Source organism: Nonomuraea sp. NPDC003707 (genome assembly GCF_053587055.1).
In genome coordinates, this window is record NZ_JBSFNK010000003.1 from 624,626 (window position 1) to 679,400 (window position 54,775).

Below are 54,775 nucleotides of genomic sequence, written 5' to 3' on the forward strand. Positions count from 1 at the left end.
CACCATGAAGGCGGCCGACTGGGTCGTGGACATCGGGCCGGGAGCCGGCGCCGACGGCGGGCACGTGGTGCATTCGGGCACCGTGCGGGAGCTCGCCGCGCACCCGACGTCCCGCACCGGGGCGTACCTGTCCGGGCGCCGACAGATCCCGCTCCCTGACCGGCGTCGCCCCAGGACGGCCGGTCACGAGATCACGGTGCACGGCGCGACCGAGCACAATCTGCGCGACGTCACGGTGTCGTTCCCGCTGGGCCTGCTCGTCGCGGTCACGGGTGTCTCCGGGTCGGGCAAGTCGACGCTGGTCAACGACATCCTGTACGCCGCCCTGGCCAGGCGCGTGCACCGTGCGCACAGAGTGCCCGGCCGGCACCGCGACATCACCGGGGCCGAGGCCGTCGAGAAGGTCGTGCAGATCGACCAGGCGCCGATCGGCCGCAGCCCCCGCTCCAACCCCGCCACGTACTCCGGCCTCTTCGACCACCTGCGCCGCCTCTTCGCCCAGACGCCCGAGGCCAAGGTACGCGGCTACCAGCCGGGCCGGTTCTCCTTCAACCTCAAGGGCGGCCGCTGCGAGCCCTGCTACGGCGAGGGCACCATCAGGGTCGAGATGAACTTCCTCCCGGACGTCTACGTGCCGTGCGAGGTCTGCCACGGCGCCCAGTACAACCGGGAGACCCTGGAGGTCCGCTACAAGGGCAGGTCCGTCGCCGACGTCCTCGCCATGACCATCGACGAGGCCGCGGCCTTCTTCGCCGAGCACGCGATCATCACGCGCCACCTGCGGGTCCTGGCCGACGTCGGGCTCGGCTACGTCAAGCTGGGGCAGCCCGCCACCACGCTGTCCGGCGGCGAGGCCCAGCGCGTCAAGCTCGCCGCCGAGCTGCAGCGCCGCTCCCGGGGCCGCACCCTGTACGTGCTCGACGAGCCGACCACCGGGCTGCACGCCGACGACGTCCGCAAGCTGCTGGCCGTGCTCCATCGGCTCGTCGACTCCGGCAACACCGTCGTGGTGATCGAACACGACCTCGACGTGATCAAGACGGCCGACTGGCTGATCGACCTCGGCCCCGAGGGCGGCTCAGGCGGCGGCCAGGTGGTCGGCCACGGCCCCCCGGAAGCCGTGGCCGCCGATCCGCACTCCCACACGGGCCGTTTCCTGCGCCCGCTCCTGGACGGCCGTCGGGAGCTCGCCGACTGACCCGTCCTCCGTCAGCCCGCGGCGAGGTCGCGGCGGCGCAGCCCGTACAGGCCGAGGATCGCCAGCGCCGCGGCGAGCACGGTCAGCACGACCGTGGCCACCGGGGCGAAGGACCCCAGCGGGTGCCAGGGCAGGTGGGACAGCACCGACGTGTTCACCAGCCACCCCGGCAGGTTCATGTAGGACCCCAGTACCTGCATGAACCCGCTGTAGACGAGCACCGCCCAGGCCGCGTTCACGGCCCGCGGGGCGATCCCGAGCAGCGCCGCCGGCACGGCGAGCAGCACCAGCACCTCGGGGGCGCGGATCAGGCTCGCCCAGGTGACCTCTCCCACGAGGCCGGGCTCGCCGGTCGACAGGGCTGCCCCTATGCCGAGCGCGGCGCCGTACACCACCGGCAGGACGACCACGGCGAGCGCGGTGACCAGCAGGGACGACCAGTACCACGTCGATCTGCCGGTCGGCCCGGCCAGCACGGGAGCGATCCGGCCGCGCACCTCCTCCACCCGCAGCCGGATGACCGACAGGACCGCGAAGACGCCGGTGTAGAGAGACCCGGTGAACACCATGAGGCTGATCCAGGCCCGCCCGAAGTCCGCGCCGGAGAAGATGGGGAGGTCGGTTTCGGCCATGCCCCCGGTCATGGCGCCCAGGACGAGGCCGACCGCGAGGAACGCGGCTCCCCACGCGAGGACGGCCGCCTGCTGGAGCCGCAGCGCGAGCGTGAACGGCGAGCGCAGCCAGGAGGGCGCCGACGCCCGGCCGGGACGCGGGGCCAGCAAGGAGGCGCCGAGATCCCTGTGACTCGCCAGCGCGTAGGCGCCCGCGACCAGCAGCCCGGCGAGTAGGACCGAGAGGCCGAGCGGCCACCAGCGCTCGTCGTCCAGCACCCGGGTCTGCTGCGACCAGCCGATCGGCGACAGCCAGAACAGCGGGCCGCCCTCCTCGCTCTGCAGCGCCCCCGCGCCGCGCAGCAGCCACGCTGTGAAGAGCACGAGGCCCGCGAGCCCGTTCGCGCCCCGGGGGTGCTCGGTGACCTGGGCGGTGACCGCGGTTACCCCGGCGAACAGCAGCCCGGTCGCGGCGAGGGAGGCGCCGAACAGCAGCGCGCTGCCGGCGGGGAACCCGATGCTGACCGTCGCGGCGGTGGTGAGGGCCGCGAGCGCGGCGTTGCTGATCACGGCGACGATCAGCGCCGCGGTCAGCTGGGCGTGCCGGCCCACGACGGCCGCCCGGATGAGCTCGGCCCGGCCCGTCTGCTCCTCGGCCCGGGTGTGCCGGGTCATGAGCATCATGTTCATGATCGCGGCGGCCAGCAGGAACTCGACCCAGTAGGCGGCCAGGAAGTAGCTCTGCGTGCTGACCTCGCCGAACAGCGGTCCGCCGAGCACCCTCATGAAGGAGACGCGGATCATCTGCGAGGCCGAGGCCAGGGCCTCGGGCGTCGGGACGACCGCGTCGACGGCGGCGTAGTAGAAGCGCGGGACGAGCGCCGTGATCGCGACCAGCCAGAGGGTGAGCTTGATCCGGTCGCGGCGCAGCGCCAGCCGTACCATCGCGCCGGTGCCGGTCAGGTGGCTGCTCCCCACTCTCGATCCGGTACGGCCGCGCGTCCCCGTGACCGTCGTGGTCATGCCGCCTCCTTGTGCGCGTAGTGCCGGAGCATGAGCTCCTCGAGCGTCGGCGGGTGGCTGACCAGCGCGTCGATGCCGAACGTGGTGAGGTGCCGGATGGCGGCGTCGAGGTGCTCGGCGTCCACGCCGAACCGCACGCTCCCGCCCTCGGTCTTCGCGTCGTGCACGCCGGGCAGCCGGTCGAGGCCGGTCACCGGGGTGGCGGTCTCGGCCACGACCGTGGTCCGGGTCAGGTGCCGCAGCTGCGCCAGCGTCCCCGACTCCACGACCTTTCCGTCCCGGATGATGGTGACCCGGTCGGCGAGGGACTCGACCTGGGCGAGGATGTGGCTGGACAGCAGGATGGTCCGGCCGGCGGCCTTGGCCTCGGCGACGACCTGCTGGAACACCGCCTCCATCAGCGGGTCCAGCCCGCTCGTAGGCTCGTCGAGGATCAGCAGGTCCACGTCCGCGGAGAGGGCGGCGACGAGGGCGACCTTCTGGCGGTTGCCCTTGGAGTAGGTCCGCGCCTTCTTCTTCGGGTCGAGCTCGAACCGCTCGATCAGCTCGTTCTTGCGCCGGTCGTCCAGCCCGCCGCGCAGCCGGCCGAGCACGTCGATGGCCTCGCCTCCGGTGAGGTTGGGCCACAGCTCGACGTCGCCCGGCACGTACGCCAGCCGCCGGTGCAGCGCGACGGCGTCGGCCCAGGGGTCGCCGCCCAGCAACCTGGCGCTGCCGGAGGTGGCCCGGATCAGGCCCAGCAGGATGCGGATGGTGGTGCTCTTGCCCGCTCCGTTCGGGCCGAGATAGCCGTGCACCTCTCCGGGGTTCACGGTGAGGTCGAGCCCGTCGAGGGCGCGCGCGGGCCCGTAAGCCTTGACGAGCCCGGAAACGGCGATGGCAGGGGTCATGGGTTTCTCCGAATTGCGGTTCTCGTGGAGCCGGAGTTATCTGAGGGAGCCGGTGATGCGCGCGTCGAATTCGCGGTCCGGCAGGGATCTGTTGAGCTGGAGGAGGGCTTCGGCCTGCCAGCCCACGACGTAGCGGGTCTCCGGGCGGTCCGACTCGACGGCCTCCCGGATCGTCGCCCCGACGACGGCGGGGTCGGTGGCCTGGTCGCTCTGGTGGCCCGCCGGCGTCTCGGCGGCGCCGGCCATGGCCTCGGCCATCTGCCGGTAGGGCCCGTTCCCGGAGATCTCCCGCAGTTGCCGGGCGGTCCCGGCCTCGAAGTCGGTCTTGATGATGCCGGGCTGGATGACGACGACGTGGACGCCGAACTGCGCGGTCTCCATGCGCAGCGAGTCGGAGAAGGCTTCCAGGGCGTGCTTGGAGGCGTAATACCAGGCGCCGAGCGGGAAGGCGAGCTCGCCGCCGATCGAGGAGACGTTGACGATCGTGCCCGAGCCCTGCTGCCGCATCGGCGGCAGGACGAGCTGGGCCAGCCGGGCCGCGGCGAACACGTTGACCTCGAACAGGTCTCGCGCCATCGCCAGCGGCGTGTCCTCGACGGCGCCGTGGACGACGGCTCCCGCGTTGTTGACCAGGACGTCGATCCGTCCGTGTTCGTCCAGGATGGTGTCGACGGCGCGCTTGAGGTCTTCTTCCTTGGTCACGTCCACCGGCAGCGGGTGGCCGCCCGCGTCGCGCAGCGCCGCCATCCTGCCCACCCGCCGCGCCGCGCCGTACACGAAGTGGCCGGCGTGCAGGAGCTCGAGCGCGGTGGCGTGGCCGATGCCGGACGAGGCGCCGGTCACGAGGCATACTTTGGCAACCATGCCAGGCTGGGTCATGTCGGTTTCCCTCCGCGTGAACGGCGATCGTTCACGCATGGAGAAACGCTACGAATGCGTTCGCGGATTCGGCAAGTTACGAACGCCGTTGTCCCAGGTCAGAGCGGATTAACTGGCGCAACGACGGTGTCAGCAAATGCAACAATCCCCGATGCGGTGTCGCAATCAGGTCCACCGGAGGCGATACTTGCGCCTGACGATGACGTGCCGGGAGGGCGCATGCCGGGAGGCCACCTGACGTACGACGACCGCCGCAAGATCTCGGAAGGGCTGGCGGAAGGGCTCACCTACGCGGAGATCGCCCGTCGCCTGGGGCGGCCGAGGTCGACCATCGGCCGCGAGATCGCGCGCAACGGCGGCCCGCACGGCTACCACGCGGGCCGGGCGCAGCAGGCGACCGGATGGCGCGCCCGCCGCCGGCCGGCCGCGCCGGCGAGCACGGCGGCGGGGGACGCGGGCAGGCGCGACCCCCAGGCGGTGCGGGAGTTCGAGGAGCGGCTCACGACGACGTTCGGGGGTGTGCCGACGATGGCGGCCAGGGTGATGGCCTGCCTGTTCACCAGCGACACCGGCAACCTGACCGTCACCGAGCTGACCGAGCGGCTGCGGGTCAGCCCCGCGTCGATCTCCAAAGGCGTCGGCTGGCTCGAACAGGTGGGGCTCGTCAGGCGCGAGCGGGACAACCGGCGCGAGCGCTACATCATCGACGCCGAGGTCTGGTACCGGGCGTGGCAGATGGGCACCCGGTCGATGATGTTGTGGACCGAGACGGTCCGGGAGGGTGTCGACATCCTCGGCGCCGACACCCCGGCGGGCGTCCGGCTCGCGACCGCCAGCCGGTTCTTCGAGCTCATCAGCGCCGACATGGCCCAGGCGGCCGAACACTACCGGCAGACCTTCGCGCCCACCGGGGACGTCCCGCGCTGACCGCCGTACGCGACCGACCGCCTCAGACCGCGGCTCGCCCGCCGTCCACCGAGAGGGTGGCGCCGTGGATGTTGGCGGCGTCGTCACCGGCCAGGAACACCACCGCCTTGGCCACCTCCTCCGGGGTGCTGGGCCTGCGCGAGGGGATGGCGGCGATCATCGGCGCCAGGTACTCCGCCATCGCGGCGACCTTCTCGGTGAACGTCGGGCCCGGCGCGACGGTGTTGACCCGCACGCCGGAGGGGCCGTATTCGTCCGCCCAGGACTTGGTCAGCGAGTGGACGGCGGCCTTCGTGGTGCCGTAGAGGGCGGAGCCGCTCGTGCCGAACAGCCCGGAGATGGACCCGAGGTTGATGATCGCCCCGCTGCCGCGGGCCGCCATGGCGGGGGCGATCAGGCCGGTGAGGAGGAAGGCGGCCTTGACATTGACGGCCAGGGCCTGGTCGATGAGCTCCTCCGCCACCTCGGCCGTGGGGGCGGGGCTGATCAGCAGCGCCGCGTTGTTGACCAGGATGTCCAGCGGGCCGCCGGCCAGCCGGTGCGCGGCGTCGGCGAGCTCGCGGACGGCAGGCAGCCCTCCGGCGAGGTCGGCGCGGACGAACGAGGCCCGCCCGCCCTCCTCGGCGATGGACGCGACGACCTTCTCACCCTTGGCGGTGTCCCGGCCGCTGACGATGACGTGGGCGCCCTCGGCGGCCAGCGCGCGGGCGATGGCCGTGCCGATGCCGTCGGTCGAGCCCGTGACCAGGGCCGTGCGGCCCTGCAGACGTGCGGACATGGTGATTCTCCCTTGCGAAAGTGCGGATTCGCGGTCCAGGATGCCGAGGCTAAAATGGACCAGCAAGTCCAATCTGGGAGGTCTCCATGCCCACGCTCACCCGCAAGGGGGCCGCGACGCGGCAGCGCATCCTCGAGGGCGCCGCCGCGCACATCCGCGAGTTCGGCGTGGCCGCCACGACCCTGGACGACGTGCTGGCCGCGACCGCCACGAGCAAGAGCCAGCTCTTCCACTACTTCCCCGGCGGGCGGGAGGAGCTGCTGCTGGCGGTGGCCCGCCTCGAGGCCGGCCGCGTGCTGGAGAACCAGCAGCCGGCGCTCGGCGAGCTGACCTCGTGGCCCGCCTGGCAACGGTGGCGTGACACGGTCGTCGACCACTACCGCAGCCAGGGCCGCCGGTGCCCGCTCAACTCGGTCACCTCGCAGCTGGGCAACCGCACGCCCGCCGCCCAGGCCGTCGTCATCGAGCTCATGCGCCGCTGGCAGGCCGAGATCGCCACCGGCGTGCGGCACATGCAGGACGCCGGCGAGATCGACCCGGGCCTGGACCCCGACCACGCGGCGGCCGCCCTGCTCGCCGGCATCCAGGGCGGCGTCCTGATCCAGATGTCCACCGGCGAGGTCACGCACCTGGAGGCCGCCCTGGACATGGGCATCGCCCACCTCCGCGGCTCTCGCGCCTGAGGCCGCCGCACGGCTGGTGGCCCGTAGCCGGCGCCGTCAGATCAGCAGCAGGGTCTTCCCCAGGGCGGTGCGGTGCTCGATCGCGGCGTGCGCGTCGGCGGCGCGCTCCAAGGGGAAGGTCTGCCCGATGACCGGCCGGATGAGCCCCGCGGCCGCCTGCGCCATCATCTGCTCCGCCCACCGCGCCAGGTGCGGGCCGAAGTCGAAGAGCTGCTCGATGCCGATCACATCCACGTCCTCGCGTCGCGCGGGATCGACGACGGTGACCTCGCCGCTGGAGGCGCCGTGCACCGAGAACCGGCCGCCACGGGCCGTCACCTCGAACGCGGCCCGCCCGATCTCCCCGCCGACGCCGTCGAAGACCACATCCGGCCCGGCCCCGCCGGTCGCCTCCAGCACCCGCCCGGTCCAGCCCGGTTCGGAGTAGTCGACCGCGGCTTCGGCGCCCAGCTCCCGGATCAGGTCGAGCTTCCGCGATCCGCGGGCGGCCCCGACGACGCGCGCGCCCGCCGTACGGGCCAGCTGCACCAGCAGGCTGCCGACGCCGCCGGCCGCCGCCTCGACCAGCACCCACTCGCCGGGACGGACCTTGGCGCCCTCGATCAGTCCCTGCGCGGTGCTGCCGTCGCTGTGCAGGGCGACGGCCTCCGGCAACTCCAGCTCGTCCGGCACCGGAAACAGGTCCTCGGCCGCGGCCACGGCCCGCTCGGCGAAACCGCCGGTCTCCCCCGTCCCGGCGATGACCCGCCGGCCCACCCACGCCGGATCCACCCCTTCTCCGGCCGAGCTCACCCGGCCGGCCACCAGCCCGCCGGGCACGTACGGCAACTCCGGCCGGGCATGCCACTGGTCGGTGCCACGCCGGATCTGCGTCTCGACGAACGTCACGCCCGCGACCGCCACCTCGACCACGACCTGCCCCGGCCCGGCCACCGGATCCGGCGCCTCCCCGGGCACCAGCACCTCAGGCCCGCCGAACCCGGTCACCCGAACCACCCGCATTACCGCTCACTCCTGCCCTCTTTCCGACATGACCCCCATAGCGTGCAACCTCAACCGGAATTGAGGTCAACCGGCGGGCGGCGGCGACGGGCCGAATCAGACGGCGAAGACCTGGGAGTCGTCGGCGAACGCCTTGAACTCCAGCGCGTTCCCCGCGGGGTCGAGCAGGAACATCGTCCACTGCTCCCCCGCCTGCCCCTCGAAACGCACATAGGGCTCGATGACGAACTCGACGTCCGCCGCGCGCAGCCGGTCGGCGAGCCGGTGGAACTCGGGGATCGTCAGGATCAGGCCGAAGTGCGGCACGGGGACGTCATGGCCGTCGACCGGATTGTGGATCCGCTGCGCGCGGGCCGGCGCCAGGTGCGTCACGAACTGGTGGCCGTGCAGGCTCCAGTCCACCCAGGTGTCGGCGCTGCGGCCCTGTTCGAGGCCCAGCACCTCGCCGTAGAAGCGGCGCGCGACGGCCAGGTCGTCGACGGGCATGGCCAGGTGGAACCGGGGGATCGAGGTCATGGGGACTTCCCTTCTGCCTAGAATGTCCGAATGTTAACATCACGACAAACGCTCGCGGTAGGGGCGCCCGTGAGAGGCTGGAGCCATGAGTGAACGGGGCAGGGTGGCGCCGGCCCGCCGCCGGGGGCTGGCCGACGAGGTCGCGGACCGCATCCGGGAGGCCATCTTCGCCGGGACCTACGCCCCCGGGGCGCAGCTGCGGGAGGTGGAGCTGTCCGGCGCGCTCGATGTCAGCCGCGGCCCCGTACGCGAGGCATTACTCCGGCTGGAGCGCGAGGGCCTGGTCCGCAGCGCATGGCACCGCGGCGCCACCGTCACCACGCTCTCCCCGGCGGACGTCGCCGAGCTCGACAGCCTGCGCGCCGCCCTGGAACAGCTCGCGGTCCGGCAGGTGGCCGCCCAGGCCTCGGACGACGACCTCGCGGCCGTCGAGCAGGCGGCCGAGCGCATGAGGCGCGTCGAGGACGAGCACGAGATGGTGCGCTGCGACATCGCCTTCCACGACGCCGTCTACGCCGCCGCCCGGCACCGGCGCCTGGAGGAGGCGTGGCAGGCCATCCGCTCGCAGGTCCACCTGTTCCTGCTGACCCGGATCGGCGTCCGCTCCGCGGACTACCTGGCGCACATCCCCGAGGAGCACCGGGAGCTGGCCGCCGCCCTGCGCGCCCGTGACACCGAGCGCGCCCTGACGCTCTTCGCCGCCCACCGCCTCCACGCCTTCGACGTGCTCACCGGCCCGGACCCGAGGACCTGACCCCGCCCGGGGTCGTCAGCGGGTGGACTCGCGGACCATCAGCTCGAAGGGCGCGGTGTGCTCTCCGGCCGGGCGTGACGGGTCCTGGATGCGGGCGGTCACCAGCTCGACCGCCTTCGCGGCCATCCACCGGTGGTCGGGGGCCACGGTGGACAGCGAGGGCACCATGTACGCAGCTTCCGGGATGTCGTCGTACCCGACGAGGCGGATGTCGTCGGGCACCCGGACGCCGCGGTCGGCGAGGCCCCGGAAGACCCCCTGGGCGACGGTGTCGCTCACCGCGACCACGCCGTCGACCTCGAGACCCGAGTCGACGAGCCGGTGGGCCGCCTCGCGGCCCCCTTCCAGCGTCATCCCGCTGACGGCGAACCGCAGCGCCGGATCGGGAGCGAGCCCCCGTTCGGAGAGCCCGGCGAGGTAGCCCCGGTGGCGGCGCGTCACCACGTTCACGCCGTCGAGGGACTCGCCGGTGACCATCGCGATCCGGCGGCAGCCTCGGTCGACCAGATGCGTGGTCGCCGCTTTCGCGCCTTCCTCGTTGGGCATGGCGACGTGGTCGAAGCGCGCGGCGAAGTCCTGCTCGCCGAGCATCACGATCGGATAGTCGCCGCCGGTCAGCCGCGAGTCCTGGGGGTCGATCCCGACCGCGCTGAGGATCAGCCCGTCGAACTGCAGGGTGGACGAATGGGAGATCGCGTCGATCTCCCCGGCCGCGGCCGCGCCGGTCTGCTCGATCGCGACGTGGAAACCGCGTCCCCGCGCCTCGTCGATCACGTGGGCGGCGAGCTGGCCGAAGTAGGGCCGGTCGATCTCGGGAACGGCCAGCCCGATGACGCCGGTCCGCCCGGACCTGAGGGTCCGGGCGGAGACGTTGACGCGGTAGCCCGACTCGCGGATCGCTTCGAGCACGCGGCGGCGGACCTCGTCGCTGACCCCGGCGCGGTCGTTGATGACGTTGGAGACCGTCATCTTCGACACCCCGGACAGCTTGGCGACGTCGCCCATGGTGACCATGCCGCTCCTCAGGTCCTGCTCCTTCGGCCGGATCCGATCCGGCCGCTTCCGACTGTGGCCGCCGCTGCTTGGAGCCTACTGCGCCCCGCGAGGGTGCCGGTTATGCGACGTCGACCTGCACGGTGACGAAGGAGTGGGCGGGCAGGTGCACCCGCACGCGCGTACCGGTGACCGTGACCTGCTCGTGGGAGCGCGGGGCGACGGCGGCGGGCGCGTCGGGCGTGTTGTGGGTCTGCGGCGCCCCGGCGGTGAGGATCCGCGAGACGACCCCGCCGACATCACCCCCGCGCAGGTCCAGCTCGACGTCGGTCGCGTCGGCCGTGTCCAGGTTGGACAGCGAGATGAGCACCTTGTCGTCCTTGCGGCTCGCCGACAGCGAGACGGTCGCCAGCGTGTCCGGCCCCACCTCGCGGGTGGGCACGTCCGAGAGGAGATCGACCCGCAGTGACGTGGCGTCCTGGTGCCCCTTGTTCATCTCGAACACGTGGTACGTCGGGGTGAGCACGAGCGCCCCGGAGTCGGGATCGGTCAGGATCATCGCCTGGAGCACGTTCACCGTCTGGGCGATGTTGGCCATCACCAGCCGGTCGGCGTGGCGGTGGAAGATGTCGAAGTGCAGGCTCGCGACCAACGCGTCGCGCAGCGTGTTCTGCTGGTAGAGGAAGCCGGGGTTGGTGCCCGGCTCGACGTTCCACCACGTGCCCCACTCGTCCAGCACCAGGCCCACCTGACGGCCCGGGTCGTAGCAGTCCATGACGTTGGAGTGGCCGGTGAGGAGCTCGTCGGTGTGGGCGGCCTTGACCAGGGTCCGGTAGTACTCGTCCGTGTCGAACACCGTGGCGGCGCCCTTGTCCTGCCAGGTGCCCGGGATCGTGTAGTAGTGCAGCGACAGCGCCTGGTAGAACGGCTGGGGCCGGTAGGCACAGCCCAGGTCGCCCAGCTGCTTCATGAGCGTCTCGGTCCAGGCGTAGTCGTCGCTGTTGGCGCCGGCGGCGATGCGGTACAGCCGGTTGTCGCCGTGGTTGCGGCAGTAGGTGCCGTACCGGCGCGCCTCGGCGGCGTACTGCTCGGCGCTCATGTGCCCGCCGCACCCCCACGCCTCGTTGCCCAGCCCCCAGAAGCGCACCCGCCACGGCTCCTCACGCCCGTTGGCCTTGCGCAGGCGGACCATCGGGGAGTCGCCGTCCCGGGTGAGGTACTCGACCCAGTCGCTCATCTCCTTCACCGTGCCCGAGCCGACATTGCCGCTGATGTACGGCTCGGCGCCGAGCAGCTCGCACAGGGCCATGAACTCGTGGGTGCCGAAGTGGTTGTTCTCCTCGACGTTGCCCCAGTGGGTGTTCACCATCGCCGGGCGCTGGTCCTTCGGGCCGATGCCGTCCATCCAGTGGTACTCGTCGGCGAAGCAGCCGCCGGGCCAGCGCAGGTTGGGGATGTTCAAGGCGCGCAGCGCTTCGACGACGTCCAGCCGGATCCCGCCGGCGTTCGGGATGTCACTGTCCTCGCCCACGTAGAAGCCGCCGTAGATGCACCGGCCCAGGTGTTCGGCGAAGTGGCCGTACACATGTCTGCTGATCACGGGGCCCTTGACGTCGACATTGAGCACGGCGGACACGACAGCGTCACTCATGGTTAGCACCTTTTCTCGGTAAGCGGCGGCGGCTACTTTATCGATAAAGCATCGCGTGGGAAAGAGCCTCTTCCTTGCCTGCCGGCTCGGGAATCCTCGCCCGCTCGCCTATGTGCGAACGGCCACGCGATGCGTACGGTGAGGCCATGTGCGATCTGAACGCTGCGGAGACCCGCGAAATCATCGCATCACTCAGCGCGGTGACCGGCCTGTCCGGCCAGGTGACCACTCACATCGACGACATCGGCAAGACGTCGTACATGGACCACGAGAACCTGGCCGAGCTCCTCGCCGCACTGCGCGATCGCGCCGAGGCGGCCAGGGAGTGGGTCGCCGCCAAGCCTCATCAGCACGCGGGCCACTGACCTGGGCGCCGGCCGGTCCAGGGACCGGCCGGCGCACGTTCACGGTGCGGGTGAGGCCACGGCGATGTGCGGGCGGCCGGTTATCGGGTGCGGGCTGATGTGCGCGCGTACACCGAAGACCTCCTCGATGAACGCCGGCGTCAGCACCTCCAGGGGCGGGCCATGCCCGGCGACCCGGCCGTCGCGCAGGACGACGACCTGGTCGGCGTAGGCGGCGGCCTGGTCGAGGTCGTGCAGGGCGGCCAGCAGCGTCAGGCCGAGGGAGCGGATCAGGTCCAGCAGCAGGAGCTGGGAGCCGACGTCCAGATGGTTGGTGGGTTCGTCGAGCACCAGCAGCGGCGCCTGCTGGGCCAGCGCGCGGGCGAGTAGCACGCGTTGCCGCTCCCCGCCCGACAGCGTCGGCATCAGCCGGTCGGCCGCCCAGGCCATGCCGACCCGTTCCAGCGCGGTGGCGACCGCCGCGCGGTCGGCGGCGTTCTCCCGGTCGAGCAGCCGCTGGTGGCTGTGGCGGCCGGTGGCGACGACGTCGGCGGCGGACAGCCCGTCGGCGACCTGGCTGTGCTGGGGCAGCACGGCGCGGTGCCGGGCGGCCTGGCGGGGCCGCATCCCCCACAGATCCTGCCCGTCGAGCCGGACCACGCCGCCGGACGGGCGCAGCGACCGGTAGACGGTGCGCAGCAGGGTGGACTTGCCGCTGCCGTTCGGTCCGATGAGCGCGACGAACTCCCCCGGCCCGGCCGTCAGGCTCACGTCCTCGACGATGGGGCGGGCGTCGATCCGGGCGCTGACGCCGGCCAGGTCAAGCCGCATCGGTGCCTCCACTTGATCGGCGGCGCAGCAGCCACAGGAAGAACGGAACGCCGAGCCCGGTGGTGAAGATGCCCACCGGCAGCTCGTTGGGCCGGTCGGCGATCCGGGCCGCCAGGTCCACCAGCACCAGGAACAGCGCCCCGGCCAGCAGCGACACGGGCAGCACGCGGCGGTGGTCGGCCCCGACGACGAACCTGGCCATGTGCGGGATCATCAGCCCGATGAAGCCGATGCCGCCGACCACGCTGACCACGGTGGCGGTCAGCAGCGAGCCGGCCACGAGCAGCCCGATCCGCAGCACCGCCACCGGCACGCCGACGGCGATGGCGGCCTCCTCCCCGGCCAGCAGCGCGTTCAGCGCGCGGGCCTGCAGGGACAGCCAGGCCAGGCAGCAGACGACGATCAGGGCGGGCACGCCCAGGTCGGCCCAGGACGCTCCGGCGACGCTGCCCATCAGCCAGAACATCATGCCCTGCAGCTCGGTCGGGTTGAGCTGGAGCTGCACGAACGTGGTGGCCGCCGCGCACAGGTAGCCGACGGCCACGCCGGTCAGCACCAGCCAGGAGTCCAGCAGCCGGCCCGCGCGCTGCGCCAGCACGTACACCAGCAGCGCCGACAGCAGGGCGGCGGCGAAGGCGGCCCCGGTGACGCCCAGCGTCCCGGCGAGGGCGGCGCTGCCCAGCGCGGGGACCAGCACGGCCCCGAACGAGGCGGCCGAGGACACGCCCAGCACGTACGGGTCGGCGAGCGGGTTGCGCACCAGGGACTGCAGCGCGACCCCGGCCACCGACAGACCGGCCCCGGCGAGCGCGGCCAGCAGCGCCCGCGGGGTGCGCAGGTCCCAGACGACCTGGCTGAGCAGCGGATCCGCCTGCGCGCCGCGCCCGGTCAGATGGGCCCAGACCACACCCCAGACCTGGCCGAGCGGAAGGTTGACCGAGCCGACGGAGATGCCTGCCACCAGGGCCGCGACCAGCGCGACGACCAGCGCGGCCAGCAGCAGCCCGGTGGCGGGCCCGGAGACGAGGTGCGGGCGCCGCGACGGCGCGGCCCTGGTCGCCGGTGCGGGTGTGAGGATGTCAGTCACCGGGGTGGACCACCTTGGAGAGCTTCTCCACGGCCACGGCGTTGAGCGGGCCGAGATACACCCCGTCGGAGACCACCGCGTACGTCCTGGACTTCGACGCGGCCCAGTGCGGGTAGGCGGCGAACAGCTTGGCCGCCTCCGCCTCGGGCTGCTCGTCCGGCGTGAACTGCCCGACCACGAGCACGTCCACCTGGGCAGTGGCGAGCTGCTCGGTGTTGAGGGTGCGGGTGGCGTCCGAGCTCTGCCCGGCGAAGGCGTTGACGCCGCCGGCCGCCTTGATCACGTCGTCGTAGATGCCGCCGGTCATCACGGCGGGCAGCCCGTTGGCGTTCATCATGGCCATGCCGGGATAGGCGATGAGGACCTTCTTGGCGGGCCGGCCCGCGACCCGCGCCCGTACGGCCTCGACGCGGGCGCGCAGCTTGCCGATCAGGTCGGCGGCGCGGTCCTGGACGTCGAAGACGCGCCCCAGCAGCGCGATGAACTCCAGCGAGGAGTTGATCGACTGGTTGCGGTAGGCGCGCTTCTCCTCCTCCGTGGCCGCGGGCTTGCCCATCGCGCAGTTGACCGGGTTGACCAGCGAGGTGATCCCGGCGGCGGCGAGCTGCTCGCGGGTGGCGAAGCCGTTCTTGGCGTCGAACCCGCCGGACCAGGTGGACACCACCAGGTCGGGCTTGAGCTTGAGCACCTGCTCGGCGGGGACGTCGAAGTTCTTGTTCATCGTCAGCCCGCCGGTCGGCAGCGCCTTGACCCGGCCGATCATCGCGGGGTCGTCGGAGACGCCGTAGCTCTGGGCGTTGGCCAGGACGCTCTTGTCCAGGCCGAGCATGATGAAGCTCTCCACCTCGGCCACGCTGGTGCCGTTGAGGATCAGTACGCGCTGCGGCGGCCGTTGGAAGGTGACTTTCGAGCCGCAGTTGTCGAAGGTCAAGGGGAAGCCGGACGAGGTGGGGACGGCGGCGGATCCGCTCACGGAGCCGCCGGGGTCACCGCAACCGGTCAGGGCCATCAGCGCGCAGAGCGCGGCGGCCAGCGGACGGCGCACATGACAGGGATTCATCGATGATGCTCTCTTCGAGGTCGAGTCTGGAGGCACGCGAGACCGGCGCGGGTCACGACGGTGACCGGCGCATCGCGGCAACGCGCGGCGCCCGGGCGGCGCTACGGCACGCCCGGTGTCGGGCTTATTCGGGAAAAGGCATGGGGAAACGGCCCCGGGAATCGGCGCTGACGGCCGACCCCGGATCAGGCGGTCCCTGCGTGCGCTCCAGGAGGTGCCCGCCCTACGAGGGCATGTCGGAGGAAGGCGCGAATAGGCGGGGTTTCGTCCTCACCCGCGTACGCGATCGTCCTCGGACCGGTGGCCGTGCACCCGGCCACCGTGAAGACCAGGACCAGCAGCGGGCGCAGCACCCGTCCGGCCACCTGCCGGACCAGGGCGCACAGGCCCGACTCGACCCACCGCAACCAGGCGGAGGTCAGCAGCACGCCCAGCGCGTGCATGACCAGCATCCCGAAGCTCGGGGAGCCTCCGTGATGGAGTTGCGCCGCGCCCGGGACGGCCCCGAGGGAGGCCATCGCGTGGTGGGCGGCGCCCTGACTCAGCAGGACGTGCAGGACGACCTGCGACAGAGCCGTCGCGGGCAGGATGGCGGCCAGGCTGCGCTCACGCCCGGTCAGGGCCAGCGCGAGCGGCAGCAGGAGCAGAAAGCCGCCCAGTGTCGACACCGCGTCGAAGTAGCCCCCGCCCGCCAGGTGCCCGAGCATGGCCAGGGCGGCGCACGTGGCGGCGAAGCTCGCCGCGCGCACCCACCGCACCACCGACAACGGACCCATCGCGGACAGATCTTCGCACACCGGTGCCGCCGTCCTCAGTTCAGGCGCCTCTCGCCGCGGACGATCAGGAGGCCACCCTGTATCCCGCCTCGACGATCGCCGCGCGCACCTGCGACTCCTCGAGCAGCGGGCCTCCGCTCACGGTGACGCGGCCCCCCAGCACGTCCACCTCCACCCGCTCGACGCCCCGCAGTGGCAGGACCTGTGCCCGGATCGTCGAGGCACTGCAGCCACAGCTCATTCCCTTAACCGCGACGGACAGGGTCATTGGCGCGAACCTTTCCCGTAATACCACCAGGCGCGCTCACGGCTCGCCTTTAGGTGGGATACGCAGGTTCCTGAGGCTGGGTTCAAGCGACGGGCAATGTTTTTTAAGATCCAAATTCCGTATATACGAATTCTCGATCACATGGCACTATGACCGGGTGCATGTCGGCCGGCCCTTCTTGCGCGCAATACGCGCCGCGGTGTTCGCGGCGGTCTGCGTGCTGGTTTCGGCTGCCCTGCACGGACTGGCCGGCGGCGATCCGGTGCGCGCGGGCACGTTGCTCGGCGCGCTCGCACTGACCTGGACGGGCGCGTTCCTGCTCGCCGGTCGCCAGCGTGGCATGGAGGTGCTGCTCGCGGCCTGCTTCGCCGCCCAGTACGGCATGCATCTGCTGTTCGGCGCGGGCGCCGCCGACGTGCCGCCGCCTCATGAGCACGCCACGGGCGTGGGCATGTTCCTGGTGCACGCCATGACGGCGGTCATCTCGGCCTGGTGGCTGGCGCGGGGCGAGTGCGCGCTGGCCGCGCTGCTCCATCTCGCCGTCGCGTCCGTCGGCCGCTGGTGGAGCGTCCTTTCGGTCCTGACGGGCGGGCTGGTCGAGCCGAGCCCGTACGGTGGCCGGCCCGCGGCGTGGGACGACCACGACGCCTTCCTCCAGCGCCTGTTCGCGGCGGCGAACTTCCGGCGGGGCCCGCCGGCGCGTCTCTCCCTCATCTGATCCTTTCCGGGCCACCGGCCCGTGTTCCGCCACGCCCGGTGAACGGCGCGGCGGACCTCGAATCCTTGTCGAGAGCGCGCGCATCCGTGTGCGCTGTGAGTGGAGAACGCCTGATGACCTCGACCGCCGACGTCGGCAATACCGTCGATCACGTCCCCCCGCCGTCCCGTGAGCGAACCGCCTGGACCGCGCTGCGCCCGCTCGTGCTGCGGCTGCACTTCTACGCGGGCGTCCTCATCGCCCCCTTCCTGCTCGTCGCCGCGTGCACCGGCCTGATGTACGCCGCCTCGTACCAGATCGAGCAGGTCGTCTACCAGCACGAGCTCACCGCGCCCGTCGGAAAGACCGGCCTGCCCCTCAGCGCGCAGGTCGCGGCGGCCCGCGCGGCCCACCCCCAGGGCACCGTCACCGCGGTACGGCCCGGCGCCGAGCCGGGCCAGACCACCCGCGTGCTGATCAACCAGCCGGGCCTGGCCGAGAGCACCCAGCTGGCGGTCTTCGTCGACCCCTCCACCGGCCAGGTGCGCGGCACGCTGGAAAGCTACGGCAGCTCCGGCGCTTTGCCCGTACGCGCCTGGATCTCCACCCTCCACCGCCAGCTCCACCTGGGCGAACCCGGACGGATCTACAGCGAGCTGGCCGCCAGCTGGCTGTGGGTGGTCGCGCTCGGCGGCCTGGTCCTCTGGGTCGCCCGGCGCCGCCGCAACCGGCGCCATCTCATCGTCCCCGACCGCGCCGCCGGCGGGCTCCGCCGCACGCTGTCCTGGCACGGCTCGATCGGCCTGTGGGCGGTGCTCGGCCTGCTGTTCCTGTCCGCCACCGGCCTGACCTGGTCCAAGTACGCCGGAGCCAACGTCGACGAGCTGCGCGCGACGCTCGACTGGACGACCCCGTCGATCGACGTCTCTGGCGGCGACCACGCCGCGCACACCGCGACCGCGGGACACCACGCCGGTGGAGCCGACGTCGGTGTGGACCGCGTGGCCCAGGCGGCCGCCGCCAAGGGCCTGTCCGGCCCGCTGGAGATCACCTGGCCCGCCAAGGCCGGCGCGCCCTATCTGGCGAAGGAGATCGACAAGACCGCGCCCACCCGCCTTGACCAGGTCGCCGTCGACGCCACCTCCGGCCAGGTGAGCGCCGAGCTGCGCTTCGCCGACTACTCGCTGGCCGCCAAGCTCGCCCGGTGGGGCATCGACGGGCACATGGGGCTGCTGTTCGGCCTGGCCAACCAGATCCTCCTCGCGCTCCTGGCCGTCGGCCTGATCACGCTGATCGTGCTCGGCTACCGGATGTGGTGGCGCCGCCGGCCCACCCGCGGCTTCGGCAAGCCGTACCCCCGGGGTGGCTGGCGGAACGTGTCCTGGGCCCTGCTGGCGCCGCTCGCTCTGCTGGCCGTGGCCGTCGGGGTCTTCCTGCCGCTGATGGGCATCTCGCTGGCCGCGTTCCTGGTGGTCGACGTCCTGCTCGGGCTGCGCGCCCGGCTGGGGTCTCAGACGTGATCCTCCGAGCGCCGGGGCAGGAACAGGCCGGACACGCACATGAAGGCCGCGACCAGGAACAGGCCCGCCCGCGTGCCGAGGAAGCCGCCGAGCGAAGGGAGCCCCATGAGCAGGCCGTACTGCCAGGGGGTGAAGCCCAGGTCGCGCAGGTAGAACAGCGAGCTCAGCGGCGTCGCCATAGCACTCGCGCCGGCGAAGACGAGCCAGCTCGCGAACATCCGCCGCAGCACCGGATGCCCGCGCACGAAGCCCCACCCGGCGAACAGCTCCGCCCGCCGGGAGGGGCTCGGCTCGCGCTCGGGCGGGGGCGGCTCGGGCGTGCGCAGCGACCGGATCGACCAGGCGCTCACGACGAACGACACGGCGTCGACGATCAGCGCGCCGACCGCCGACAGGACCCCGATGAGCGGACCGGCCAGGGACGGGCCGACCAGCACGCTCAACCAGCGGGTCGACTCCAGGCGGCTGTTGGCGCTCATGAGCCGCTCGGCGGGGACGAGAGCCTTCAGATGCGCCTGCGCCGCCCCGGACGAGGCGATCTGGCCGGCGGCGTTGCCCAGCGCGGCGACGCAGAGGTGAGCGAATGTCAGCAGCCCGGAGAACGACGCGATCGGAATGCTGAACAGCAAAATACATCTGGCGATATCTGACCAGATCATGACCGGGCGTTTGGCCCGGAATTCGATATACCGCCCCGCGGGAAATGCGACGACGACAATTGTGACCGCCTGAATCACCGACAACAAGGCGACCTGGAAAGCCGAGGCGTCCAGCACGGTGATGGCGACCACGGGCAGGGCGACCATGCTCACCGCCGAGCCCAGCTGGCTCACGGTCGTGCCCGCCCACAGGCGCCGGAAGTCCCTTTCGCCGACGAGATCCCCGCCTGCCGGGTCATGTCACGGCGCAAGGTACCTCCTTCAGCGATCATCATCGCCGACGGATCAGCGTGCCGCCAACGGTGACGGCACACCGATCCACGGCGATCCACGGCGATCCGCCGCGGCCGGGGCGAGGCTTGCGGCACGTGGATCCGACGCCGATCAGCCACCGCCGAGACAGGACATGCCGCACACCGACCCAACGCCGATCAGCCACCGCCGGGGCGGGGCTTGCGGCGCGCGGCGAGGACGACGGCCGCGCCGCCCGCGAGGACCACCGCCAGCGCCGCCCACAACCATCCGGGCAGCCCCGACGTGCCGCCTGCCCGGGTGGCCGCCACCGGCGACGAGGAGGGCGGCTGCGCGGAGGCGGGTTGCGGCTCGGGAGAGCTCTCCGAAGTGTCGGGAGAACTCGCCGGAGTGGGCGTCTCCTCCGAAGGGCTGGGCGAGGGGTCCGGGGCGGTGATGGTGAAGGCGAGTTCCCCTTGGATCGGATGGCCGTCGGAGGAGACCACGCGCCAGGCGATCCGGTAGCGGCCCGCCGGCAACGTGCCGGTGGGCTTGGCGAAGACCTTGTTGCCCTGAACGCGTGGCTTGTCGAGCGGGACCGGCTTGCCGCCGGGGCCGTCGAGCACGATGGTGGGCAGCTGCATGTGCGAGGTGAACTCCAGCTCGACCGTCTCCAGGCTCTTCAGCTTGGCGCGGTCGGCCGGGTTGCTGGCCTTGAGACGGTCGTGGGCCAGGGCGGCGGGCGAGGTCAGGAGCAGCACGAGTACGGCGCCGACGGCCGGAACGAGGGCACGCCGAAGAAAGGTCATGGATGAACTCCGAAGTCATGGGGCCCCGGCGGCATGCCGGAGAAGGTCATGGCGCCAGTCGGGGAGGCGCCGGATCAGGCGTTCGCTGACCCGCGGGTCAGCCGCGGGCCGCCGGGAAGGCAGGCGGTCCGCGACGGGGCACGACAACGGCCAGCAGGGCGGGGACGCGAAGGGCCGGCTCCCGCCGTACCGGCGCCGAACGGGGACGCCCGATGATCGCGAGGGGCGCCAGGACGGTGATCACGGCCGCGAGCAGGGTACGCACGCCTGCCACGCACACGGCGTTCAGATGCAGCAGCATCACCAGGGCCAGCTCGCCGCGAGCCAGCCACCAGCTCGAACACATCGCCGCGGCCAGGTGGATCATCGGCATGGCGAGCCCGGGGCCGTGCTCGTGGCCGGAGGAGAAGACGGGGCTCACCGGGGAGGAGCCGGAGAAGAGCTGGTGCAGGCCGTACTGGGACACCGCGCACAGGGCCAGCAGCTCCGGCCATTCCCGCCGGCGACCGGCCAGCAGGTAGGCGCCGGCCCAGATCGCCGCCATCGCCGCCGCGAGCCCGCCCGGCCGCATCCCGCCTCCGCCCACCAGCACGTGCAGGGCGGCGGAGGCCAGCACGCAGACGGCCGTGAACACCGCGGCGCGCAGCGCACGGATCACGGGATGGCCGACATGCACGCCGCCATGCTGCCAGAGCACACCGCCACCGTCAGGGCATTCGGCGCATTGCCTAACAAATGACCCACACCACGGCCGTCGCGATGCCCAGCTGCTCCGCGGGCGGCGGCCGAGCATGTCCTGGGCGTGTCTTGGCGCGTGCCTTGGCGCATGCCCTGGCGCGTGCCTTGGGCCGCGTCTTGGCGCGTGCCTTGGGCGTGGCGTCGTCGGCTGAGGGTCCGCTGTCTATAAAGTGACCCGCGCGTCGAACGGCACGGCGTTCGACGCTCTGACCAGGCGTTATCCCCTCGAAACGGGACACACTCGGGTGTGGTCGTTGAGTGGGGCCGATCGTGAGGGGATGCCGATGCTCGACCAGGTGACCGCCGGCGCGCCGCAGGCCGGCACGGACGATCTGGATCTGGCCGAAGCAGGTGTCGTCGGAGTCACGATCGTCTGGGCCGACAACAACGGCATCCCCAGATCGCGCACGGTGCCCGTCGGTCAGTTCGGCGCGGCGGTCGAGCGGGGGGTGGGTGTCACGCCGCTGTTCGCGGTGTTCGACTCCCACGACGGCATCACCTTCGGGCATCCCCCGCTGGGCACTCCCTCGGGCGACATCCGGCTGATGCCGGTCGCCGACCGGCTGGTCCGGCTCGCCGGTCAGCCCGGGTTCGCATGGGTGCCGGGCCGGCAGGTCGCGGCGGATGGTTCGGCGTGGCCGTACGACCAGCGCGGCGTGCTGGAGCGCCAAGTCGCCCGGGCCGCGGCTCTCGGACTGGACTTCCTGGCCGGCTACGAGATGGAGTTCCACCTCAGCCGGGCGGACGGGGGCGACGGCGACGACGTACGCCCGATCTACGAGGGGCCTTCCTACGGGCCGGCCAAGATGCTGGCCGTCGACGCCTTCGCCGAGCAACTGCTGCGCGACCTCGACCGCAACGGCGTGCCCGTCGGCCAGCTCCACGGCGAGTACGGCCCGGGGCAGTTCGAGTTCAACATCGCCCCCGCCGACCCGGTCACCGCCGCCGACCGGCAACTGCTGGCCCGGCAGACCGTTCACGCGGCCGCCCGAGCGCACGGCCTGCGGGCGAGCTTCGCCCCGTTGGTCACCCTCGGGCAGGTGGGCAACGGCTGGCATCTGCACACCTCGCTGTACCGCGCCGGAACGAACCTGCTGTCCGGCGGCGACGGGCCCGCGGGCATGACCGCCGAGGGCGGCGCCTACCTGGCCGGCCTGCTGCGCGACCTGCCCGCCATCGTGGCCGTCACCGCGCCCAGCCTGTCCTCGCTGCAACGGCTGCGGCCCGGTTACTGGTCCGGCGCGTACACGTTCTGGGGCGTGGAGAACCGGGAGGCGGCGCTGCGGCTCGTACCGGCCACTCCCCTGCTCGGCGCCGCGCACGCCAACGTCGAGCTCAAGCCGTCGGACGCCTCGGCCAACCCCTACCTCGCGCTCGCCACCGTGATCGCCGCGGGCCTCGTCGGCATCGAGGACGGTCTCACGCCCCCGGACCCGGTGCAGGAGGACCCCGGCACCTGGACCGACGAGCGGCGGGCCGAACGCGGCATCCGCCGGCTGCCCACCACCGTCGAGGAACAGCTCGGCGCGCTGCTGACCAACGAGCGCATCCGTTCCGCGCTGGGCGAGGAGCTGGCCGACGCCTTCCGGGCGGTACGCGTCTCCGACGCCGCCTGGGCAGCCGACCGCGACGCGGCTGCCGTGGTCCGCTCCCACCGCTGGCTGTACTGAGCCACCGCGTGGCCGGACGCTTGGGGCTGAACAGGGGGCGACAGGCTCGTGTGCCGTCGGTGTTCAATGACACGCTGTGGGAGGGGACTGCGATGAGATCCCCCTCCCGTACGGCGCCGAGCCGGCGGGAGATGAGCAGGCTCGGCGCGACCGGCCCGGATCCCCTTGCTCATCACCATGAGCGCGGCCCGACCCCAGAGCCGACACACGAACCCGAATCCCCCGCTCATCACCGCGACTGGCCCGAACACGGAGCCGGATCCCCTGCTCATCACCGTGAGCGGCCCGGCCCCGCAGCCGGCACACGAACCCGATTCCCCCGCTCATCACCGTGAGCGGCCCGAACACGGAGCCGGATCCCCTGCTCGTTGCCGTGAGGGGCCCGGTCCCGCAGCCGACACACAAACCCAGATCCCCCTGCTCGCGGCCGTTCACCCATTGCCCAGCGACAGTTCATCCAGTGACAGTTCGTCCAGCGGGAGGGACCGCAGGAAGTCCTCGGCGTCGAAGAGCTCCCCGGCGGTGACGACCCCGGTGGCCCGGCCGCGGCCGGTCAGGATCCGCTCGGTGGCCTCCACCACGATCGGCGCGGTGATGGCGTAGATGTCACGGCCGCGCGCAGCCACCCGCCGCCGCTCGTCCCCCCGCCGGACGATGACCTCGACCAGGAAGACCTGGGCCGATCGCCCGTCGGCGTCGGCCGCCTGCGGTCCCCTGGTCTCCGGGTCGCCGAGGTCCTTCAGCGGGGCGACGTTCAGGAAGGCGTCGATCCGCGGGGTGTCCAGGTGGCGGGAGACGGTGACCACGTCGGCGTTGGAGAACTGCCCCACGACGTCCTGGGTCCCGAACGGTTCGGCGAACGTCCACGTCCCCTTCGGCGGCGGCTCGTCGCCCGCGACGACCCGCAGGTGGTGGTCCGAGAAGACCACCCGCCGCCCGGCCCGGCGCTGCCCGGCCAGCACGGTGCCCCGGGTCGGGTGCCAGCTGTCCAGGGCCACCGCGATCAAGATGTCATCGGCCGCCGGCCAGTCACCCATCGCGACGGTCGCGAGCAGGTCGCCCAGTGCACCGTAGAACGCCATCACCGGCGCCACCACGATGCCCGCCTCCTTCACCCGCGGGTCATCCCGGTAGGTGTCGAAAGTGTTCATCGCGACCAGGGTCTCCCCGGTGACGTCCAGGTAGTGGATCCCGGCGCGCAACGCGGCCTCGATCAGCGGCGGCGCGGTGTCGCCGAACGGCCCGGCACAGTTGATCACCGCTGCCGTGCCCGCGATCGCGCGGTCGAGCGAGGCTGGGTCGTCGACCGAGGCGATCCGCCACTCCACGCCGGGGTGGGCGGCGGCGGCCGCCTCCAGCTTCACCGCGTCCCGCCCGGACAGCACCGGCGTCCAACCGCGCTCCAGCAGCTCCGCCGTCACGAACCGGGCGGTGTGCCCGTAGGCGCCGAACACCGCCACCACCGGCTTCGCGCTCCCGCGACCGGGCCGGCCGTCGATCTCCGTCATCAGGTCTCCTTCAGCTGTTCAGGCTCTCTCCGATCTTGCTGAACGGTGTCGCCGGGAGCCACCGTCGCGTACGTCAACGTGCGCTAGATTCGCGACATGCGCGCCCATCGCGTCGTCATGGCCGTCACCGACGACATGCCGATCTTCGAAGCAGCCGTCCCGTGTCAAGTCTTCGGCGTCGACCGGCCGCACCTGGCCGATCCGTGGTACCGGTTCTCGGCGGTCCCGGTCGGTGACGCGCCGGTGCAGCTGAGCCCGGGATTCACCCTCGCCCCGGTGAGCGGCGGGTGGGATCTGGACTCGACGGACACCCTCGTCATCCCGGCCTGTACGAATGTGCACGACGACCCACCGGCCGAGTTGGTGGACGTTGTCCGGGAGGCGTACCGGCGCGGGGTCCGGATCCTGTCCATCTGTTCCGGCGCCTTCGTCCTGGCCGCCGCCGGGGTGCTCGACGGGCGCCGCGCCACCACGCACTGGCTGCACGCGGAGGAGCTGAGCCGCCGATATCCCGCCGTCCGGGTCGACCCGTCCGTGCTTTACGTGGAGGACGCCAACGTGATCACCTCCGCGGGAACGGTGGCCGGGATCGACGCCTGTCTGCACGTCGTACGGGTCGACCATGGTGCCGCGGTGGCCGCCGAACTGGCCCGCCGCCTGGTCACCCCGCCGCACCGGGACGGCGGGCAGGCCCAGTACCACCGTCCCGCCTCGCCGGTGGTCCGCGACGACTGGCTGGCCGCCCTGCTGGACTGGGCCACCGAGCAACTGCATCTGCCCCTGTCCATCGCCGACCTGGCCGCCCAGGCCAATGTCAGCGTGCGCACCGTCGAACGCCGGTTCGCCGAGGCGCTCGGGATGTCGCCGCTGCGCTGGCTGCTGCAGCAGCGGGTACGCCGGGCCCAGCAGTTCCTGGAGACCAGCGACCGGCCGATCGGATGGATCGCCGACAGCTGCGGATTCGGCGGACCAGCCAGCCTACGAACACACTTCGCCCGAATCGTCGGGGTATCCCCCACCACCTACCGCCGAACATTCCACGAACGAGCAAGCACAACCCGCATCGCCAGCTGACCACCCCAACGGCGCGACCCCCACCACCGGCCGACCGACCCAACGGCACGACCTGCACCGCCAATCGACCGGGCCCGACAGCACGACCCACACCGCCAGCTGACCGGCCCGGCAGCACCACCCCCACCACCACCCGACCGCGACCCGCACCGCCAGCCGACCGACTCACCGGCGCGGCCCTGATCGCCAGTTGACCGGTCCGGCATCGGGGCGCGTCTCGGCGTTGCGTCACCCTTGCCGATCGGGCCAGAGGTCCGGGTAGTAGCGGGGACATACGCAGTTCCTGTCGTCCTGCGGCGGGTCCACGACCTGGTCCGCGATCGGAGCCAGCAGCGCCTCGATCGCCTTGGCCGAAGCGACCGCGGCCTCCGTGACGCTGTAGGGATCGGCGGTGTCGGCCACGCTGACGTCCAGCCGATCCCCGCGTGACCAGGCGTGGGCGCGTTGTCCGGCGATCTCCACGTGCCCCGGCTGCCCGATCCCGGGAAAGCGCGACATGGCGACCGGGAAGCGGGCGAACTCGGCCGCGGTGTAGGCGACGCCGGGGACCGGCCGCGGGTCGCCGGGGCCGAGCCACGTCACAGGTACGCCGAGCGCGGACAGCGTCCGCATGAGGTCGTCCTGCGTCTCGATGCGCAGCCCGGCCAGCAGCTGGTCGCCGTCGTTGGCGTGCCCACCGTACGCGCGGCAGAAGCGGAAGTAGGCGAGCTCGCGTGCCCACGCGTGCAGCTGGATCGGCGGGTGCCGCTCGTAGAGGTAGTCGGTCCAGCGCTGCCCGTTCATCCGCCGGATCGTACCTCGCTGTCCGCGTGGTGGACGGTGAGGTCGCCGTACGGTGACAGCTGCGCGGTGAGATCGCCCGGTTTGCCGCGTAAGGTCGCGTCGAGGAACGCGGCGCTGGTGGCGGTTGTGAGGCGCAGCCCGGCTGTACGGCCCAGCGAGCCTGCCAGTGCGGGCACGGGCGGAAGGTAGAGCGGTGCGTCTGTGAAAGTCAGGTGCGCCGTCCCCGGGACGGTGAGCCGGTAGCTCGTGGCGGTGCTGAGGTCGAGCACCTGCGTGAGGCGGGGAATGTAGGTCGGGTTGTCCGCCGGGTCCACCGGGTGGGTGAGTGCGAGCACCGGTTGGCGGAAGGGCCGCGGCTCGGGGTCGTGGGGAGCGCCGTCCAGGTCGATGACCGCCACGAACCGGGGATCCTGACGGGCCGCCAGCAACGCGGCGGCCCCGCCGATCGAGTGGCCGGTCACCGCGGCCCGAGCCGTGTCGAGGCGACCGGTCAATGGGCCCGCGATCTCACCTCGGTCGAGGCTGCCGGTCGCCGGGCCCGCCATCTCACCTCGGTCGAGGCGGCCCAGCTGGGTCAGGACGAAGCCGAGGTCGGCGGCGCGCACCGCCGTCCAGCCGGCCGCCCGCCGCTCGTCCTCGCGCTCGTCGCCGGTCGCGGCGACCCGGGTGCGGATCGTCCGGCCGTCGGCGAGGACGACGGCGGCGGAGTCGTACGGGTGATCGAGGGCCACCACGACGTAGCCGAGACTGGCCAGCTCCTCCGCCCACGCGGTGTTCTGGGTGCGCACTCCCCCGAGCCCCGGCGAGAACAGCACCACGGGGAACCGACCTCCCGTCCCGGCCACGGCGGCACCCGGCACCGAGCGGGTGCGGGCGGTCGAGGCGCCGTCGAGCAGGAAGCCGGGCACCCCGAGGTAGTCCGCCGCGGCGCCGGAGACGACGCGCGCCTCCCGCTCCGTACGGCCGAGATAGACAGACCGCGCGGTGCCCGTGGCGCTCCCCTGCGCCGGGTACCAGAACTGGACGACCACCATGCGCCGGTCATCCGGGGCGGGGGTCGCGGGCTCCGGACGCGCCGGATCGGTCCACTGCAGCACGAAGGTGCCGACCGGGAACCTGCCCGACGGCTCGGGGAAATCGGGCACCGGAAACGCCCACGCCGCCACCGGCCCTGCGGCGAGGAGGCCGGCGCACGCCGCCCAGCCCGGCAACGCCAGCCACCACGGAGCCCGCCACGCGGCTCGGCCCAGCAGCACGGGAAGACTGAACGACAGCAGGATGGCCGCTCCCGCGAGAACCGGCACGAACTGCCAACGCACCCCGGCCAGGAGCAGCGCCGTCGCTGAAAGCAGCACAACCGTCGCCGCGCCCATCGTGACCGGCCTGCGGGCACGGGACGACGGGAGCCGGCGAGCGAGCACCAGCAGCGCGGCGGCCAGCACCACGACGATCTCGGGGAAGGACATGCCCAACGTCACCCGGCCATTGTTGAGGAGGGACGCGTCCCACCGCGTCCACCTGAGGTCTGGGTTTCAGGTCAGACCTACGGTTGACGCCATCGCTGTCGGGTGACCGTCGTCGAAGAGCATCACAAAAGGGCCCGCCACGCCTTGGAGAGGGCGTGGCGGAGCTGGCCGACCTGGCGCGCGGACAGGTCGGCGATCATGAGCTCCTCGAGCTCGCGTACGGGCTCGGCGAGGCGGGCCAGGAGTTCGCGCCCCGCGTCGGTGAGGAGGATGTGCAGCTCGCGGCGGTTGGCCGGGTTGCGCTCGCGCCGGATGAGCCCGCGCTCCTCCAGGGCGCGCACCAGGTCGGCCACGGACTGGGCGGTGACGAACGAGTCGCGGGCCAGCTGCGCGGCCGACAGCCCGTCGTGCCGCTCCAGCACGGTGAGCGCGGTGTACTGCGTCACCGTGATGCCGGCCGGCCGCACCAGGTCGTCGAGGCGTGCGCGGACGACGAGCTCCACCTGTTTGACCATGTAGAGCAGCGACGGCGGTGCCTTGTCCGCGGCCGTTCCCGCCTGCTGTTCCGCCGTTGCGGTCATCACCTGCTCCTGAGTCGTCGTCGGGGAGATCCAGGCTAGGCCATTGACAGGAAACCTGTTGGCAACAAGACTGCCCATCGACAGGTTTCCTGTCAATTGAAGGCGGCTTGTCCGCGGCGTACCCGGCCTTTCCGTCGTGTGGCCGGGGCCACTCCGCGGCCCTGCCACGGGCGGTATCCGTGAGGGAGAAGCGCGACCATGAGCGAGCCCGAGCCCGAGGAAGGCCAGGGGCGGCCGGGGCCGTGGCGGACATGACCGGCGTCGACGCGGCCAAGAGCGGCCGGGCCGCCGTGATGGACCCGTCCACCGGTCAGGTGGCCGCCGCCGTACCCGCGGCGGACGAGATCGTGACGGCCGCCCGGGGCACGTTCGTCCTGGTCGGCGCGCCGTCGTCGGCACCGATCCGGTCCTCGACGTCGACGCCACGCCGCCGGGGCAGGCGCGTGAGGTCCGGCACCGAGCCGGCCCCCGACGTGGACGTCATGCTGCCGGGGGCGGGCGCGTGACCGGCCTGACCCTCGACGCCGGCCGGCTCCCCCAAGTCCTGGGCGCCGGCTGGCTCTTCCGAATCCTCGGCGCGGGCCGGATTTCCCCGACGCCCGGTGCGGCCGAGACGCGGGCCGCGATTCCCGCCCTGGTCCGGCTCGTCCGTGCCGGCCGGCTGCCGGTGCGGAAGCCAGTCAGCCACCGGTGCGGAAGCCGACCGACCGCCGGCGCAGAAGCCAGCCGGTTGCCGGTGCGGAAGCCGACCGACCGCCGGTGCAGAAGCCAGCCAGCCGCCGGTGCGGAAGTCGACGGGCCGCCGGTGTGGAAGCCGGTCGGCCGCTACCCGTTCGACGACATCGATCGCGCCGCGCAGGGCAAGGCGATCGACCCCGTGATCACGTTCTGAGAGGTGTCCCACATGGATCTGACCGGCAAAGTGGCGATCGTCACCGGCAGCGGGCGCGGCCTCGGCCTGGCCTATGCCGAGGCCCTGGCCGCGGCGGGCGCCGCGGTGGTGGTGAACGACGTCGATCAGGAGGCGGTGGACGCCGCGGTGGCGAAGATCACCGCGGCGGGCGGGCGGGCCGTCGGCGTGGCCGCCGCGGTCGGCGGCACGGCGGCGGCCGACCACCTGATCGGAGCGAGCGTACGGGAGCTCGGCCGCCTCGACGTGCTGATCACGAACGCGGGCATCCTGCGCGACCGGGTGCTGTGGAAGATGTCCGACGAGGACTTCGACGACGTCGTGAACGTGCACCTGCGGGGCACATTCACGTGCGCCCGCGCGGCGGCGGTGCGGATGCGCGAGCAGGGGACGGGCGGGCGGCTGATCCTCGTCGGCTCGCCGGCCGGCCAGCGCGGCAACTTCGGCCAGACCAACTACGCCGCGGCCAAGGCCGGCATCGTCGCGATGGCCCGGACCTGGGCGATGGAGCTGGCCAAGGCCGACATCACGGTCAACGCGGTGATCCCGGTCGCGGCCACCGAGATGACCAAGACCATCCCGGCGTTCGCACCGGTCATCGAGGAGTCCGAGCGCACCGGGGAGCCGCTGCCCGGCTGGCTGCGCAGGGACGAGGGGCTTGGCACGGTGGAGGACGTGACCGGGCTGATCACGTACCTGGCCTCGGACGAATCCAAGGGCGTCACCGGACAGGCGATCGGCGTCGGCGGGGACCGGCTGGCCCTGTGGGCGCACCCGAAGGAGAAGGCGGTGGCGTACGCCGACGGCGGCTGGAGCGCCGAGGCCATCGCCGGGCAGTGGCACACGGGCGTCGGCGCCGAACCCGAGACCTACGGCATCCCCGCCCCCAAGGGAGCCGGACGGTGAACCTCGACGAGCTGGTCGCGATCGACGTCCACACCCACGCCGAGATCTCCAAGGACGGCCACGGCTCGCTGAGCCCGGTGCTGTTCGGCGCGTCCGAGCAGTACTTCGGCTCGCACGAGCGCCCTGCCATCCCCCAGATGGCGGCCTACTACCGGGAACGGAAGGTGGCCGCGGTGGTGTTCACCGTGGACGCCGAGCACGCCACCGGCCACCCGCGCATCGCCAACGAGGAGATCGCCGAGAGCTGCGCCGAACACGCCGACGTGCTGATCCCGTTCGCCAGCGTCGACCCGCACAAGGGCAGGGCGGGGGCGCGGGAGGCCCGCCGCCTGGTGGAGCGGCACGGGGTGCGCGGCTTCAAGTTCCACCCCAGCATCCAGGGGTTCGCCCCGAACGACCCGATGGCCTACCCCTTGTACGAGGTCATCGAGGAACTGGGCGTGCCCGCCCTCTTCCACACCGGGCAGACCGGCATCGGCGCGGGAGTGCCCGGCGGGGGCGGCATCCGGCTCAAGTACTCCAATCCGATGCTGGTCGACGACGTGGCCGTGGACTTCCCCGAGCTGCGCGTCATCCTGGCCCACCCGTCGTTCCCCTGGCAGGACGAGGCGCTCGCCGTCGCCACGCACAAGCCGTACGTCCACATCGACCTGTCCGGATGGTCGCCGAAGTACTTCCCGCCCCAGCTCGTCCGGTACGCCAACAGCCTGCTCAAGGACAAGGTGCTCTTCGGCTCCGACTACCCCATCATCACCCCGGACCGTTGGCTGGCCGACTTCGCCAAGCTCGACATCAAGCCCGAGGTCCGCCCCAAGATCCTCAAGGACAACGCCGCCCGCCTGCTCGGCCTCGACAAGGAGACCTCATGATCACGGTTGACGGACTCGCGGAGATCAAGGCCCTGGCCGGCCGCGACCTGGGCCACAGCTCCTGGCTGGAGATCACCCAGGAGCGGGTCAACACCTTCGCGGACGCCACGAACGACCACCAATGGATCCATGTGGACACCCGGCGGGCCGCGGACGGCCCCTTCGGCGGCACCATCGCCCACGGCTATCTCACCCTGGCCCTGGTCATCCCGCTGTTCAACGAGGTGCTCGGCATCCAGGGCGTGAAGATGAGCATCAACTACGGGCTGGAGAAGGTCCGCTTCCCCGCCCCGGTGCGCGTGGGCGCCAAGGTCCGCCTGGCCGCGAAGGTCGCCGAGGTCGAGGACGTGCCCGGCGACGGCGTGCAGATGCTCTGCGACTTCGCGGTCGAGATCGACGGCGTCGGCAAGCCCGCCTGCGTCGCCCGTGCCGTCTACCGCCACTACGCCTGAGAGGTGACGGGACGGTGTTGAACGCAGGGCTCGGCGGGTGGCCGGCCAGGCGGGCCGCGATGTCGCCGGACCGCACCGCCTTCGTCTTCCGCGACCGCGCGACGACGTACGCGGAGGTGTTCGACCGCACCACCCGGCTGGCCGGGCAGTTGCGCGCGGCCGGGGTGCGCAAAGGGGACCGGGTGGCCTACCTGGGGCAGAACCACCCGGCGTTCGTGGAGACGATGTTCGCCACGCACATGCTCGGCGGCATCTTCGTGCCGCTGAACTTCCGGCTCGCCGCGCCGGAGATCGACCACCTGCTGGCCCACAGCGGGGCGACCGTGCTCGTCCACGCCCCCGAGCACGCCTTCGGGCAGGCCGTATGCACGGTGGTGGCTCTGGGCGCGGACTACGAGGAGTGGCTCGCCGCCGGCGACCCCGCGCCCATCGACGTGCCGGTCGGCCTCGACGACGCGGCCTGCGTCCTGTACACCTCCGGCACCACGGGCCGCCCCAAGGGCGCCACGCTGACCCACGGCAACCTGATCTGGAACTGCTACAACCTCCTGGTCGGGGTGGACGTCGCCGCCGACGAGGTGACGCTGGTCAGCGCGCCGCTGTTCCACGTGGCGGCGCTCAACCAGTGCCTGCTGCCCACGTTCCTCAAGGGCGGATGCTCGGTCATCATGCCGTCCTGGAGCGTGGACGCCTGCTTCGACCTCATCGCCGGGCATCGCGTCACCTGGATGTTCGGCGTGACCACGATGTTCGCCGCGCTCGCGCGGTCGCCCCGCTGGGCGGACGCCGACCTGTCGTCCGTACGCTGCCTGATGGCGGGCGGCGCGGCGGTCCCGCCCGCGCTGATCCACACCTATCAGGAACGCGGCCTGACCTTCTGCCAAGGTTACGGCCTCACCGAGACGGCGCCGGGCGCCACGTTCCTGGAGGCGGGCGAGAGCGAACGCAAGGCCGGATCCGCCGGGGTCCCGGTCTTCTTCACCAATGTCCGCTGCGTCCGCCCTGACCTGACCGACACCGCCCCCGGCGAACCCGGCGAACCCGGCGAAGTGATCATCCAGGGCCCGAACGTGACCCCCGGCTACTAGGACGACCCCGCCGCCACCGCGCGGGCCTTCTCCGAGGGCCGGTGGTTCCACTCCGGCGACATCGCGTACGTGGACCCCGACGGGCACTTCCACATCGTCGACCGGGTCAAGGACATGTACATCTCCGGCGGCGAGAACGTCTACCCGGCCGAGGTCGAGGCGGCCGTCTACGAGCACCCCGCGGTCGCCGAGGTCGCGGTGATCGGCGTGCCGGACGCCACGTGGGGAGAGGTCGGCCGGGCATTCGTGATCACCGTCCCCGGGCGCGGTCTGACCATCGGTGAGCTGCGGGCCTTCCTGGCCGATCGGCTGGCCAGGTACAAGCTCCCCGTGTACCTCGACCTCGTGGACGACCTGCCCCGCACCGGCTCGAACAAGATCCAGAAGAGCCGGCTGCGCGACACCCTCGGGAGCGCTCCCGGCCGGACGTGACGCGGCGACGCTGGCGTTGGCGTCACTTTGGCGCCATAATGGCGCCATGGATCTCAAGCCGTACGTCGACAGGCTACACAGGGACCTCGCGATCGCCGCGGAAGCAGGCGGCGAGGACGCGCGCGCCCTCGCCGAGCGACTTGTCTCACCTCTCGAGTCATCCGTCCGGCTGATCCTGCTGGAGGTCCTGTCGGCGGCCGCCGACGAGATCACGCGCGAGCTGGCGCCGGGTTCGGTGGAGGTCCGCCTGCGCCGCGGCGATCCCGACTTCGTCCTGACCCGATCCCCGGCGCAGCACCCGTCCGCGCCGGACGCCCCCGATGACGACGGCGGGCCGTCCGGCGCGGGCGTCCAGCCCGTGGAGATCCAGGAAGGCGGCACGGCCCGCTTCAGCCTCCGGCTCCCTGAGCACCTGAAGGTGCAGGTCGAGGAGGCCGCCCGCCGGGAGGGCCTGTCGGTCAACACCTGGCTGGTGCGTGCCGTCGCGGCCACGTTGGAGCCCGGCGGCCGCCGGGCGGCGGGGCGCGGCTCGGCGAGCGGGCGCAGCTACACCGGCTGGGTCGGCTGAGGCCCGGACGTACGCAACCACGAGGAGGGTTTCATGCCGACATTCGACACACCCGAGCCGATCTCGGTCAGCATCGACCTGCCCGGCGCAGAGGTCAGGATCATCGCGAGCGACCGCGCCACCACGGTGGTCGACGCCCGGCCTGACGACGGGGAGGGAGGGGCGGCCGCGGTCCAGATCGGCTATGCGGCCGGCAAGCTGGTCGTCAAAAGCGCCCAGCAGGAGCCCGCCCAGTCCCGGTATGCGGGCGCCGGAGCAGGCCCGCGGCGCCAGGGGTGGGGCCTGTCAGCGCTGGCCGGTCTGTTCGGCGACTGGGGGGAGTCGGTCCGCGTGACGATCGAGCTGCCGTCGGGCTCGCACGTACAGGGCTCGACGATGTCGGGCGAGTTCCACTGCACGGGCCGGTTGGGAGACTGCCGGCTGCAGACGGACCACGGCGACATCCGGCTCGACGAGGCCGGCGCGATCCAGCTGACCAGCGACAGCGGCGAGATCGGCGTCGAGCGCGCCACCGGCCGGGCCGAGGTCTCCAGCGCCTCCGGCGAGATCAGGATCCAGGAGGTGGACGGCCCCGCGTCGATCAGGAACGACGACGGGGAGTGCTACATCGGCGAGGTGACGGGCGACCTGCGGCTGATCGGCACCAGCGGCGACATGCAGGTCGAGCGCGCCCACGGCGGCGTCGAGGCCAAGAACGTGCACGGCAGCGTGCGGATCGGCGAGGTCGCGCGCGGCTCGGTCGTCCTGACGAGCACGACCGGCGACCTCGAGGTCGGCATCCGGCAGGGCACGGCGGCGTTCCTCGACGTGAGCACGGCCAACGGCAGGCTGCTCAACTCTCTCGACGCCCGCGAGAGCCCGGACGGGTTCGACGAGACGGTCGAGATCCGCGCCCGCAGCCACGACGGCGACATCACGATCCGCCGTGCCTGACGGGCCGCCTCCCGATGAAGGGCGGCGAGTACGACACTGCCGTCGAGCCGCGCGGGTGATGGCGCGTCCTGGGCATCACGTCCGAAGCTAGTGGCGTGACGGTACGTTCCGGCGAGTCCGTGCTCGTGGTCATCGACATGCAGAACTACTTCGTTCGCGAGGTTTCTGCCCATATCGTCCCCGTCATCGCGGACCTCGTCGCCCGGTGGCGGTCGGCGGGGAACGACGTGGTGTTCACCCGCTACGTCAACCATCCCGGCTCGCCGTACGAGCGGCTGCTCGGCTGGACAGAATGCATGGAGCCGCCGCAGATCGAGATCGTCGACGAGCTGCGGGCGCACGCGCGGCAGGCGACGGCCGTCATCGACAAGAAGGGGTACAACCTGTTCGCCGACGCCCGCGGAGCGGCGCTGATCGCCGGACGCGGGTGGCGGGACATCTACCTGTGCGGGATCGCCACGGAAAACTGCGTGCTGGCGACCGCGCTCGGGGCGTTCGAGCTCGACCTGACGCCGTGGCTGATCGAAGATGCCTCCGCCAGCCACCGCGGGCGTCACGCCCACGACGCGGGGGTGTTCGTCGCGGGCAGCTTCATCGGCGGAAGACAGATCATCTCGGTAGCGGATATCCCGGCCTTGCCGGCAGTCCCCGTGAGCCGGAATCTCTGAGCGGCCGGCCCCGCGCCGGAGGCCCGAATCCCTGAGCGACCGGTCCCCGCCTCGGGGCGCTCGCGAGGCCGGGGCCGCGAACTCGGCGCAGGTGTATTCGCCAGGTAGGGACTACTTGATGCGGCCGTGCAGGAGCTCGACCAGGGTCGCGTGAGTGCGCTCCAGTGGCCGGTCCGGATACAGGGCGCGGCGCTCGATGGCGACCGTCAGCACCATGCCGAACACGGCCGTCGCCGCCGTCTCCACGTCCAGGTCGGCCCGGACCTCGCCGTTCGCGGCGGCCCTGCGCAGCACGTCCGCGTACACGCCGAGCGCGTTCCGGCGCAGCCGCCCCACCGTCTCCTGCCACGCCGTCCGCCACATCTCGGCCAGCAGCACCCGGGCGAAGGCCCCGTGCTCCTCGAAGAACCTGAGCTGGCCGAGCACCACCGAGTCGAGCGCGTCCAGCGCGCTCTCCCCGGTGTCGGAACCGGCCAGCGCCTCGGCGAGCAGGTCGATCGAGTGCTCCAGCAGCGCCTCGAACAGTCCCTCCTTGCTGCCGAAGTTGTAGAACACGGTGCCCTTGGCCACCCCGGCCCGCTCGGCGATGGCGTCGACCGTGGTGGCCGCGTACCCGTGCTCGGCGATCAGCTCCACAGCCGCCCTGAACACCTTCTGCCGGGTGTCCTGCCTGCTCCCGCGCCTCGCGGTACGCTCATTCACAGCGCCAGCTCCGGGTGCAGGCGCTTGACGGACCAGATGCGGCCGCGCTCCACGGCGAGCGTGGTGAGCGCGAGCCCGAGTACGAGGAAAGCCGACAGCACGCCGCAAGCCTGCCACACCACGGTGAGATCGCCACCGCTGATCAGCCTGCGCAGCGCCGACACCACCCAGCTCATCGGCAACCACGGCGAGATCGTCTGGAAGAACCCGGGCGACGTCTCGATGGGATACGTACCGGCCGCCGAGGTGAGCTGCAGCATCAGCAGCGCCAGCGCGACCACCCGTCCGGGCGGGCCGAGAAGCGCGTTCACCGCCTGCACGACCGCCATGAACGCGGCGGTCGCGAGCAGCAGCAGCCCGGCGAGCCCGGCCCAGCTCGCGGCCTCCAGCCCGAGCCCGAGCCGCAGAACCGCCACCAGCACGCCCACCTGCGCCGCCCCGAGCACCACCGCCGGCAGCCAGCCCGCCAGCGCGATCCGCACCGCGCCCGTCGTGCCCGCCAGCCGCCGCTGGTTCAGCGGCTTCAGCACCATGTACGCGATCATCGCACCGACCCAGAGCGCCAGCGGCAGGAAGAACGGCGCGAAGCCGGTGCCGTAGTTGGGCACCTCGTTGTCGACGGTCTTGGCCAGCCGGACCGGGTCGCTCATCACGTCCGCGCGGTCGTCGCGCTGCTTGCCGTCGTAGTCGGGGATCCGGGCGGCGCCGTCGCCGAGCCCGCCTGCCAGCTCCTTCGATCCTGCGGCGAGCTTGGCCGCGCCCTTGTCCGCCTGGCCCGCGCCGTCGTGGAGCCGGTCCACGCCGGTGCTCAGTTCGCTCGCGCCGTCGCCCAGCCTGACCAGCCCGCCGCCCAGGCGTCCGATGCCGTTCGTGACCTGGCGCGAACCGTCGGTCAACTTGGTCGCACCCTGGTGGAGCCGGTTCGCGCCGGTCGCGGCCGTGCCCAGGCCGGAGTTCACCTTCGCGGCGCCATCGGCCAGCTTGCCCAGGCCCGTGTCCAGGGCGTTGAGCCGGCTCCTGGCCTGGTCCAGCTTGGACCCGAGCTGAGGTGCCACAGCCGCGATCTTGCGAGCCTGCGCGGCCAGCTCCCGCGCCTGGTTCCTCAGGTCCGCGACGCCGTCGATCCGGGTTCCCGCGCCGCTGCCGACGCTCGTCCGGGCGGCGTCCTGGGCCTGGTCCGCCTGAGTGGCGGCCCGGCGCGCGGCGGCTGCCGCGTTCCGCAGCAGGCCGCGTACCTCGGGGTCGGCGTCCGCGCCGAGACGGTCGAGCGCGGCCTGCGCCTGCGAGCTCGCCTCCCTGGCGCTGTCGGCCGCGCTTCCCGCGCGGGTGTTCGCCGCGCTCGACTGTGCCACGCCCGTAGACGACCCGCCGTCGGCGACCTTGTCGGCGGCGTCGGCGACCGCCTCGGCGGCCCGGGAGATCTTGGGGCCCCATTCGTCCAGCACGGGGACGTACGTGTCGGCGAGCTGGTTGACCGTGCGGGTCTGAGCGTGAACCTGCTGGTATGCCTCCTTCGCTCCGGAACTGAGCGGAGTAGTTCCTTTCTCGTGGAGCTGGTTCAGGCCGTCGCGCAGTTGCCCGATGGCCTGCTGCGCCTGCGTGAGGCCCTGCGTGACCTGGGCCGAGCCGTCACGCAGCCTGCCCGTGGCGGTGTTGGCGGTGCTCAGGCCGGCGGAGAGCTGCCGGGCGCCGTTCTCGGCCGTGCCCAGGCCGTCGCTGAGCCGGGAGACGCCGTCACCGAGCCGCACGACGCCGTCGTGCAGCTTGTCCGCGCCCTCGGCGGCCTCCGCCGTCTTGTCGTGGATGTCGCCGATCGAGACGAAGACGTTGTCGAAGTAGTCGTGGATCGCCGTGCGCTCGGCCGCCGCCCGTACCTCGTTGAACACCGCGTCCGAGATGCTGCCCATGATGTAGCTGCGGCCCGTGTCCACGCGCAGCCCGAGCCGCGCCGGGCTCGGTGCGGCGGCGTCGTCGGCGGGTGAGGCCAGCTTGGCGCTGAAGTCGGCGGGCACGGTCAGCGACAGGTAGAACGTGCCGTCCGCGACCCCGTCGGCCGCCTGCCTCGCGGTGGTCTCGTGCCAGCCGAAGACGTCGCGTTTCCGCAGCTCGCCGGCCAGGTCGCGGCCCGCGTGCAGGGTCTTGCCCGCGGCTTGGGCAGGCTGGTCCTCGACGACCAGCGCGACCGGCACGCGGTCCAGATTGCCCTGCGGGTCCCAGAACGACCACAGGTACAGGCCCGCGTACAGGAGCGGCAGCACCACCACCGCCGCCAGCGCCGCTCTCGTCAGCCGCGACCGCAACATGCCCTTCATGACAGCTCCACCAACTGGTCGAAGCGGGCGGGCGGCGTCACGCACGAGGCCACCACCGTGCGGTCGAGGCTCCGCAGCAGGTTCCACAGCGCCTGCTGCCGGTCGGCCGGCAGGCCCGCGTCCACGTTGTCTGCGACGATCACCTCGGGCTCGTCCAGCAGCGCCAGCGCGAGGCCCAGCCGCACGCGTTGCTCGCGATCCAGCTCCCGCACCAGCGTTCGCTCCCGGCCCGCCAACCCGACCCGCTCAAGAATCTCCTGGTACGGCCGGCGCCGCCGCTCCCGCAGGTGCTCCCCGACCGTCAGCGACCGGTCCAGATCCGTCACCCCGTCGATCAGCGCCAACGCCACGGCTTTGCGGATGGCGCGGCGCCCGGCGTGCCCGGCGACGTTCAGTGCGCCTTTGGTGGGCTTCATCCGTCCGGCCAGCGTCAGCAGGAGGCTCGTCCGCCCGCTCCCCGCCGAACCCGCGACCACCGTGAGCGTGCCGACCCCGGCCTTCAGCGAGACCTCCGGGTACACCTCCTCGATCGCCAACCCTTCCGCAACGATCATCATGACTCCATTCTTTATACTGACCAGTCAGTACAAAGATAGGGCCGGTTCGCGCGGCCGCACCTATGGAGGCGCGGTGGCATTCGTCACCTTTCGGCATGCTTGCCGGCCTGCCGTGACCATCCGGCCGACCGGCGTCGCCCCACCCCGGCTTCAGACGGACCGTGCCGTCTACACGGTGTTGTTGAGCGTCAGATCGTGGATGTCCCGATTCCTCAGCACACCGGCGTACAGCCGCTTCGCCAGCGGCCCCCTGACGGGGCGGCTGAGGATCAGCGGAACGAGCTGCTCGTGCCTGCTGCCGTGGGATCGGAGACCTCCATGGAGCTGGGAGAGATCGTGATCGACCGCATGGCGGCCGAGCGCGGTGTCGGCCGCGGCCGCGAGACCGATGTCGCCGATGCGGTCCGCCGGAAGCTCGTAGATCGTCGCCGCGTCCTCACGTTCCCAGACCTCTTCGATACCGGGCAGTGCCGCGAGGGCACGCACAGCGGCCCCGCGATGCTCGGGAGCCAGATGCAGCCAGGCGAAGCCCCCGAGCGCCCCGTGATGCTTGGGGTAGGGGTCGGTGATGGGCAGCACGATCTCCTCGAACGGGACGCCCGCTTCGGTGAGGAGGTCGCCGAGATAGTGCACCCGAGCGGTGCCGGCGTCGTGGTGCTTGGCGTTCATTCCATGATCGGCGGTGATCCCCACGGTGCACCCGGCGTCCAGGTACGCGCCGAGCAAGGCGTCGAACTCGACGAAGAACCGGTCGGCGAGTTCGTCCCCGGGGGCTGCCGCATGCTGGACCCGGTCCGTGAGGGAGACGTAGATGAGACGCGGCTCGGGAGCCCGCTGAAGCACGGCGAGGCCGATGCGCATCGCGTAGTGGCTGGCGGAGGGGTCGTAGACGTCGGGAGCAGGTGTTCCGACGAGCTCCTCGATGTCGTCGATCCCGTACTCGGGCAGTGCGGCACCTGTTGCGCGTTCGACGCTGACGCTCGGCACTCCGCCGTTTCCGAGCAGGCGCCGGAGCTTGTCCTTGGTCGTGACGGCCAGGGTCGGGATCCCGCGGGCGGCGAACTCGGCGTGGATGCTCGGCGCGCGAAGAAATCGAGGATCGTTGAGCAGTTCCAGTGAGCCGTCGGGCAGTCGGCAGTAGTTCCCGGGGATGCCGTGGATGGCAGGCGGAACGCCGGTGACGATGGAGATGTTGTTCGGGTTGGTCAAGCTCGGCATCTCTGACGCTCCGACGGAGAAGACGCCGCCGCCGTCGAGCATCCGCTGGAGACGGGGCATGATGCCGCGGCTCAGCCCGTCCCGGAAGTATCGCGGGTCACCACCGTCGACGGTGATGACGACGACGGGGTGATCCGGGACGGTGTACGGGCGATCGTTCACGGTGATGGTGGTCACGGTGTCCTTTCTTCACGGACGCTTTCGATGAAGAGCTCTTCGACCAGCGTCGGCGGTCGTGCCGCCAGCCTGATCAGCTGGATCGGGCGTTCGGGAGGCGCCGGGTCGAGATGGACCTCGGCGACCCGGCCGAGCAGCAGGGCCTCCTCGGCGACGGCCCTGGGCAGGCAGGCCAGGCCGAGACCCTGGGCCACCGCGGCGACGATCGCGCTCGTGCCGGCGATCGTGCCGGCATGGGTGCGTGGGATTCCCCACCTCTGCGCCATGTCAACCTGGTACTGGCGCGTGGTGGACCCCTCCTCCCGAAGCAGGATGCGGGTGCCGCGCAACAGGCGCGGCTCCACCCGCTGCCCGGCGAGCGGGTGATCGCCGGCCACGATGACCACCTGCTCCTCGCTTCCCGCTGCCGTCGCGCTGAGAGAGGGCTGCTCGCTCTGAGCGGCGACGAGCGCGAGAGGCAGCTCGCCGGAGAGCACCTTCTGGGTGATGAGCGAGGAGTTCGCGACGTGGAGTTCCAGCTCGACGTCCGGGTAGCGGTCCAGGAACGAACGCAGGAGCCGTGGAAGCAGGCGCTCCGTCGCAGTGGTCGTGCCTCCGATGGCCAGGACACCGGCGACCGGCGCCCGTCGTACACGCGTGATCTGGTCCAGCGCCTCGTCCGCGAGGGCGAGCAGACCACGGCCGTACTCAAGGAGCTTCTCACCGGCCTCGGTGAGCCTGAGCGACGGCGCGGAACGGTCTACCAGCACCGCACCGACCTCGCCTTCGAGCTGCTGAAGGTGAGACGAGACGGTCGACTGCGCGACGCCGAGCGCTCTCGCGGCCGCCGAGATACCGCGGTGATCGGCGATCGCCACGAATACCTGAACCCGTTGGAGGCTGAGTTTGCCGGTCATCGGCCGCTGACCTTCTCCGGCTCGGATGTCAGCGGGACGGGAGCCGTGGACTTCCCCGACATGATGGCGTTGGCGGCCGACGACGAGATCTCGCCTTGCCAGCGCGCGATCACCAGACCCGCCACCGCGTTGCCGAGCGAGTTCACGACGGCGCGGCACTCGGACATGAATCGGTCGATCCCGAAAACGAGCATGACACCCGAGACCGGGATGACGGACGTCGCCGCCACCGTCGTGGACAGCATCACGAAGCCGCCTCCGGTCACGCCCGCGGTTCCCTTCGACGACAACAACATCACCGCGAGGAGCAGAAGCTGCTGGCCGAGATCGAGGTCGATCCCCAGCGCCTGTGCGATGAACATGCTGGTCAGCGTGAGATAGATGCATGTGCCGTCGAGGTTGAACGAATAGCCCGCGCTGACGGTGATGCCCGCCGTCCCCTTGTCGACGCCGAGGCGGGTGAGTTTGGCGACGATACCGGGGATCGCGGCTTCCGAGGAGGACGCGCCCAGCGCCAGCAGGATCTCGTCCTTGAAGTACCGGAAAGTGTGCAGCGGGTTCAGCCGTACCAGCAGCAGGATGCCGCCGAGGACGACGACCACGAACGCGATCGACGTGCCGTAGAAGGTGCCGATCAGCTTCAGCAGCGCGCCGATGGTCGCCACCCCGAAGTGGCCCACGGTGTACGCCATCGCGCCGAACACGCCGACGGGGGCGGCATACGTAACGAGTCGCACGATCGTGAACAGGACCTCGCCGATCCGATCGACCGCCCGGGCCACGGGCCGAGCCCGATCGCCGAGGACGGCCAGGGCGACGCCGAACAGAACGGCGAACAACAGAATCTGAAGAATCGCGCCTTCGGCGAAGCTCGCCACGATGTTCTTCGGGAAGATCTGCAGCACGTAGTCGGTCCACGACATCTCTGACGCCGCGTCAACCCGCGCGCTCACCTCGTCGGTGAGCTGAAGCTGAGCGGGGTCCACCGCCAGGCCGTCACCCGGGCGCACCAGGTTCACGGCGAGGAGCCCGAGCAACAGCGCCAGCGTGGTCACGATCTCGAAGTACGCGATCGAACGCAACGCGATCGCGCCGACGTGCCGGAGCCGGTTCACGGCTGCGATGCCGCTGACGACCATGCAGAAGACGATCGGTCCCAGCAGCATCGTCAACAGCCCGACGAACGTGTCCCCCAGAACCTCCAACGACGTCGCGAAGCCAGGTGCCACCAGGCCGACGATCACGCCTGCGGCCATTCCGGCGAGCACCCACGCGTACAGCTGCCGGTACCAGGGCCTGCGCACGCGCTGAGCACTCTCGACAACGGCTGAAGCCATGATTTTCCACCTCCACCTGATGAGGCGGGCGCATGCCTCGCTCCGCCCACCCGGACATCGTGGGCGGCGACACGTAGAGGAAGGTGAACGACGGCCACCCGGCCAGGCGAATGTGCGACGACAGGCCGGCCACCGTCCGATGGCCCCCATCGGGTATGCCGATCAGCAGGTACGCCACCCGGGAAGCCCCGGCGTGATCGGGATCATCGCAGTAGACCGCGTGGCGACGCTCGGCGCCTGGTTCGCCGACGACCTGCCACGGGTGGTCCGGCAGGCCGCCCTGTCGGCACAGGTCACCCACACTCATCCGGAAGCGGTGGCCGGCGCCATCGCCGTTGCCGTGGCCACGGCCGTGACCGTCAACGAACCCGGCCTCCCCGCCGGTCGTTTCCTCGATCGGGTCAGAGAGCACGTGCCCGCGAGCATGGTCCACGACGGTATCGCCGAGGCGCGGCAACTCCTCACCATCAGCGACCCCGTACTCGCCGCCCGGATGCTCGGGAACGGGCGACAGGTCAGCGCTCACGACACGGTCCCGTTCACCCTCTGGGTGGCGGCTCGCGAACGCCATGACTTCGAAGCGGCCATGTGGACCACCGCGGCGGCCGGCGGGGACGTCGACACCACCTGCGCGATCGTCGGCGGCATCGTCGCGGTCGCCGAGAACGCTCACCTGCCGCAGGAGTGGAGAAGGCGATGTGAACCGCTCCCGGACTGGGCAGGCGCCCCCAGCCCCATCTCCACGTGAGGCGCGCGGCCGATGATCAGCCGCTGTATCTCGGCCAGGTCCATCTCATAGGCGGTTGCCCGCTGTGTACCGGTGCGGTGCGTCGCCGCCCTGCCCGTCGGAGACGTCGACGATGCCGGGCAGCTCACTGATCAGGCGGGTCTGCGCAGGCGGGAAGAGGAAATGATGGTGCAGGTCGAGTCTGTGCAGGTGTGTCAGCGGCTGACCGGTCAGTAGCGCCTCCGCGCCGGTGTCGCTGAGCGTGCCCAGCGACAGGTCCAACGCTTCCAACCTGGCCACCACCGGCGCCGTCGCCACCGCCGCGGCTATCTCGTCTGCGAGTTCGGCGTTGCGCAGGCCCAGATACCGCAGCCGCGGCCACCGCGCGCCCGAGAGGATCGGCGCGAGATCGGTGATCGTCGGCCCGTCATGGAGCTCGTCGCCCAGCCACAGCTCGAGATGCTCCAGAGCCGGAAGGTCCGACTCCGCGATCGCGACCACAGGACTGTCGGGCCGCCGCTCCGCCGGCGGCCGGCCGGGGCGACCCTATCGATCGCCCTTGCCGCCTGACTCGACGTTGATCGTCTCGTTGTCTCGCCGGCCTATATCTACTGGGCGCCGTGTCAAGGAATGGCCGCACCAGGGCCGGCCAGCTGCTGGCGTGTCTGAACGAGCAGCTCTGGGACCGCGCGGCGGGACAGGGAAAGCGCCTTGCGCGCGATGCGGCGGCCGTCGCGCGTCCGGCCGGCGGCGCTCAGCACGAGCGCGTGTGCCGTGAGCGCCGAGAGCAGCGCCGGGGTGTAGGCCAGGGCGTCCTGCCTGGCCGCTGACTGCGTCACCTGGACCATCCGCCCACTGCTGGAGATCGCTTCGTCAGGATCCGTCCGGCAAAGGATCTTGGCGTGGGTGCCGCTGACGCGTGCCAGGAGGTGGAGATACTCACCGCGGTACAGGTTGATCAGTCGCTCGCAGCATTCGACCGCCTCCTGCGCGTCCGCGAGTGCGCCCTGCTCTCGACCGGCGGCCAGCTCGCAGGTGGCGCGGATGTCCAGGACGCCGGCCAGGGCGGGCAGGTAGCGGTGGTCGTCGCGTGCGCTGATCGTACGTAACGCCGTCAGGGCCTCCTGGCTCGCCGCCAGGGCCTCGTCGTGCCGCGCAGCGACACTGAGCAGGCTTGCGCGGGTGGCGAGGGTCATGGCCACGTCACGCTCGTGGTCGGGGCCGCCGCGCCACTGGCCGAGGCCCTCCCTGCGGATCCGCAGAGCCTCGGCGTTCACCTCAAGGGCCTCCTGGGGCCGTCCGGCCAGCTGGAGCATGCCCCGGTGCGCGTCAAGTGCCTCGGCGAAGTCGTCGAGATGCTCGCGGCGGCGGTCGGGGGCGCTGTCCAGCAGGCTGCGAAGATGCCCGATCCGTTCGGCGCTCGCCTTCAGTGCCTGTTCGACCCGGCCCGCGCCGAGCAGGGCCCTGGCGTACTGGTCCAGGGCGGTGGCCAGCTGAGGCAGGTAGCGCTCGGGGTCGGCCTGGGACGGGGTGCGCAGGGAGTCGGCCGTGGCGGCGAGCTTGCGTATCCGCCACCACTTCCAGATCGGCGGCAGGAGCCAGCCGAGACCGATGATCACGGCGAACGGCAGCACCGTCGCCCAGCCCGGCCACACGATGAAGGAGATCAGTGCGGTACCGGCCACCAGTCCCAGGAGGACCATGACCGCGCAAGATCGCATCATGACGACCAGTGTGACGCCCGGCGACCAAAGCGCAATCCCGGGCTCAGGCGCAGCGGCCCTCCCGATTGTCGCGGAGGGCCGCTGCCTCTCCCAGCGGTCCAAAGGGACCGGTCGGCTAAGCCCAGGGGCGGGGGAAGGCGTCGCCGTCCAGCCGCTCGCCCGCGGCGAGTCCGAGAGGATCGGTCACGACGTGCCCGGCCCCGCTGTAGCGGGTCGCCTCGTCCATGTAGATGGTGACGTGCGCGAGCCGAGCCTGGTCGGTACGGTTGGGCAGCGCCATGTGGCCGGTGTAGCCGCTGTGGAAGGTGCAGTCGCCGGCGCGGAGCGGCACGGTGACGCGGGGGATCCAGCGCAGGGACGGGTCCGCCTCGAACAGGTCCTCCTCTTCGTGGAGGTCCTGCGGACGCAGGCCGTCGCGATCCTGGGTGCCGGGCAGGAAGGTCATGCAGCCCCGCTCCGGAGGAACGTCCACCAGCGCTATCCACGCCGACAGCGGGAGCCGGTCCCCCGTGTGCGGCCAGTACGGACGATCCTGGTGGAACTCCGTGGCCGCGTTGTTGTGCGGCTCCTTGACCAGCATCTGGTCGTGCCAGAGCCGCAGCGAGAACCCGGCGAGCTGTTCGGCGATCCGGCCGATCCGCGGGTCGAACGTGAGCTCCCGCAGCGTCTGGTCGCGTTGCCAGACGTTGACCAGCTGGCTGAAGGTGCCCTGCTTCTCCAGGCTCTCCGCGCGGTGCGCCTCCAGGAACGCCTCGGCGCCGGCCCGGAAGCGCTCGACCTGGCCAGGCTCGAGCACGCCCCGCACTCGGACGAAACCGTTTTCGCGGTAGGCCGCCACCAGCTCGTCCGGCACCCGGCCATCGGCGCCGACGTCGCTGACGAACTGCTCGGTCGTGGTCGTTGCCATCGCTGACCTCCAGGGTTGCTTGCTGTTGGGATACCGCAAGCCTCGTCGAGACGTGCCGCTACGGGCTAGGCCGATCCCGGCGATTAGTCGTACGATCCCGACATGCCTGCCATGCTGCACGAGCACGCGCTGTTCGCCGGAGGCCCGGTCCTGGCAGGTGTCCACCACCTGAACCCCGACATCGAGCCGCACGCGCACGACTTCCTCGAGATCGCCGTGATCGGAACCGGCCACGGCCGGCACATGACCAGCCGGGGCGGGCACCCGCTGCGGCGCGGGCAGGTCGTCGTGCTCCGCCCCGGCGCGTGGCACGGGTTCCGCGACTGCACCGACCTGACCGTCGCGAACTGCTGCCTGTCCGCCCAGGCGCTACGGGGCGAGCTGGCGGCGCTGTACGACATCCCGATGCTGCGCCGGATGATGTGGACCGACCCGGTGGCCTCCGGCACGCACGGCGTGGCGGTCACGACCGTCGATCCGGCCGCCGCCGAAGAGGCCATCGCGGAGATCGGCCTGCTCGAACGGGACCTCGCCGCCGAGCGGCGCCGGCCGGGCCGGGTGCTGGGCCGGCTGGTCACCGTGCTCGGCATCCTGGCCGACGGCCGCGACCCCGAGTGGCAGCCGCTCGAGTCCACCGTCCATCCCGCCGTCGCCGCCGTCATCGCCCGGCTCGAGGCAGCGCCCGCCGATCCGTGGCGGCTGGACGAGCTCGCCCGGTCGGTCAACCTGGATCCCGCCTATCTCGGACGGCTGTTCAGGCAGTACGTCGGGCTGACGCCGCTCGGCTTCCTGGCCCGGCTGCGGGCCGAGCGCGCCGCCACGTTGCTGGCGCACTCGACCCTGCCGACCGCCCGGATCGGCGCCGCCGTCGGCTGGGACGATCCGACGTACTTCGCCCGCCGCTTCCGTGCGCTGGTCGGGCTGACACCCACCGAGTACCGGCGACGTAGCCGATCAGCCGCCCATGCTCAGCTCGGCGGCCCGGCCGAGCGGACGAGTTCCTGACCCCCAAGGAGGCCCATCACCTGGACCGTGGCGTCACCCGGCCGGCGAGGGCAGGCCCGGGCGCCGGTGCCAGCGCAGCCAGGCGGCCTGGCCGCCGTCGATGAGGATGTCGGTGCCGGTGATGTAGAGCGATCCCGGCCCGGTCAGGAACGCCACCACTTCGGCGATCTCGGCGGGCGTACCGGTTCGGCCGGCGCCGCAGGCGTCCAGCATCGCCATCATGTGGTGGCCGGAGGAGGACTCCGCTTCGGACCTGGCCATCGCGGTGGAGATCACCCCGGGGCTGACCGTGTTGACGCGGGCGCCGCGCCGGTTCCACGCCAGGGCCGCGGCCTGGGCGCGGACCTGGTTGCCGCGTTTGGCGAGGATGTACGCGGCCGTCGCGTCCTCCCCCACCGTGGCGATCACGTCGAGGGAGAGCAGGTCGCCGGTGGGCGCGGTGGCGAGGGCCCGCTCGTCCTCGTGGCTCAGGCTCGCGTAGTGGCCCGCCATGCTGGCCACGCAGACCAGCGAGGTCCCCCTCGTGGCCACCGTCTCGAACGCGTCGATGACGTGCGCGGTGCCGGCCAGGTCGACCTGCATGATCTTCTGTACCGTCGAGGTGGCCGCGGAGACGCCGGCGGTGTGGACGACCGCGGCGACGCGTCCCTCGGCGGCCGCGGCGGTGGCGAGCTCGGCCACCGATCGGGCGTCGGAGACGTCGGTGAGCTGTCCCTTGGCGTCGTACCCTTCGGCGCGCAGGGCGGCGACGGCCCGGTCCAGGGCGTCGGGGAAGGCGTCGGCCAGGATCAGCGTGCGGCCGCTGCCGATGCGACGGGCGACGGCCGTGCCCATGCCGCCGGCGCCGGTGACGACCACGACGTCGGGGTCGGTCATTGCTGCTCCACCAGGCGGATGGCGGCGGCCGGGCAGACGGCGGCCGCCTCGCGTACCTCGTCGTGATGCTCCGGTCCGGGCTCGGCGTCGAGGAGGACGGCGACGCCGTCGTCGTCGCGCTGGTCGAAGACGTCGGGGGCGACCATCGCGCACTGCCCGGCGGCCACGCACTTGGGCTCGTCGAACTCCACTCGCATGCTCATCCCCTCACCACGTCACCGGCAGCGACTTGAGGCCGTACGCGACGCCTTCCATCGCGAACTCGACCTGCTCGAACGGCACCGCCAGCGCGAGGGTCGGCACGCGCCGGTAGAGGGTGCCGTAGACGACCTGCAACTCCACCCGGGCCAGCGACTGGCCCAGGCACTGGTGGGCGCCGTAGCCGAAGGCGTGATGCTGGCGGGCGGGCCGGCTCAGGTCGAGGCGTTCGGGGCCGGGGAACTGCTCGGCGTCCCAGTTCGCGCCGGCCAGGTCGAAGATGACGCCGTCGCCAGCCTTGATGGTCCTGCCGTGCAGCTCGATGTCCTCGTTCGCGATGCGGCGGATGCCGCTGTGCACGATGGTCAGGTAGCGCAGCAGTTCCTCGACGGCGTTGGCCACGAACTTCGGGTCGTCGCTGTTCTCGCGCAGCAGGGTCAGCTGCTCCGGGTTCCGCAGCAACGCGAGCGTGCCCAGCGAGATCATGTTGGCGCTGGTCTCGTGGCCCGCGATGAGGATGGCGCTGGCCATGGTGATGGCCTCCTGCCGGGTCATCTCCCCCGCCTCAACCCGCCCGGCCATCTCGGACAGCACGTCGTCGCCCGGCTCGGCCGTCTTCCGGTCGAACAGGGCGCTGAGGTATCCGCCCAGAACGCGGCCCGCCTCCTGGGCCTCCTCGGGCGTCGACTCGTGGCTGACCAGCGTGTGGCTGTTGGTCTGGAACAGCTCATGATCCTCGTACGGCGCGCCGAGGATCTCGGTGATGACCACGGTCGGCACCGGAAGCCCGAGAGCCTGGACGAGATCGACCGGGTTCGGGCCGGCGAGCAGGTCGTCGATGAGGCCGTCGAGGACCTCCTGGATGCGGGGCCGCAGCGCCTCGACCCGCTTGACCATGAACGGCGCGTTGACGGTGCGGCGCAGCCGGGTGTGCTCCGGCGGGTCCGTGTTCGTGATCAGCGCCGGGTGGTGCGGGGCGGACGCCGCGCGGCTGCGGGTCATGTGCGGGTAGCCGGGCCGCTTCTCGTCGATGCTCAGGCGCGGATCGTTGAGCAGCGCCCGCTGGTCGGCGTGCCGGGTGATGAACCAGGGCGTGCTGCCGTCCCAGATGCGTACCTTGCCTACCGGGTCTTCCCGGGTCATGCCGCGCACCGCGGGAGCGGGCGCGAAGGGACAGGCCGATTCCCGGGTCATCGGGTAGTCGGGCACGGAGGTCGTTCCAGACATGGGTCTCCTCGAGGGATCGTCGCCACGGTCCCGCAGCCGGGATCACCCTTGTGGCGCGAAGACGATAAACCCATGCAAACAGGCCAACCTGACGGGGCCCGGACGGCAACCTGACAGAAGCCAGACGTGGCGCAGATCACATCGGGGCAGGGTCTCCCAGCCAGTAACCGAAGCCGCGCCTGGTGTGGATCAGGGCCGGCGAGGTCTCGTCGACCTTCTGGCGCAGCCGGGACACCAGACGTTCGATGGCGTTGAGCTCCCGGGGCTCGTCCCACACGTGCAGGGCGAGTTGTTCCTTGGACAGGACGCGACCGGCGTTGAGCAGCAGATGGCGGAGCAGCCGGTATTCGGCCGGGGTCACCTCCAGCCGCCGCTCGCCTCGCCAGGCCTGGTAGACGATCTCGTCCAGAACGAGGTCACCATGTCGCAGCACGGAGGCCCGCGGTGCCGCCTGCCTCCCCCGCAGCAGCACCTGCACCCGGGCCAGGAGCTCGGCGTCCCGGCAGGGCTTGGTGACGTAGTCCTCCACCTCGATGCCCACCTCGGGCAGCAGCGGCTCCAGCGCGTCGCAGGTGGTCATGCAGATGATGGGCGGCCGCGCCACGAGGCGCGGCCGGTTGCGGGCGAGGTCGTGCAGGTCGGGGATGTCGACGTCGACGACCAGCAGGTCGAAATGCCGGTCACCGAGCTCGGCCATCGCCGCGGCGCCGGTCGCCACCGGCGTGACGTGGTGGCCGGCCTCCGCGAGTCGCGCGGCCAGCGATTCGCGCGAACCCGGGTCCGGAACGATCAGGAGCAGGCGGTGGCCGGGTGAGGGTGCCTCCCGCGTCCTGACGTCTCTGTACGTGTGAACGCTCTCTCCTCGGAGCGACATCACCCTCCCTGGATCCGCGTGCAAAGCGTCGTCGTGCGGCGGGCACGCCCGCCCTCGGACAGGCTACGCGCTCGCGCGCTCCCTGACACCCGCAGGCGGCCCGCACCGGACGACGCTATCGGCGGGGACAGAGGCGGTGGCGGGCGAGCGCGTCGTAGAACGGTTGGTGGTGCTCGGCGATGCGGCGCAGGTGCTCGTTGGTGTCGGGCGTCTCGCGCCGCCCGGGCGTCTTGGCCACCAGCCCGCTGCTCTCGGCCACCTCCGCGTGCCACCGGTCCGTACGCTGCCAGTTCGCCTGTCGACCGGGATCCCAGCACATCGCCTCGGGCATGAACTCGAGCCCGACCCGCTCGCAGTATGCCCGGACCGTCGCCTCCGGATCGGCCACGAGATCGTCGCCGTCGATCACCAGGGGGACCTCGCCGGTGGCCGACCGCACGGCGTCGAAGATGGCGTGCAGGTATTCGAACCCGTACTCGTCCTGGGTGGCCTCGGGGTTCATGGCGTAGTGCGAGGCTATCGCGCTCCGCGGCTCCCGGATCATGAACGTGTTGATGACGTCGCTGAACAGGCGCCCGTCTTCGAGCAGCGGCGCGTACGTGTAGTCGGAGGTGTCCTTGGCGAACACCCGGCGCCCGCCGGCGTTGACCTCGAGCATCGCGTCGAGCAGCTCGACCGCCGACGTGACGCGCCGGCCCGTGAGCTCGAAGTGGCCGTCCACCTGCAGGTACGAGAACGGCTCGTGCACCACCTCGAGATCCCCGCGCTCGAGCATGATGCGCAGGAACGCGGTGGAGCGCGATCGGGGCACGGCCCACAGCAGGATGGGCTTCGGCGCGGCGCTCATTGCGACCACGCCGTGGGGCGGCGGTCCCAGCGGTGTTCGCGCAACTGCGCCATCAGCTCTTCGCTCAGTGGTTCGGCGTCGCTGGTGGCGATGTTGGTCCGTACGTGCGTGAGGTTGCGCATGCCGGGGATCACGGTGGCGACGTCGGGGTTCTGGAGGATGAAGCGCAGGGCGAGTTCGGGCATGGTCATGCCCTCGGGCACGATCCGCGCCAGCCGCTCGGCGCGCTCCACGCTCGCGACGAGGTTCTCGGGTACGAAGTAGGTGTTGCGCCAGTCGCCTTCGGGCCAGCGGGACTGGCGGGTGAGGGTGCCGGTGAGGGTGCCTTCGTCGAAGGGCACCCGTGCGATCACCGCGACGTCCAGCTCGCGGCATGCCGGGAACAGTTCGTCCTCGGGGGCCTGGTCGAAGATGTTGTAGATGACCTGCACCGCGTCGATCAGCCCGGTGTTCAGGGTCCGCAGGACGTTCCAGGGTTCCCATCGGTTGACGCTGATGCCGACGCCTTTGATCAGCCCGCGCTCCTTCATCTGGATGACGGCGTCCTGCCAGGCCGCGTCGTGCGCCCAGTCGTCCTCCCAGACATGGAACTGGAACAGGTCGACGGACGGCGTGCCCAGCTCTTCGAGGCTGCGGTGCAGGTATTCCCAGAGATGGTCCGGCGGGTACACCTCGGACAGTTTGGAGTCGCGGGTGGACGGCCAGGCGCGATCCTTCGGCGGGGGCTTGGTCGCGATGTGGAGGCGGCGATCCGGGTGCCGCTTGACCAGCTGCCCGAGCAGCCTTTCGCTGTGTCCGCGGCCGTAGATCCAGGCGGTGTCGAAGTAGTCGCACCCGAGCCGCACGGCTTCGTCCAGCGCGGTGACGCCGGTCTCGTCGTCGGCGCCGCTCCATCCGCCCTCGCCGCCGGCTATACCCCACATCCCGTAACCCACGTCGCCGACCATCCAGCCCAACCGGCCGAATCGACGCTCACGCATCGCTTCCTCCTTTCGCGCCTGAACGGCGACTTCCTAGCTCCAGCGGTTGCCGCCCGAGCCGAACCGCGTCTGCTGCACCACGGGGCCGGCGGCCTTCATCCGCTCGACCTGGACGAGGCCCCGGTGGACGGACAGGGTCACGCTGCCGCCGACCTCGCCGACGAGCCGGTCGATCCCGTCTCGCGCGGCATGCGCGGCGGGCTCGAGCCAGCGCGCCTCATACATGGCGGCGCCCAGGACGGCGGCCAGCCGATCGTAGAGTTCGCGGCCCGCCGCATCGAGGCTGGCCTGCAGGATGCGGGTCCACGCGCGTTCGAGCAGCTCCAGGCCGGGCGCCTCGTAGATGCCCCGGCAGACCGTGCCGATGATGCGCCGCTCGACCACGTCGCGAAGCCAGATACCGTGCCGCGCGCCGATCTCGTTGGCCAGCGTCATCCACTCGACCGGGTCGGGGCCGCTGCCGTTGACGTCGGCGACCCGTCCGTCGAGGAAGGTGACCGTGACGGTCTCGGGCTCGGCCGGGCTCTGCCGGGGCCAGTTGCTCCACCTCGGCTGGAGCCGGGTGACCGGGGTCTCGAGGTCTTCCAGCTCGGCCGACTCGTGCGAGATGCCGGCGAGGTTGGCGTCGGTGGACCGCTCGGCGCCGCTGCCCGGGTCGAGATGCAGCCCGTGCTCGGCGACGGCCGCGAGCATGGCCTCGCGATCCGGGAACCGTTCGAGCGCCTGCGGATTCGTCCACGGCTCGATGAGGGACAGCTCCGGTGCGACCTGGGCGCCGTAACGCGCGAAGCGGCGCTGGTCGTTGCCCCCGCCGACGCAGCCGTGCGTGAACGTCCGGCATCCGTCGGCCCGCATCCGCGGCGTGAGCTCGCTGACGAGCACGAAGCGCGCCGCACCGGTCGTGTTCCAGTAGCCGCCGTCGTGGCGGGCCCGGTACCGCAGCAGATCCGACGCCACGGCGGCGATCGATGATCGTAGATCCATGACGACCACTTCGTCCCCGGATCTTCGCAGCGAAGAGGCAAGCGCGTCCACCTCCACGCGCTCCGATTGACCAATGTCGGCGATATAGTGCCGCGCCGGAGTGGACCGTTCGTGAAGCCAGACTCCGACGGCGAGGGCGGAAAGTCCGCCCGATTGGAATAATCCGACGCGTGCGTTGCCATTGGCCTGCCGCACAGCCTTCCCCTTACGCTGGTGGACGGGGGCGATGTCGGCACTCTATACGCCGACCGCCACCGACCCTACCCACGGACCGCGCGCATTCACACCCGGCACGCCAATGATCTAGAAATTGACCTGTCATACCGATGCGGCCAGCGGATATGTCCTCGAAGAATGTCCTTCGAGTTGAACAGCCCGTCGCGGAGAACGCTTCCGTGGATTGGCGGGCGCCGGCCCGGGTAAGGCCGGGTATGCCTCTCGGGCAATCTCTCATTTCCGCAGGCCATAACACCCTGCCCGGCGGGTTGCGCCAGCCGTGGCGGCGCCCGGGGTTGCGAATCCTCGCCACGTGTTCCAGTATGAGCAGTAACCCATTAGCTGCCTAATACCGGTTACCCACGTCCGGTGGAGGGAGGAACGCGTGTTCACCCAGCTTCACGATTCCCCAGCTCATCCCCCATGTTTCGGCACGTTGTCGCGCTGATCGCGGAGGAGCCCCCGCTTTTCCGGAGCCACCACCGGAAGCCGTGACGGCGCCGGTGCAGTACGGGCCACGGACCGCCGCGCGCGTCGCCACGGCCGAGCCGGCCGGTTCCGACGCCTGATCAGCCGGCCGACGCCGGCGAAGCCGCTGACGCGGTAATGCGACGACATATCAGCGCGCATTCGCCGGGGTCTGGCAATTCGCGTGATACGTAGCCACCTGTTAACGGCCGCCGAAAAGACCTCCGAGGGCCGGCCCTGGCTACCTGAAACTCACAGACCTGAATAGTGACCGATCTGCCTGACCCGAGGATCTGTTGCCGGTCGCGACTATGGGAGCACGATGCCACGCCATCAGCAGACGCACCTGAGCGAACAAGCCCTGACCGCCATTCACTTATCCCTGGGACCGCGGAATGCGTTCCCCCGGCAAAGCACGGTCCTGGACCTGTTTCGCGTACAAAAAGAGAACGCACCGGATCGTCCCGCCGTCCGCTACCGGGACACCACGATGAGCTATGCCGATCTCGATGCGGCGGCCGACGTCACGGCCGATCGGCTGATCCGCAACGGCGTTCCGGCCCGGCAATTGATACCCGTGCTGGCCGCGGACGGGCCCGAATTCCCGATCTCGCTCTTCGGGGTGCTGAAAACAGGCTCGGCCTTCGTGCCGCTGGATCCGGCCTGGCCGATCGACCGGCTCAACGCGATCATGGCCGAGCTGTCGCCGCCCGCCATAGTGGCATCGCCGGCGACTGTCGAGACCGTCGCCGAACTGAACTCGTCCCTCCCGACGGTGATCGTCGACTGCGCGGAGCGGCCGTACGATCCGGCTGACCGCACACCCCCGCCGGCCGGCCGTGAACCTCGACCCGAAGACCTGATTTACGGGTTCTACACCTCCGGCTCCACCGGCACGCCCAAATGCGCGCTCAACCACCACCGCGGCCTGGTCAACAGGTTGACCACGATGTCGCGCCGGTTCGGTGACGGGGCCGATCACGTGACGCTGCAGAACAGCCGGTCCACGTTCGACTCCTCGATGTGGCAGGTGTTGTGGCCGCTGGTGTCCGGCGGGCAGGTCGTGCTGCCGCACCGCGACGGGATCCTCGACCTTGAGGAGACCGCGATGACCATCGGCCGCCACGGCGTCACGATGACCGACTTCGTGCCGTCCGTGCTCGCGGCGTTCGTGTCGCTGCTGGAGGCGCGCGAGGACCTGCGGGAGGCGACGTCGAGCCTGCGGCGCATGCTGATCGGCGGGGAGGCGGCCGGCCCCGGCGTGGTGCACCGGCTGCGCGCGCTGCTGCCCGAGCTCAAGGTCACCAACACGTTCGGGCCGACGGAGTGTTCGATCGGGTCGGTGTTCCACGAGGTCACGGACGCCGACCTGGACCGGATCCCCCTCGGTCGCGCCATCGACAACACCGCCGCGATCGTGCTCGACGACGATCTCAGGCCCGTCCCCGTGAACACATCCGGCGAGCTGTACCTCGGCGGTGAGTGCATCGGCGCGGGCTACCTCGACGATCCCGAGCGCACCGCGCGGGTGTTCGTGGCCAACCCGTTCCCCCAGATCCCGGGCGAGAAGCTCTACCGGACAGGTGACCTGGCCCGGGTCGGCGAGGACGGGCTGCTGTACTTCATCGGCCGGCTCGACGAGCAGGTCAAGCTCGGCGGGGTGCGGGTGGAGCTCGGCGACGTCGCATCGGCCCTGGCCGAGCATCCGCT

General features: G+C 71.4%; 58 protein-coding genes (2 of these 58 cut by a window edge). 22 read left to right on the forward strand and 36 right to left on the reverse strand.

Annotation, left to right across the window (positions count from 1 at the left end; translation table 11 throughout):
* A protein-coding gene (gene uvrA, locus ACWDRB_RS10425) for an excinuclease ABC subunit UvrA (protein ID WP_449892785.1) crosses the window boundary here: on the forward strand, positions 1–1,198 show its final stretch. It extends 1,658 nt beyond the left edge of the window; the window shows 1,198 of its 2,856 coding nt (coding positions 1,659–2,856); the start codon falls outside the window, past its left edge; it ends in the stop codon at positions 1,196–1,198.
* Between the two features lie 11 nt (positions 1,199–1,209).
* Here the strand turns inward: uvrA and ACWDRB_RS10430 are convergent, their stop codons facing one another.
* The 3 genes from ACWDRB_RS10430 to ACWDRB_RS10440 are packed head-to-tail and all read right to left on the reverse strand — an operon-like array spanning position 1,210 to position 4,640.
* Positions 1,210–2,832, reverse strand: coding sequence for an ABC transporter permease (locus tag ACWDRB_RS10430; RefSeq protein ID WP_449892786.1), 1,623 nt, complete (start codon positions 2,830–2,832; stop codon positions 1,210–1,212).
* The gene (locus ACWDRB_RS10435) at positions 2,829–3,722 is read right to left on the reverse strand and encodes an ATP-binding cassette domain-containing protein (protein ID WP_449892787.1); all 894 of its coding nucleotides are present in this window, start codon (positions 3,720–3,722) and stop codon (positions 2,829–2,831) included. Before ACWDRB_RS10435 ends, ACWDRB_RS10430 begins: the two co-directional genes overlap by 4 nt.
* Positions 3,723–3,758: 36 nt before the next feature.
* Complete coding sequence (locus tag ACWDRB_RS10440) at positions 3,759–4,640, reverse strand: oxidoreductase (protein ID WP_449892788.1); 882 nt, start codon at positions 4,638–4,640, stop codon at positions 3,759–3,761.
* Between the two features lie 180 nt (positions 4,641–4,820).
* Between ACWDRB_RS10440 and ACWDRB_RS10445 the strand changes: the two genes are divergently transcribed.
* Entirely contained in the window at positions 4,821–5,528 is a 708-nt protein-coding gene (locus tag ACWDRB_RS10445; protein WP_363964728.1) for a helix-turn-helix domain-containing protein, read from the forward strand.
* Between the two features lie 22 nt (positions 5,529–5,550).
* On the opposite strand, the gene ACWDRB_RS10450 is transcribed toward ACWDRB_RS10445, so the two are convergent.
* Positions 5,551–6,306 carry an SDR family NAD(P)-dependent oxidoreductase gene (locus ACWDRB_RS10450; RefSeq protein WP_449892789.1) on the reverse strand — a complete coding sequence of 252 codons (756 nt, stop codon included), beginning with the start codon at positions 6,304–6,306 and terminating at the stop codon, positions 5,551–5,553.
* 86 nt (positions 6,307–6,392) lie between these two features.
* Here ACWDRB_RS10450 and ACWDRB_RS10455 point away from each other — a divergent pair, with 86 nt between their 5' ends.
* Positions 6,393–6,989 (forward strand): TetR/AcrR family transcriptional regulator, encoded by a 597-nt coding sequence (locus ACWDRB_RS10455; protein WP_449892790.1) that lies wholly within the window; start codon positions 6,393–6,395, stop codon positions 6,987–6,989.
* Between the two features lie 36 nt (positions 6,990–7,025).
* Here ACWDRB_RS10455 and ACWDRB_RS10460 read toward each other — a convergent pair whose 3' ends face one another.
* Positions 7,026–7,991 carry a zinc-binding dehydrogenase gene (locus tag ACWDRB_RS10460; protein WP_449892791.1) on the reverse strand — a complete coding sequence of 322 codons (966 nt, stop codon included), beginning with the start codon at positions 7,989–7,991 and terminating at the stop codon, positions 7,026–7,028.
* Between the two features lie 96 nt (positions 7,992–8,087).
* On the reverse strand, positions 8,088–8,507 hold the full coding sequence (locus ACWDRB_RS10465; RefSeq protein ID WP_350735087.1) for a VOC family protein: 420 nt from the start codon (positions 8,505–8,507) through the stop codon (positions 8,088–8,090).
* An 85-nt stretch (positions 8,508–8,592) separates the two neighbouring features.
* On the opposite strand from ACWDRB_RS10465, the gene ACWDRB_RS10470 reads away from it, so the two are divergent.
* Positions 8,593–9,261, forward strand: a complete 669-nt coding sequence (locus ACWDRB_RS10470) for a GntR family transcriptional regulator (protein ID WP_449892792.1) — start codon at positions 8,593–8,595, stop codon at positions 9,259–9,261.
* Positions 9,262–9,276: 15 nt separating this feature from the next.
* Here the strand turns inward: ACWDRB_RS10470 and ACWDRB_RS10475 are convergent, their stop codons facing one another.
* The gene (locus ACWDRB_RS10475; RefSeq protein ID WP_449892794.1) at positions 9,277–10,275 is read right to left on the reverse strand and encodes a LacI family DNA-binding transcriptional regulator; all 999 of its coding nucleotides are present in this window, start codon (positions 10,273–10,275) and stop codon (positions 9,277–9,279) included.
* A gap of 100 nt (positions 10,276–10,375) precedes the next feature.
* A complete protein-coding gene (locus ACWDRB_RS10480; RefSeq protein ID WP_449892795.1) occupies positions 10,376–11,905 on the reverse strand; it encodes an alpha-N-arabinofuranosidase in 1,530 nt (509 codons plus the stop codon).
* 146 nt (positions 11,906–12,051) lie between these two features.
* Between ACWDRB_RS10480 and ACWDRB_RS10485 the strand changes: the two genes are divergently transcribed.
* Positions 12,052–12,270 carry a hypothetical protein gene (locus ACWDRB_RS10485; protein ID WP_355195261.1) on the forward strand — a complete coding sequence of 73 codons (219 nt, stop codon included), beginning with the start codon at positions 12,052–12,054 and terminating at the stop codon, positions 12,268–12,270.
* A gap of 39 nt (positions 12,271–12,309) precedes the next feature.
* Here ACWDRB_RS10485 and ACWDRB_RS10490 read toward each other — a convergent pair whose 3' ends face one another.
* From ACWDRB_RS10490 to ACWDRB_RS10510, 5 genes are all read right to left on the reverse strand, one after another.
* Positions 12,310–13,080, reverse strand: coding sequence for an ABC transporter ATP-binding protein (locus tag ACWDRB_RS10490; RefSeq protein ID WP_355195260.1), 771 nt, complete (start codon positions 13,078–13,080; stop codon positions 12,310–12,312).
* The gene (locus tag ACWDRB_RS10495) at positions 13,070–14,167 is read right to left on the reverse strand and encodes a FecCD family ABC transporter permease (protein WP_449892796.1); all 1,098 of its coding nucleotides are present in this window, start codon (positions 14,165–14,167) and stop codon (positions 13,070–13,072) included. Before ACWDRB_RS10495 ends, ACWDRB_RS10490 begins: the two co-directional genes overlap by 11 nt.
* Complete coding sequence (locus tag ACWDRB_RS10500; protein WP_449892797.1) at positions 14,160–15,227, reverse strand: ABC transporter substrate-binding protein; 1,068 nt, start codon at positions 15,225–15,227, stop codon at positions 14,160–14,162. Before ACWDRB_RS10500 ends, ACWDRB_RS10495 begins: the two co-directional genes overlap by 8 nt.
* 185 nt (positions 15,228–15,412) lie before the next feature.
* Positions 15,413–16,024, reverse strand: a complete 612-nt coding sequence (locus tag ACWDRB_RS10505; RefSeq protein ID WP_449892798.1) for a hypothetical protein — start codon at positions 16,022–16,024, stop codon at positions 15,413–15,415.
* A gap of 43 nt (positions 16,025–16,067) precedes the next feature.
* Entirely contained in the window at positions 16,068–16,271 is a 204-nt protein-coding gene (locus tag ACWDRB_RS10510) for a heavy-metal-associated domain-containing protein (RefSeq protein ID WP_350735069.1), read from the reverse strand.
* Positions 16,272–16,449: 178 nt separating this feature from the next.
* On the opposite strand from ACWDRB_RS10510, the gene ACWDRB_RS10515 reads away from it, so the two are divergent.
* Both ACWDRB_RS10515 and ACWDRB_RS10520 read left to right on the forward strand, forming a co-directional pair.
* A complete protein-coding gene (locus tag ACWDRB_RS10515) occupies positions 16,450–16,989 on the forward strand; it encodes a hypothetical protein (protein ID WP_350735067.1) in 540 nt (179 codons plus the stop codon).
* Between the two features lie 113 nt (positions 16,990–17,102).
* Positions 17,103–18,488: a PepSY-associated TM helix domain-containing protein gene (locus tag ACWDRB_RS10520; RefSeq protein ID WP_449892799.1), complete on the forward strand. Its 1,386-nt coding sequence runs from the start codon at positions 17,103–17,105 to the stop codon at positions 18,486–18,488.
* Here the strand turns inward: ACWDRB_RS10520 and ACWDRB_RS10525 are convergent.
* The 3 genes from ACWDRB_RS10525 to ACWDRB_RS10535 all read right to left on the reverse strand — a co-directional run bounded on the left by ACWDRB_RS10525 (position 18,479) and on the right by ACWDRB_RS10535 (position 20,884).
* Positions 18,479–19,339 (reverse strand): MFS transporter, encoded by an 861-nt coding sequence (locus tag ACWDRB_RS10525; RefSeq protein WP_449892864.1) that lies wholly within the window; start codon positions 19,337–19,339, stop codon positions 18,479–18,481. The genes ACWDRB_RS10520 and ACWDRB_RS10525 overlap by 10 nt on opposite strands.
* A gap of 239 nt (positions 19,340–19,578) precedes the next feature.
* Complete coding sequence (locus ACWDRB_RS10530) at positions 19,579–20,187, reverse strand: copper resistance protein CopC (RefSeq protein WP_449892800.1); 609 nt, start codon at positions 20,185–20,187, stop codon at positions 19,579–19,581.
* 97 nt (positions 20,188–20,284) lie between these two features.
* Positions 20,285–20,884: a hypothetical protein gene (locus ACWDRB_RS10535; RefSeq protein ID WP_449892801.1), complete on the reverse strand. Its 600-nt coding sequence runs from the start codon at positions 20,882–20,884 to the stop codon at positions 20,285–20,287.
* Positions 20,885–21,203: 319 nt separating this feature from the next.
* On the opposite strand from ACWDRB_RS10535, the gene ACWDRB_RS10540 reads away from it, so the two are divergent.
* Positions 21,204–22,595 (forward strand): glutamine synthetase family protein, encoded by a 1,392-nt coding sequence (locus ACWDRB_RS10540; RefSeq protein WP_449892803.1) that lies wholly within the window; start codon positions 21,204–21,206, stop codon positions 22,593–22,595.
* A 431-nt stretch (positions 22,596–23,026) separates the two neighbouring features.
* Here the strand turns inward: ACWDRB_RS10540 and ACWDRB_RS10545 are convergent, their stop codons facing one another.
* On the reverse strand, positions 23,027–24,103 hold the full coding sequence (locus ACWDRB_RS10545; protein ID WP_449892804.1) for a saccharopine dehydrogenase family protein: 1,077 nt from the start codon (positions 24,101–24,103) through the stop codon (positions 23,027–23,029).
* Between the two features lie 96 nt (positions 24,104–24,199).
* Here ACWDRB_RS10545 and ACWDRB_RS10550 point away from each other — a divergent pair, with 96 nt between their 5' ends.
* Complete coding sequence (locus tag ACWDRB_RS10550) at positions 24,200–25,177, forward strand: GlxA family transcriptional regulator (RefSeq protein WP_449892805.1); 978 nt, start codon at positions 24,200–24,202, stop codon at positions 25,175–25,177.
* Positions 25,178–25,405: 228 nt separating this feature from the next.
* Here the strand turns inward: ACWDRB_RS10550 and ACWDRB_RS10555 are convergent, their stop codons facing one another.
* The 3 genes from ACWDRB_RS10555 to ACWDRB_RS10565 all read right to left on the reverse strand — a co-directional run bounded on the left by ACWDRB_RS10555 (position 25,406) and on the right by ACWDRB_RS10565 (position 28,007).
* Positions 25,406–25,960, reverse strand: coding sequence for a hypothetical protein (locus tag ACWDRB_RS10555; RefSeq protein WP_449892806.1), 555 nt, complete (start codon positions 25,958–25,960; stop codon positions 25,406–25,408).
* Positions 25,957–27,438, reverse strand: coding sequence for an alpha/beta hydrolase family protein (locus tag ACWDRB_RS10560; RefSeq protein WP_449892807.1), 1,482 nt, complete (start codon positions 27,436–27,438; stop codon positions 25,957–25,959). The genes ACWDRB_RS10555 and ACWDRB_RS10560 overlap by 4 nt, the downstream gene beginning before the upstream one ends.
* A gap of 110 nt (positions 27,439–27,548) precedes the next feature.
* Positions 27,549–28,007, reverse strand: a complete 459-nt coding sequence (locus ACWDRB_RS10565) for a MarR family winged helix-turn-helix transcriptional regulator (protein WP_350735013.1) — start codon at positions 28,005–28,007, stop codon at positions 27,549–27,551.
* 251 nt (positions 28,008–28,258) lie between these two features.
* On the opposite strand from ACWDRB_RS10565, the gene ACWDRB_RS10570 reads away from it, so the two are divergent.
* The 10 genes from ACWDRB_RS10570 to ACWDRB_RS10615 all read left to right on the forward strand — a co-directional run bounded on the left by ACWDRB_RS10570 (position 28,259) and on the right by ACWDRB_RS10615 (position 34,833).
* Positions 28,259–28,513, forward strand: a complete 255-nt coding sequence (locus ACWDRB_RS10570) for a hypothetical protein (RefSeq protein ID WP_449892808.1) — start codon at positions 28,259–28,261, stop codon at positions 28,511–28,513.
* Positions 28,510–28,899, forward strand: a complete 390-nt coding sequence (locus tag ACWDRB_RS10575; RefSeq protein ID WP_449892810.1) for a hypothetical protein — start codon at positions 28,510–28,512, stop codon at positions 28,897–28,899. Before ACWDRB_RS10570 ends, ACWDRB_RS10575 begins: the two co-directional genes overlap by 4 nt.
* Positions 28,900–28,911: 12 nt before the next feature.
* Positions 28,912–29,823: an SDR family oxidoreductase gene (locus ACWDRB_RS10580; protein WP_449892811.1), complete on the forward strand. Its 912-nt coding sequence runs from the start codon at positions 28,912–28,914 to the stop codon at positions 29,821–29,823.
* The gene (locus ACWDRB_RS10585) at positions 29,820–30,692 is read left to right on the forward strand and encodes an amidohydrolase family protein (protein ID WP_449892812.1); all 873 of its coding nucleotides are present in this window, start codon (positions 29,820–29,822) and stop codon (positions 30,690–30,692) included. Before ACWDRB_RS10580 ends, ACWDRB_RS10585 begins: the two co-directional genes overlap by 4 nt.
* Positions 30,689–31,144 (forward strand): MaoC family dehydratase, encoded by a 456-nt coding sequence (locus tag ACWDRB_RS10590; protein WP_350735003.1) that lies wholly within the window; start codon positions 30,689–30,691, stop codon positions 31,142–31,144. Before ACWDRB_RS10585 ends, ACWDRB_RS10590 begins: the two co-directional genes overlap by 4 nt.
* A gap of 14 nt (positions 31,145–31,158) precedes the next feature.
* Positions 31,159–32,232: an AMP-binding protein gene (locus ACWDRB_RS10595; RefSeq protein WP_449892813.1), complete on the forward strand. Its 1,074-nt coding sequence runs from the start codon at positions 31,159–31,161 to the stop codon at positions 32,230–32,232.
* Between the two features lie 69 nt (positions 32,233–32,301).
* The gene (locus tag ACWDRB_RS10600; RefSeq protein WP_449892815.1) at positions 32,302–32,664 is read left to right on the forward strand and encodes an AMP-binding enzyme; all 363 of its coding nucleotides are present in this window, start codon (positions 32,302–32,304) and stop codon (positions 32,662–32,664) included.
* Between the two features lie 46 nt (positions 32,665–32,710).
* Entirely contained in the window at positions 32,711–33,232 is a 522-nt protein-coding gene (locus ACWDRB_RS10605; protein WP_355192665.1) for a histidine kinase, read from the forward strand.
* Between the two features lie 33 nt (positions 33,233–33,265).
* On the forward strand, positions 33,266–34,165 hold the full coding sequence (locus tag ACWDRB_RS10610; RefSeq protein ID WP_449892817.1) for a DUF4097 family beta strand repeat-containing protein: 900 nt from the start codon (positions 33,266–33,268) through the stop codon (positions 34,163–34,165).
* 95 nt (positions 34,166–34,260) lie between these two features.
* Positions 34,261–34,833 (forward strand): cysteine hydrolase, encoded by a 573-nt coding sequence (locus tag ACWDRB_RS10615; protein ID WP_449892818.1) that lies wholly within the window; start codon positions 34,261–34,263, stop codon positions 34,831–34,833.
* Between the two features lie 111 nt (positions 34,834–34,944).
* On the opposite strand, the gene ACWDRB_RS10620 is transcribed toward ACWDRB_RS10615, so the two are convergent.
* From ACWDRB_RS10620 to ACWDRB_RS10645, 6 genes are all read right to left on the reverse strand, one after another.
* Positions 34,945–35,535, reverse strand: a complete 591-nt coding sequence (locus ACWDRB_RS10620) for a TetR/AcrR family transcriptional regulator (RefSeq protein ID WP_449892819.1) — start codon at positions 35,533–35,535, stop codon at positions 34,945–34,947.
* Positions 35,532–37,847: a YhgE/Pip family protein gene (locus ACWDRB_RS10625; protein ID WP_449892820.1), complete on the reverse strand. Its 2,316-nt coding sequence runs from the start codon at positions 37,845–37,847 to the stop codon at positions 35,532–35,534. Before ACWDRB_RS10625 ends, ACWDRB_RS10620 begins: the two co-directional genes overlap by 4 nt.
* On the reverse strand, positions 37,844–38,404 hold the full coding sequence (locus ACWDRB_RS10630) for an ABC transporter ATP-binding protein (protein ID WP_449892821.1): 561 nt from the start codon (positions 38,402–38,404) through the stop codon (positions 37,844–37,846). The genes ACWDRB_RS10625 and ACWDRB_RS10630 overlap by 4 nt, the downstream gene beginning before the upstream one ends.
* Before the next feature lie 168 nt (positions 38,405–38,572).
* On the reverse strand, positions 38,573–39,799 hold the full coding sequence (locus ACWDRB_RS10635) for an alkaline phosphatase family protein (RefSeq protein WP_449892822.1): 1,227 nt from the start codon (positions 39,797–39,799) through the stop codon (positions 38,573–38,575).
* Positions 39,796–40,695 carry a LysR family transcriptional regulator gene (locus ACWDRB_RS10640; RefSeq protein WP_355192654.1) on the reverse strand — a complete coding sequence of 300 codons (900 nt, stop codon included), beginning with the start codon at positions 40,693–40,695 and terminating at the stop codon, positions 39,796–39,798. The genes ACWDRB_RS10635 and ACWDRB_RS10640 overlap by 4 nt, the downstream gene beginning before the upstream one ends.
* Positions 40,692–42,032, reverse strand: coding sequence for a cation:dicarboxylate symporter family transporter (locus tag ACWDRB_RS10645; protein ID WP_449892823.1), 1,341 nt, complete (start codon positions 42,030–42,032; stop codon positions 40,692–40,694). The genes ACWDRB_RS10640 and ACWDRB_RS10645 overlap by 4 nt, the downstream gene beginning before the upstream one ends.
* 139 nt (positions 42,033–42,171) lie before the next feature.
* Here ACWDRB_RS10645 and ACWDRB_RS10650 point away from each other — a divergent pair, with 139 nt between their 5' ends.
* Complete coding sequence (locus ACWDRB_RS10650) at positions 42,172–42,780, forward strand: ADP-ribosylglycohydrolase family protein (protein ID WP_449892824.1); 609 nt, start codon at positions 42,172–42,174, stop codon at positions 42,778–42,780.
* A 45-nt stretch (positions 42,781–42,825) separates the two neighbouring features.
* Here the strand turns inward: ACWDRB_RS10650 and ACWDRB_RS10655 are convergent, their stop codons facing one another.
* The 3 genes from ACWDRB_RS10655 to ACWDRB_RS10665 all read right to left on the reverse strand — a co-directional run bounded on the left by ACWDRB_RS10655 (position 42,826) and on the right by ACWDRB_RS10665 (position 45,390).
* The gene (locus ACWDRB_RS10655; RefSeq protein WP_449892825.1) at positions 42,826–43,260 is read right to left on the reverse strand and encodes a hypothetical protein; all 435 of its coding nucleotides are present in this window, start codon (positions 43,258–43,260) and stop codon (positions 42,826–42,828) included.
* Positions 43,261–43,382: 122 nt separating this feature from the next.
* Positions 43,383–44,483 (reverse strand): hypothetical protein, encoded by a 1,101-nt coding sequence (locus tag ACWDRB_RS10660; protein ID WP_449892826.1) that lies wholly within the window; start codon positions 44,481–44,483, stop codon positions 43,383–43,385.
* A 115-nt stretch (positions 44,484–44,598) separates the two neighbouring features.
* Positions 44,599–45,390 (reverse strand): phytanoyl-CoA dioxygenase family protein, encoded by a 792-nt coding sequence (locus ACWDRB_RS10665; RefSeq protein WP_350734982.1) that lies wholly within the window; start codon positions 45,388–45,390, stop codon positions 44,599–44,601.
* A 102-nt stretch (positions 45,391–45,492) separates the two neighbouring features.
* Here ACWDRB_RS10665 and ACWDRB_RS10670 point away from each other — a divergent pair, with 102 nt between their 5' ends.
* Entirely contained in the window at positions 45,493–46,395 is a 903-nt protein-coding gene (locus ACWDRB_RS10670) for a helix-turn-helix domain-containing protein (RefSeq protein ID WP_449892827.1), read from the forward strand.
* Between the two features lie 33 nt (positions 46,396–46,428).
* Here ACWDRB_RS10670 and ACWDRB_RS10675 read toward each other — a convergent pair whose 3' ends face one another.
* From ACWDRB_RS10675 to ACWDRB_RS10705, 7 genes are all read right to left on the reverse strand, one after another.
* Positions 46,429–47,271 carry an SDR family oxidoreductase gene (locus tag ACWDRB_RS10675; RefSeq protein ID WP_449892828.1) on the reverse strand — a complete coding sequence of 281 codons (843 nt, stop codon included), beginning with the start codon at positions 47,269–47,271 and terminating at the stop codon, positions 46,429–46,431.
* Positions 47,268–47,474 carry a 4Fe-4S domain-containing protein gene (locus ACWDRB_RS10680; RefSeq protein WP_435054324.1) on the reverse strand — a complete coding sequence of 69 codons (207 nt, stop codon included), beginning with the start codon at positions 47,472–47,474 and terminating at the stop codon, positions 47,268–47,270. The genes ACWDRB_RS10675 and ACWDRB_RS10680 overlap by 4 nt, the downstream gene beginning before the upstream one ends.
* Before the next feature lie 4 nt (positions 47,475–47,478).
* Positions 47,479–48,696, reverse strand: coding sequence for a cytochrome P450 (locus tag ACWDRB_RS10685; RefSeq protein ID WP_449892829.1), 1,218 nt, complete (start codon positions 48,694–48,696; stop codon positions 47,479–47,481).
* A 136-nt stretch (positions 48,697–48,832) separates the two neighbouring features.
* Positions 48,833–49,570, reverse strand: coding sequence for a response regulator transcription factor (locus ACWDRB_RS10690; protein ID WP_449892830.1), 738 nt, complete (start codon positions 49,568–49,570; stop codon positions 48,833–48,835).
* A gap of 115 nt (positions 49,571–49,685) precedes the next feature.
* Entirely contained in the window at positions 49,686–50,417 is a 732-nt protein-coding gene (locus tag ACWDRB_RS10695) for a sulfotransferase-like domain-containing protein (protein WP_449892831.1), read from the reverse strand.
* Positions 50,414–51,397 carry an aldo/keto reductase gene (locus tag ACWDRB_RS10700; protein WP_449892832.1) on the reverse strand — a complete coding sequence of 328 codons (984 nt, stop codon included), beginning with the start codon at positions 51,395–51,397 and terminating at the stop codon, positions 50,414–50,416. The genes ACWDRB_RS10695 and ACWDRB_RS10700 overlap by 4 nt, the downstream gene beginning before the upstream one ends.
* 33 nt (positions 51,398–51,430) lie before the next feature.
* Positions 51,431–52,576 carry an argininosuccinate synthase domain-containing protein gene (locus ACWDRB_RS10705; RefSeq protein WP_449892833.1) on the reverse strand — a complete coding sequence of 382 codons (1,146 nt, stop codon included), beginning with the start codon at positions 52,574–52,576 and terminating at the stop codon, positions 51,431–51,433.
* A gap of 811 nt (positions 52,577–53,387) precedes the next feature.
* Here ACWDRB_RS10705 and ACWDRB_RS10710 point away from each other — a divergent pair.
* Positions 53,388–54,775 carry the 5' end (the start) of a non-ribosomal peptide synthetase gene (locus ACWDRB_RS10710; protein WP_449892834.1) on the forward strand. 1,696 nt of this gene lie beyond the right edge of the window, so the window shows 1,388 of its 3,084 coding nt (coding positions 1–1,388); its start codon is at positions 53,388–53,390; its stop codon lies off the right edge, out of view.

Bases quoted from the DNA above. Each gene is read 5' to 3' on its own strand.
- ACWDRB_RS10430 (WP_449892786.1), bottom strand. From the start codon at position 2,832: ATGACCACGACGGTCACGGGGACGCGCGGCCGTACCGGATCGAGAGTG.
- ACWDRB_RS10435 (WP_449892787.1), bottom strand. From the start codon at position 3,722: ATGACCCCTGCCATCGCCGTTTCCGGGCTCGTCAAGGCTTACGGGCCC.
- ACWDRB_RS10440 (WP_449892788.1), bottom strand. From the start codon at position 4,640: ATGCGTGAACGATCGCCGTTCACGCGGAGGGAAACCGACATGACCCAG.
- ACWDRB_RS10445 (WP_363964728.1), top strand. From the start codon at position 4,821: ATGCCGGGAGGCCACCTGACGTACGACGACCGCCGCAAGATCTCGGAA.
- ACWDRB_RS10450 (WP_449892789.1), bottom strand. From the start codon at position 6,306: ATGTCCGCACGTCTGCAGGGCCGCACGGCCCTGGTCACGGGCTCGACC.
- ACWDRB_RS10455 (WP_449892790.1), top strand. From the start codon at position 6,393: ATGCCCACGCTCACCCGCAAGGGGGCCGCGACGCGGCAGCGCATCCTC.
- ACWDRB_RS10460 (WP_449892791.1), bottom strand. From the start codon at position 7,991: ATGCGGGTGGTTCGGGTGACCGGGTTCGGCGGGCCTGAGGTGCTGGTG.
- ACWDRB_RS10465 (WP_350735087.1), bottom strand. From the start codon at position 8,507: ATGACCTCGATCCCCCGGTTCCACCTGGCCATGCCCGTCGACGACCTG.
- ACWDRB_RS10470 (WP_449892792.1), top strand. From the start codon at position 8,593: ATGAGTGAACGGGGCAGGGTGGCGCCGGCCCGCCGCCGGGGGCTGGCC.
- ACWDRB_RS10475 (WP_449892794.1), bottom strand. From the start codon at position 10,275: ATGGTCACCATGGGCGACGTCGCCAAGCTGTCCGGGGTGTCGAAGATG.
- ACWDRB_RS10480 (WP_449892795.1), bottom strand. From the start codon at position 11,905: ATGAGTGACGCTGTCGTGTCCGCCGTGCTCAATGTCGACGTCAAGGGC.
- ACWDRB_RS10485 (WP_355195261.1), top strand. From the start codon at position 12,052: ATGTGCGATCTGAACGCTGCGGAGACCCGCGAAATCATCGCATCACTC.
- ACWDRB_RS10490 (WP_355195260.1), bottom strand. From the start codon at position 13,080: ATGCGGCTTGACCTGGCCGGCGTCAGCGCCCGGATCGACGCCCGCCCC.
- ACWDRB_RS10500 (WP_449892797.1), bottom strand. From the start codon at position 15,227: ATGAATCCCTGTCATGTGCGCCGTCCGCTGGCCGCCGCGCTCTGCGCG.
- ACWDRB_RS10510 (WP_350735069.1), bottom strand. From the start codon at position 16,271: ATGACCCTGTCCGTCGCGGTTAAGGGAATGAGCTGTGGCTGCAGTGCC.
- ACWDRB_RS10520 (WP_449892799.1), top strand. From the start codon at position 17,103: ATGACCTCGACCGCCGACGTCGGCAATACCGTCGATCACGTCCCCCCG.
- ACWDRB_RS10530 (WP_449892800.1), bottom strand. From the start codon at position 20,187: ATGACCTTTCTTCGGCGTGCCCTCGTTCCGGCCGTCGGCGCCGTACTC.
- ACWDRB_RS10540 (WP_449892803.1), top strand. From the start codon at position 21,204: ATGCCGATGCTCGACCAGGTGACCGCCGGCGCGCCGCAGGCCGGCACG.
- ACWDRB_RS10545 (WP_449892804.1), bottom strand. From the start codon at position 24,103: ATGACGGAGATCGACGGCCGGCCCGGTCGCGGGAGCGCGAAGCCGGTG.
- ACWDRB_RS10550 (WP_449892805.1), top strand. From the start codon at position 24,200: ATGCGCGCCCATCGCGTCGTCATGGCCGTCACCGACGACATGCCGATC.
- ACWDRB_RS10555 (WP_449892806.1), bottom strand. From the start codon at position 25,960: ATGAACGGGCAGCGCTGGACCGACTACCTCTACGAGCGGCACCCGCCG.
- ACWDRB_RS10565 (WP_350735013.1), bottom strand. From the start codon at position 28,007: ATGACCGCAACGGCGGAACAGCAGGCGGGAACGGCCGCGGACAAGGCA.
- ACWDRB_RS10570 (WP_449892808.1), top strand. From the start codon at position 28,259: ATGACCGGCGTCGACGCGGCCAAGAGCGGCCGGGCCGCCGTGATGGAC.
- ACWDRB_RS10580 (WP_449892811.1), top strand. From the start codon at position 28,912: ATGGATCTGACCGGCAAAGTGGCGATCGTCACCGGCAGCGGGCGCGGC.
- ACWDRB_RS10590 (WP_350735003.1), top strand. From the start codon at position 30,689: ATGATCACGGTTGACGGACTCGCGGAGATCAAGGCCCTGGCCGGCCGC.
- ACWDRB_RS10605 (WP_355192665.1), top strand. From the start codon at position 32,711: ATGGATCTCAAGCCGTACGTCGACAGGCTACACAGGGACCTCGCGATC.
- ACWDRB_RS10610 (WP_449892817.1), top strand. From the start codon at position 33,266: ATGCCGACATTCGACACACCCGAGCCGATCTCGGTCAGCATCGACCTG.
- ACWDRB_RS10625 (WP_449892820.1), bottom strand. From the start codon at position 37,847: ATGAAGGGCATGTTGCGGTCGCGGCTGACGAGAGCGGCGCTGGCGGCG.
- ACWDRB_RS10630 (WP_449892821.1), bottom strand. From the start codon at position 38,404: ATGATGATCGTTGCGGAAGGGTTGGCGATCGAGGAGGTGTACCCGGAG.
- ACWDRB_RS10640 (WP_355192654.1), bottom strand. From the start codon at position 40,695: ATGACCGGCAAACTCAGCCTCCAACGGGTTCAGGTATTCGTGGCGATC.
- ACWDRB_RS10645 (WP_449892823.1), bottom strand. From the start codon at position 42,032: ATGGCTTCAGCCGTTGTCGAGAGTGCTCAGCGCGTGCGCAGGCCCTGG.
- ACWDRB_RS10650 (WP_449892824.1), top strand. From the start codon at position 42,172: ATGGCCCCCATCGGGTATGCCGATCAGCAGGTACGCCACCCGGGAAGC.
- ACWDRB_RS10660 (WP_449892826.1), bottom strand. From the start codon at position 44,483: ATGATGCGATCTTGCGCGGTCATGGTCCTCCTGGGACTGGTGGCCGGT.
- ACWDRB_RS10665 (WP_350734982.1), bottom strand. From the start codon at position 45,390: ATGGCAACGACCACGACCGAGCAGTTCGTCAGCGACGTCGGCGCCGAT.
- ACWDRB_RS10670 (WP_449892827.1), top strand. From the start codon at position 45,493: ATGCCTGCCATGCTGCACGAGCACGCGCTGTTCGCCGGAGGCCCGGTC.
- ACWDRB_RS10675 (WP_449892828.1), bottom strand. From the start codon at position 47,271: ATGACCGACCCCGACGTCGTGGTCGTCACCGGCGCCGGCGGCATGGGC.
- ACWDRB_RS10680 (WP_435054324.1), bottom strand. From the start codon at position 47,474: ATGAGCATGCGAGTGGAGTTCGACGAGCCCAAGTGCGTGGCCGCCGGG.
- ACWDRB_RS10685 (WP_449892829.1), bottom strand. From the start codon at position 48,696: ATGTCTGGAACGACCTCCGTGCCCGACTACCCGATGACCCGGGAATCG.
- ACWDRB_RS10690 (WP_449892830.1), bottom strand. From the start codon at position 49,570: ATGTCGCTCCGAGGAGAGAGCGTTCACACGTACAGAGACGTCAGGACG.
- ACWDRB_RS10695 (WP_449892831.1), bottom strand. From the start codon at position 50,417: ATGAGCGCCGCGCCGAAGCCCATCCTGCTGTGGGCCGTGCCCCGATCG.
- ACWDRB_RS10700 (WP_449892832.1), bottom strand. From the start codon at position 51,397: ATGCGTGAGCGTCGATTCGGCCGGTTGGGCTGGATGGTCGGCGACGTG.